Raw genomic sequence first — 51,288 nt, 5'->3', positions numbered from 1 at the left:
TTTGCTTGGCGACCATAGCATTGTGGACCCACCTGATTCCATGCCGAACTCAGAAGTGAAACACAATAGCGCCGATGGTAGTGTGGGGTTTCCCCATGTGAGAGTAGGACATCGCCAGGCTTTAAATATCGTTACCTGTGTATGCATGTAACAACATCTACAGTGTACTAATCTGTTGATGACAATTTGTTGGAGGGATGGCTGAGTGGTCGAAAGCACCGGTCTTGAAAACCGGCAACCGTTAATAGCGGTTCTAGGGTTCAAATCCCTATCCCTCCACCACCATTGAAAAGCCCGCTGAGAAATCAGCGGGCTTTTTTCATATTTGTCGTTTAGAAAAACAAAAAAGAGCACTAACGTGCTCTTTATCTGTGACTCCACACCGGCTTGTTATCACTTATAGATAACTAGTCTTGGAGGTATTTACCTTCAGCGACCTGCCAAAATGCTCTAATTAACGGATTTTCTAGCTGCGATCGCTTACAGCACACTCCCAATTCAAACGGCTTGATGGGCTCTATTTTTAAGCGGTCGACTTTATCTCTCACAGGGCTGTTGTTGATTACAACGTCTGGCGCGATACCAACCCCACAACCAAGAGCAACCATACTTACGATCGCTTCATGACCTGATACCTGAGCGTAAATGTTGGGCTTTATCTTCATCTTTTTGAACCACGCGTTCGCACGTTCTCGTGCAGTACCTGCTTCTGGGATGATAAAAGGTACTTCATTCCAGTTTGGTTTATCTGATTGCAGCTGCTGGCTAAAACTACTCACACCGGATGGGATGATGACTGACAGTGGTATATCGCTGATGGTTTCGAACTCTAATCTTGAGGGAAGAATGTCTGGCTTCGCTGAGATAGCGATATCTGCTTCATCATTTAAAATTTTGTCGATAGATTGAGCTGGATCGCCTGTAGAGAGCTTAAATTCAATGTACGGATGAATAGCTCTGAATTCTGTTATGAGCTCAGGTAGATGGCTGTAACTAGCCGTTACCGAGCAAAATATGCGAATTTCACCTTTAAGTTCTTGCTCACCACCTTTCAGGTGAAGATTGTATTGCTGCCACTCTCCAACGATGCTTAATGCTACTGGCAATAGGTGCTTTCCTGCTGGAGTGAGATCAACACTGCGGTTATCTCTGATAAGCAATTCTTGCCCCGTTTCTTCTTCAAGCTTTTGTACCTGACGACTAAGTGCTGAAGGACTGACGTGCATAGCAGCAGCGGTTTTGCTGAAACTTTTGCTATCACATAAATGTATAAATAATTGTAGAGATTTTATGTTCATGTTTTGCGATCGTTTCCATGTTGCATTTATTGCAATAACTAATTGTGAATATATCACTTTCAGCAACGGAGTGTCTGTTTTAGTATGAAGTCATTCGATAGAGAGATATCGACCTTACGGACTTATTTTTAAAGGAGTGCCCTAGAATGGCTAACTATTTCAATACATTAAACCTTCGTGAACAACTTGACCAATTGGGTCGTTGCCGCTTCATGGATCGTGAAGAATTCACGACAGAAGCTGAATATCTTGAAGGTAAGAAAATCGTAATTGTTGGTTGTGGTGCTCAAGGCCTAAACCAAGGTCTGAACATGCGTGATTCTGGCTTAGACGTATCTTACGCTCTACGCCAAGCGGCAATTGATGAAAAGCGTCAATCATTCAAAAACGCTGATGAAAACGGCTTTGTTGTGGGTAGTTACGAAACGCTAATCCCTCAAGCAGATCTAGTTATCAACCTTACTCCAGACAAGCAACATACAAACGTTGTTGAAACAGTAATGCCTCTAATGAAGCAAGGCGCTGCTCTTGGTTATTCTCATGGCTTTAACGTTGTTGAAGAAGGCATGCAATTACGTTCTGACCTTACGGTTGTTATGGTTGCGCCTAAGTGTCCTGGTTCTGAAGTACGTGAAGAGTACAAGCGTGGCTTCGGTGTACCAACACTGATCGCTGTTCACCCAGAAAATGACCCTAAAGGCGAAGGTTGGGATATCGCTAAAGCTTGGGCTGCTGGTACTGGCGGTCACCGTGCAGGTTGCCTAGAGTCTTCTTTCGTAGCTGAAGTTAAATCTGACCTTATGGGTGAGCAAACTATTCTTTGTGGCATGCTTCAAGCGGGTTCTATCGTATCTTACGAGAAGATGATTGCTGACGGTATTGAACCAGGTTATGCAGGTAAACTTCTACAATATGGTTGGGAAACGATCACTGAAGCACTTAAGTTCGGTGGCGTAACTCATATGATGGACCGTCTATCTAACCCAGCTAAAGTTAAAGCGTTTGAGCTTTCTGAAGAGCTAAAAGATCTAATGCGTCCGCTTTACAACAAGCACATGGATGACATCATCTCTGGCCACTTCTCTAGCACTATGATGGCTGACTGGGCGAACGATGACGTGAACCTACTAGGCTGGCGTGAAGAGACAGGTGAAACTGCATTCGAAAACTACCCAACTTCTGACGTAGAAATCTCAGAGCAAGAGTACTTCGATAACGGTATCCTAATGGTTGCTATGGTTCGTGCGGGTGTTGAGCTAGCATTCGAAGCTATGACAGCATCTGGCATCATCGATGAGTCTGCTTACTACGAGTCTCTACATGAACTTCCACTAATCGCAAACACAGTTGCTCGTAAGCGTCTTTACGAAATGAACGTTGTAATCTCTGATACAGCTGAGTACGGTAACTACCTATTCGCAAACGTAGCAACACCACTACTACGCGAGCAGTTCATGCCTTCAGTTGCAACTGACGTAATCGGTCGCGGTCTAGGTGAAACATCTAACCAAGTAGATAACGCGAAGCTAATTGAAGTAAACGAAGCTATCCGTAACCACCCTGTAGAGTACATTGGTGAAGAGCTACGTAGCTACATGAGCGACATGAAGCGTATCGCTGTAGGCGGTTAATTAGTCGCTTAGATACTGATAAATTTGTAGAAAAAGCAAAGCAGTATCACTAACTCCTTACAGGTTGGAGTTATAAATAAGCAACACAACATCTAATAAAAAGGCTTGGTCGCCGTTGACCAAGCCTTTTTGCTTTTAGTAACAAAGTCTTAAAAATCAATCAAATGAACATTGTTTGATCAATCTTCGTCGACTTTTAGTTCTTGATTGATATTCAGAAATATAAAAGGGTTGGTGCTTTCACACCAACCCTTTCAGTTTTCTTGCTTTACGCTTACTTGTCGGCAATCTTTGCTTCTAAGTCCGTTAGCTTTTGTTCCATTTCAGTCAGCTTTTGGCGAGTGCGCAGTAGTACTTGTGTTTGAACATCAAATTCTTCACGGCTTACAACGTCTAGCTTGTTCAGTTGGCCTTGGATAACCTGACGAACTTTTTGATCTACGTCTGAACCAAGCTCTTTTACTGGTTGAGGCATAGAATCGTGGATCTGCTTAGCAATCTGCTCTAGTTTTTTTGGATCAAACATATCAATTAAAACTCCTGAATATTTATCACTATTCTATTTAATCACACTTGAGATGTCGCCTATGGCGTACAAAAAAAGGCCACCGAAGTAGCCTTTTTATTGTTATTACGACTTAGTGATTACTTATTATCAGCTAATTCCCTGTGCGCTGCTTTTGCTTCATCGACGCGAGCTAGCTTTTCTAGGTCTTTGTCTTCCACAAATACAGGCAGAGGTTTGTGTTTTTCAGCCAAGTAGCTGTAAATCACGGGCAGTACAAACAGAGTGAAGATAGTACCAATCGCTAGACCTGCAACGATTACGATACCAATACTGAAACGCTGAGCTGCACCCGCACCACTTGCGTACATCAGTGGGATTAGACCCGCGATCATCGCAGCCGTTGTCATCAGGATTGGACGAAGACGAACCTTCGCAGCTTCCATTACCGCTTCAATACGAGTCTTGTGATTGTGTAGCTGTTCTTCTTTTGCTACCTCACAGATCAAGATACCGTGCTTGGTAATCAGGCCGACCAAGGTGATCAAACCAACTTGCGAGTAGATGTTCATCGTTGCCGCACCCCAAGCTAGAGCTATTAGGGCACCACAAATCGCCAGTGGTACAGATACCATGATAACCAGTGGATCTTTTAGAGATTCAAACTGAATCGCCAATACCAAGAAGATGATAGCCAACGCTAAACCAAAGGTCGCGTAAAGTGCGCTACCTTCTGTTACGTATTGGCGTGCTTCACCCATATAGTCATGGTTATAGCCACTTGGAAGCTTATTGGCAGCTGTGTCTTCAAACCACGCAATTGCATCACCCATTGCAGCGCCTGGAGCCGGTACCGCACCAATCGTAGCCGAGTTCAATTGGTTGAAGTGAGGAAGAGAGCGAGGCTCTGCCACAACATCAATCGTAATCAAACTGCCTAGAGGAACGGCGTTACCATCAGCGGCACGTACGTAGTAGTTGTTCATTGACTCTGGGTTCAAACGGAATTTACGTTCAACTTGAGGAATGACCTCGTAAGAACGGCCATTCAAGTCGATACGGTTTACGTAGCCATCTGACATCATGGTACCGAGTGTGATACCGATATCTTGCATGGTCACGCCGTATGCGCCCGCTTTATCCTTATCAATGTTGATCTTCATGGTTGCTGAGTCGTAGTTCAGGTCGAGATCTGAATACACGAACAGTGGATTTGAAGAGACATCAGCCAGAATGTCTGTGGTGATTTGGAACAAGCTTTCAAAACTGTTTGGCGTTGTAATGACAAACTGAATTGGAAGACCTGAACCGGCACCTGGTAGTTCTGGCATTTGGAATGCAGTTACCGCCATTCCTGGAACGTCTTTCACCAAATTACCAACGCGGTTTGCTACTTCAGACTGGCTTGCTTCACGCTCACTCCATGGAACCATAGATGCGATACCAAAAGCTTGGTTTGCATTAGGCACACCTGTAAATACTTGCGCGTAAGCTACTTCTGGCTGATCAGACAGAATCTTGTTTACGTCGTTCATGGTGTTTTGCATGAAGTCTAAGTTCGCATTCGACGGTGCTGTACCCATCAACATGATTACACCTTTATCTTCTGAAGGCGCTAACTCACTAGGGATGAACTTGAATAACAACGGCAAACTTGCAAATACGATGATAGCAAAACCAATAAATACTGGACGATGTTGCATTACCGCACCAAGCATACGCTCGTAACGGTTAGTCATGCCATCCAGCACGCTATGTACTTTCTGCTCAAACTTACTCGGCTCAGCGTGAGCTTTTAGCATTTTTGAACACATCATTGGCGATAGCGTTAGTGCCACGATACCCGAAACAAAAACTGAACCGGCTAGGGTTAACGCAAACTCTTTAAATAGCGAGCCTGTGATACCACCCATCATTGCGATTGGAGCGTATACCGCACCTAGCGTTAATGTCATTGCAATAACAGGGATCGCAATTTCACGAGTACCGATAATTGCTGCTCGGAAAGGGGATTCCCCGAGCTTGATATGCCGGTCGACGTTCTCTAGTACTACGATTGCATCATCTACTACCAGGCCGATGGCGAGTACCATTGCCAGTAGTGTCATCAGGTTCCAAGAGAAGCCCATTGCCTGCATCACCATTGCCACACCAATCAAAGACAGTGGGATAGTCACGATAGGGATCAGTACCGCTCGGAATGAACCTAAGAACAAGGTAATTACGATCAATACGATTAATGCTGCTTCAAGGATGGTCTTAATAACCTCTTGAATTGATTCGTTAATCGCAATGGTTGAATCGTACATTACATTCATGGAGATGTTGCTTGGTAGGTTCTTCTCTAGTTGAGGAAGAAGCTCAAGTACATCTGCAGCGATGTTGATTGGGTTAGCACTTGGTGCCGCGTTAATAGCTGCAACAACCGCTTCTTGACCATTAGCACTTGCGCGGTAAATGTCGTGGCTTTTCTCTAGAGAAACCTTAGCGATGTCGGATAGGCGAATGATCTCACCTTCACCGCTCTTCACTACTAGGTTTTCTAATTCTTCAGTGTTTGATACCTGAGTATCTGCACTGCCGTTGTAAAGCACGAACTCACCGGTCGCTTGACCTGTCGCTGATTGGTAGTTGTTAGCGTTCAGTACCGTCATCACATCAGATGCAGTTAGGCTAACCGCCGCCATTTTTGATGGGTCTAGCCATACGCGCAGTGCGTATTTCATACCACCATAGAGGTCAACTTTGGATACACCATTTACCGTAAATAGCTGCGGGTTGATTACACGCTCTAGATAATCAGTAATTTGGCTCGACACCAACTCGTCACTGGTAAAGCCAATGTAGAGTACCGCTGTCGTTGAACCCGTAGACATAGTTACGGTTGGATCTTCGGCTTCTTTAGGAAGCTGAGACCGTACCGAGTTTGTCTTGGCCAGTATGTCTGACAACGCCGCATTCGGGTCGGTGTTCAGCTTCATGTTTACGGTAATCGTAGAACTACCAAGTACAGAAGAAGAAGTCATATAGTCGATATTATCCGCTTGAGCCACAGCCTGTTCGAGGGGCTGGGTGATAAAGCCTTGGATAAGATCGGCACTTGCACCGTAGTAACTCGTGGTTACGGTTACGACGGTATTCGTCATTTCAGGGTATTCACGCACCTGCATTTTGAAGATTGCTTGTAAGCCAAGCAGAGCAATCAAAAAGCTGATGGATACCGCTAGAACTGGACGTTTAATAAAAACATCAGTAAAGCGCATTGTGCCTCCAGTTACAGCTTAGGTGTTTCAGATGGTGGAGTGATTGCATCACTTTCAACAACCTTAACTTTGGCACCGTTACTTAGACGTACTTGGCCAGAAGTTACAACTGTATCACCGGCTTTAACGCCTTCAAGGATGTGTGCGATCTCAGCGGTACGCTCACCTACTTTTACAACATGTTGAGCAACACGTTGAACGCCGTCTTCTTCCGTAAGGATGTAAACATTGTCACCATATAAAGTGAAAGTAATCGCTGTTTGAGGCAAGGTTACTTGGTTCTCTAGCTTAGGCAGAATGATGTTAGCACGAGCGAACATGCCGCTACGAAGTTGGCCATCATTGTTTGGAATATCCGCTTGAACTTGAATAAGACCACTTTGGATACTTACCGCTGGTTCAATGGCACTGATAGAGCCTTCAAACGGTTTCTCCGGGTAAGCATCAACAAAGATGTCGATAGCCTGACCAACATTGATACGAGAGATATCTGTTTGAGATACAGTAAAGCGTAGGCGCATCACACTGGTATCTTCTAAACGAACGATATCTGTACCTGATTGCAGGTATTGACCTAGGTACACGTTACGAATACCCACTTTGCCATCGAAAGGAGCACGAATTTCACGACGCTCGATAGAGGCTTTTAGGCTTTCAATATCAGCAGATAGAGAGTAGTAGTTTGCTTCTGCTTCATCGTATGCTTCTTTTGAAATAGAACCTTTCTTATACAGGCCTTGGTAGCGTTTGTATTTTGCTTTTGCCGCAGGCAGGCGAGCTTCAGAACTCTTTAGATTTGCCTTTTCTACGCCAGAATCAAGGCGAACAAGAAGTTGGTCATTTTTAACATCAGTACCAGAACCAAAAGAGATTTGGTCAATAACACCGCTGGTTTCATTTGCTAGCGTGACACCTTGGTTAGGTTCGATGAAGCCGATAGCTTCAATTACTGGAACCCAGTCGATCGGCTGAACTTCAGTAACCGTTACTGGAAACTCTGGTTCAGGGCGGTTGGCCATATACTCAGCAATTTTTTGTTGTTTGAACATGTTGAACCCAATAACGCTGCCGAAAAGAAGTACAGCGATGAGTAACATGAAGAAAGTCCACTTTTTCATTATGGTCAAAACTCCGATCTAGTGTTTAATTATTGCATCCCAACTGGCTTCTATTGCAGATTCTAGTTCTGCCTCGTCGAGTTGGTAAAATCCTAAAGAATGCTTTCGCGCTAGAGATACGCTAGCCGCTAAGCTCAAGCCACCTAATACTTCGTTATTAAGTGGTTTAAACAGTCCTTGCTCTTTACCTTCATTAAATAACAGCTCAACTTGGGCAAACATTTCACGTTCTAGTTCCCTGAAGTTTAGGCTATTTTTGATGGGTAGAGAGTCATACTGAACCCGGTTTTTTATCGCGGCTAAGTTCGTTCCTGCTAAGTTCCATATGTTTAACCACATAGTACGATAGCGTTGCTTAATTGGATCCGAATCATTAACCCCTTCTTGAACAGCATCTGCTACCCGTTGAGTCACGAGCACTCGAACATCATCGATCAAGTGGTCTTTATCGTCGAAGTAGCGGTAGATAGTGCCTGCAGCCACTCCTGCTTCTTTTGCTAATTTTTGCATTGAAAGGCCTTGAAAACCGACCTCTGCAATGAGCTTTTCAGCGGCAGAAAGTATTTGTTGGCGTTTATCCTGAGGTGCATGAGTTGTCATTATTCCATCACCAATGAATGAACGTTCATTCATTATAGCCCAAGAACCATACACATGTGCAACAAAGTTTTACACAAACGCCGTAAAAATCTTGTATAAGAGAACGTAGCATTCGTGCTATTGCAGCATTATTATAGGCGCGCAATTGAATTCGCCCCTCTAGACCAAATTGAGAATCAAATGAGACTGAACCCAAGACAAGATGAAGCCGTGAAGTATGTTTCTGGCCCCTGCTTAGTATTAGCGGGCGCTGGATCGGGTAAAACACGTGTTATCACCAACAAGATTGCTTACTTGGTTCAAGAGTGTGGCTACAAGGCTCGTAATATTGCAGCGGTAACCTTTACCAATAAAGCGGCACGTGAGATGAAAGAGCGTGTGGGTCAAACTCTCGGTAAAGGTGAATCTAAAGGTCTGATCGTTTCAACGTTCCATACTATGGGTTTAACAATCATTCGCCGAGAATACAAAGCGCTGGGTCTGAAAGCGGGCTTCTCGTTGTTTGATGACCAAGACCAGTTAGCTCTACTTAAAGAACTAACCGAAACACAGATCGATGGTGATAAGGATCTGCTGCGTTCTTTGATGAGTACCATCTCAAATTGGAAGAACGACATGCTGACGCCAGATCAGGCGAAAGCAAGAGCTCAAGGTGAACAAGAGCAGTTGTTTGCATTCTGTTTTGAGATGTATCAGAAACAGATGAAGGCCTATAACGCGCTCGATTTTGATGATCTGATTGCGATGCCGGTATGGTTACTGAAAACCAATCAAGAAGTGCGTGACCGCTGGCAGTCTCGCATTCGCTATTTACTGGTCGATGAGTACCAAGATACCAACACCAGTCAATATGAGTTGGTTCGTTTACTAGTAGGAGAGCGTGGTCGCTTAACGGTAGTAGGTGACGATGACCAATCTATCTATTCATGGCGTGGTGCAAAGCCGCAAAACTTGGTGTTGCTGGGTGAGGACTATCCGAATCTTCGCTTGATCAAACTCGAGCAAAACTATCGCTCAACCAGTCGAATATTACGTGCGGCGAACATCTTGATCGCCAACAACCCACACGTTTATGAAAAGTCACTGTTCTCAGAGATCCCGGACGGTGAAAAGCTCAAGGTACTGAATGCTAAGAATGAAGAGCATGAAGCAGAGCGTATTACCGGCGAGATCATCGCCCACAAGTTTCTGAATCGCACAGAATATAAAGATTACGCAGTACTTTACCGAGGTAATCATCAATCGCGCTTGATTGAAAAAGCCTTGATGCAGAACCGTGTGCCTTACAAGATCTCTGGTGGTACCTCTTTCTTTGCTAGAGCTGAGATTAAAGACATCATGGCTTACCTACGTGTGTTGGTGAACCCTGATGATGACAACGCCTTCCTGCGTATTGTGAATACGCCGCGTCGTGAGATCGGCCCTGTTACGCTGGAAAAATTAGGCAGCTACGCCAACATGCGCGGTAAAAGTCTGTTTGAAGCCAGCTTCGAAATGGGTTTAGAGCAAACGCTGACGGGCCGTGGTTTAGAAAACCTACGTCGCTTCGGTGATTGGATTGTTCGAATTTCAGATAATGCTGAACGTGGTAATACAGTTGAGGCGGTTCGCTCTTTGGTTCGTGACATCAATTACGAAGATTGGCTCTACGAAACCTCTCCAAGCCCGAAGGCCGCAGAGATGCGAATGAAGAACGTGTCTGATCTCTATAGTTGGATTGTGGCCGACCTCGAAGGTGATAATTATGATAAAGAAGAGAAGACGCTACGAGAGGTTGTTCAACGTTTAACTTTGCGCGACATGATGGAGCGTGGGGAAGATAATGACGATGCAGACCAAGTTCAACTAATGACATTGCACGCTTCGAAAGGCCTAGAGTTTCCGTATGTATTCTTGATGGGGGCTGAAGAGGGCATCTTGCCACACCAAACCAGTGTTGATGAAGGTAATGTAGAAGAAGAGCGTCGTCTTATGTACGTAGGGATTACGCGAGCGCAAAAAGAGCTGACCTTTACTAAGTGTCGTGAACGTCGTCAGTACGGTGAATTGATTAAGCCAACACAAAGCCGCTTCCTTGACGAGTTGCCGCATGATGATGTTGAGTGGGAAAGCGTTAAGAAACCACAATCCGCTGAAGAAAGAATGGAAAAAGGACAGGCACACATTGCTAATATTCGTGCGATGTTCAACAAAAAGTAGCGTCTGGTTCTGAAAGCATTAAATAGAGACAAATAAAAAGGTGACCATAGGGTCACCTTTTTTGAATCTGGCACTTTTAATTACAGATCGGTAAATTACAGACCAGCAATCATGTGCTCGATAGCATCTTTGATTTCGTCGTCTGAACAGTCCATACATGAACCTTTCGCTGGCATTGCATTAAAGCCGTTGATTGCGTGGTTAGCTAGGATATCGCGACCTTGAGCTATACGAGGTCCCCAATCACCAGCATCACCTATTTTAGGGGCGCCACTTACGCCAGATGCGTGACAAGCGATACAAAAGGTACCGTAAACTGTTGCGCCATCACGAGGGCCTGTTGGTTCTGCGGCTACTGGTTCGCTGCCGACTAGGTAAACTTGACCAACTGGTTTGATGCGTTCAGCAATTGCATCTTGCTCTGCTTCGCTAAGGCCTGAAGCCATTGCGCCAGTTGAAAAGGTTAAAACTGCGATGACAACGCTTAAAATTCGACGAGACATATCCATTAAACTCACTTTACATTCCCAAGGTAAGTACGTGCTTACCAATTTATAGTGTTGGAGGGTGTTTTGGCTTCACCAGCAAAGAGCAACTGTTAAACCAATGTAAATAATGGGTGATTATATCCCGATAAGTTGTTGCAATAAACAACAACTTATAAGCTGTGGCGGGTTGTAGTACTCAAATAAGGGGTTTATCACATATTAACTGTCGAAAAAGAGACCAAACAGAAAAAAAAGTTAAAAAAGTACTAGACGGCATTGGGTGATATACGTATTATTCCACTCCGCCGACAGGGCATGCGCCTGTAGCTCAGCTGGATAGAGCGTTGGCCTCCGGAGCCAAAGGCCGAAGGTTCGAATCCTTTCAGGCGCGCCATCCGGTCTCTTACTTCGGTAAGTGAGAAATTGGCAAAAAAGAAATAATGGTGGCTATAGCTCAGTTGGTAGAGCCCTGGATTGTGATTCCGGTGGTCGCGAGTTCGAATCTCGTTAGCCACCCCATTCTTTCTTTATAAAATATCGGTAGCTTCGGCTTCCAGTGTTGATTCATTATTCCCAAGAGTCGATACAAAATTAGTCGGTGAATAGCGCAGCTTGGTAGCGCATCTGGTTTGGGACCAGAGGGTCGGGGGTTCGAATCCCTCTTCACCGACCACTATTTCAATAATCGCTTTTAAGCGGTTATATAAAAAATTAGTGGTGGCTATAGCTCAGTTGGTAGAGCCCTGGATTGTGATTCCGGTGGTCGCGAGTTCGAATCTCGTTAGCCACCCCATTAATTTTGGTAGCTTCTTTGAAGTTCCCAGTTTGAGAAATCAAACGAAACGTCTCGGTGAATAGCGCAGCTTGGTAGCGCATCTGGTTTGGGACCAGAGGGTCGGGGGTTCGAATCCCTCTTCACCGACCACCTTAAGAAGCCTCGTCAGAAATGACGGGGCTTTTTTACGCCTGGAATTTAGATAATTTGAGACCAGAGGGTCGTGGGCTGGATCGCCAGTCCGATCAAATCCCTCTTCACCGACCACCTTAAGAAAGCTCATCAGAATTGATGAGCTTTCTTTCTATCTGGAGAAAAGATAATGGTGTATTCGGGGGCTGGAAGCCCAGTCGCATCAAATCCTTCTTCACCGATCACCTTTAAGAAAGCTCATCAGAAATGATGAGCTTTTTTTTCATCTGTAGATCACTAGATTGGAACCCAAGTGGGGTTCGCCTGATGTTCAAAGAATGTCTCTTCACCTATCACTTAAGAAGCCTCAACTAGCCGTCCGCGTCAGAAATGACGGGGCTTTTTTACATCAGGAATTTTAGATAGTTGGGGCCAGAAGATCGTGGGCTGGATCGCCAGCTCGGTGGTTCGTCAGGCCACAGGAAGCGCTTCCGTGCCGAATCTCTCTTTATTTACCACAATAGAGGTTTCAGTCGAAAGGTTGAGATTTTTGACATCTGTCGTTGAAGTTATTTTTGATTTTGAATACTGATACCCTAAATATTTCAACGTCTTGTTTGATATAGCCTTCGCAAGATCCATCGTTTTATATAAAGCGATCTCTTACCTTTTTTCTAGATTATCGCGCCTTTCTAGAGATGTCGGCTTTATTAAATGGGCTGTTCGATATCTAATTTTATATAAAATTCACCGCCAATCATTCGACAAATTAATAGGTTTGGTCTAAAGATTTCTATGAAAAGTGAAATTTGACGCTGAATATGTTCTCTAAGGCCTGTATTTGACAGTTTTCTTTACATCAAGTCGCTCAAAATCGTCTCCATTTTAGTAAGTCTCTCGTTTCACTGGTTGGTATTCGCTGAAATGATGTTAGGGGTAATATATATGGTTAATATGCTTCTATCTGGTTGTTTTGTTTGCTTAAATGACAAAAATTAGCGTTTGTTTCTATAGTGTTAATTGTTTTTTGGAATAATTATTTGTTTTTAGTGACTGGTAGTGAGATCTGCTTTTAACCATAGGTTTAACTCTACAAGTAAGTGGTAGTAAGGGATTTGTGAGTATTTATTATCGACAATAGAATGTTGATTTTTATTACTATATGCTCTCTGGGTGAATAGTTATGTGGTGCTTTTGCTTGTTAAGCGTTTAATGTCGACTTTTTATCCTATTTTTGTTGCTTTTCTGTGAATTATTTGCCAAATTGTCAACCGTATAAAATATCAGAACAATATTCTGGTAAGAATGGATTCAATTTTGCAGACAGGGCAGAGAGCTGCCAAAGCAGTAGAGGTCTGGTAATGTCACTTTTAGAAGTAAAAAACCTTCGTATCGAATACCCATCTCGTCATGGAGTTCACGCAGCAGTAAAATCGCTTTCGTTCAACATTGAACGTGGTGAGATTGTTGGCGTTGTAGGGGAGTCTGGTGCTGGTAAATCAACAGTAGGCAATGCTGTGATCGATCTACTGAGCCCTCCTGGTCGCATTGCTAGCGGCGAGGTATTTTTGGATGGCGAAAAAGTCTCTGGCCTATCTCCTGAACAGATGCGTTCTGTTCGCGGCTCAAAGATTGGTTTTATCTTCCAAGACCCAATGACTTCTCTTAACCCTCTATTCACAGTAGAGCAGCAGTTAAAAGAAACGATTCATGCCAACATGAAGGTTTCGGATCAAGAAGCTTACCAACGCTCATTAGACTTGATGAACCAAGTTGGTATTCCGCAACCAGAAAACCGTTTAAAGCAGTACCCACACCAATTCTCTGGCGGTATGCGTCAGCGTGTTGTTATCGCGATCGCATTGGCAGGTGAACCTGACTTAATCATCGCAGATGAACCAACAACCGCACTGGATGTGTCTATCCAAGACCAGATTTTGGGTTTAATTCGCGACCTATGTATTAAGAAGAACGTAGGTTGTATGTTGGTCACGCACGACATGGGTGTCGTATCTAACGTTACCGATCGCGTAGCGGTTATGTATCGTGGTGATTTAGTTGAGTTTGGCCCGACGGCGAAAGTCCTTGGTACTCCTGAACACCCTTACACGCACAGTCTTATCTCAGCGGTTCCGCGTTCAGATCGTAAACTCGATCGTTTCCCTCTTGTGAGCTACATCGAAGAAGCGCACGAGATGGAACCACTTGATGTGAAAAACCACTGGTTAGGTCAGAGCCAAGATCACCGTGATTACACTGGCCCGTTGTTGAATGTTGAAAACGTCAACTTACGCTTTACCACCAAGGATTCTTTCTTTGAGAGTCGTCGTGAGTACGTTCAGGCGTCAAACAACGTGAGCTTTGAAGTACACGAAGGTGAAACTTTTGGTCTTGTGGGTGAATCTGGTTCGGGTAAATCAACGATTGCTCGTGTGATTGCTGGCTTGTACGCACCCAACTCAGGCAAAGTGACCTTTGAAGGTATTGACCTTACTGGGCTTAAGTCTGAGAAAGAGCGTCGCCCAATGCGTCGCCAAATGCAGATGGTGTTCCAAAACCCATACACATCAATGAACCCTCGAATGAAGATCTTCGACATCATTGCTGAACCTATCCGATTCCATAAGCTTACGCGCAACGAGAATGAAACTCGTCAGATCGTTCACGACCTGCTAGAGCACGTTGGTTTAGGCAAGATGGCTGGAGTTAAATACCCACACGAATTCTCAGGTGGCCAACGTCAGCGTATTTCTATCGCTCGCGCCTTGGCAACTCGCCCACGTCTTCTGATTTGTGATGAACCTACGTCGGCGTTGGATGTGTCGGTACAGGCTCAGATTCTTAACCTATTAAAAGACTTACAAGACGAGCTCAACCTAACCATGCTGTTCATCAGTCACGATTTACCGGTTATTCGTCAAATGTGTGATCGTGTTGGTGTGATGCAAATGGGAGAGCTATTGGAAGTAGCGCCAACAGAGCAGTTGTTCCAATCGCCTCAGCATGAATACAGCAAACACCTAATTTCTTTAATGCCTGAATTTACGGGTTTAAGAGAAGAAAAAGCAGTGGCAAAAGCCGCGATATAAAAATCAGCAGGCTGGAGTTTGGCTTGCTAAAAACAATAAACAGACGCAAATACAACAACTAGGGATCTGGATTCCCGCATGAAGGAGTTATGCAATGAAAACCATGAAAAGCAAATTAGCAGTAGCTTTAATGGCAGCTGGCCTAAGCTTTAGTGCAGCAGCAGCAGATATTACCGTTGGCTACGCAGCTGACCCAGTATCACTTGATCCGCACGAGCAGCTGTCTGGTGGCACACTGCAAATGTCTCACATGGTGTTTGACCCTCTAGTACGTTTCACTCAAGAGATGGATTTTGAAGGCCGCCTAGCATCTAGCTGGGAGCGTGTTGATGATACGACTTTCCGTTTTAACCTACGTAAAGGTGTGAAATTCCACTCTGGTAACGAACTGACTGCTGATGATGTTGTGTGGACTTTTGAACGTCTACAAGCTTCTCCAGACTTTAAGTCTATCTTCACGCCATACGAAAAAATGGTAAAAGTGGATGACTACACAGTTGAGCTAGTATCAAAAGCGGCTTACCCACTAGTACTACAAACAGCAACTTACATCTTCCCAATGGACAGCAAGTTTTACTCTGGTCAAACAGCGGAAGGTAATGATAAATCTGAGCTAGTTAAGCACGGTAACTCGTTCGCTTCGACTAACGTTTCAGGTACTGGCCCATTCATCGTAACTCAACGTGAGCAAGGCGTTAAAGTAACGTTCGAGCGTTTCAACGATTACTGGGACACAGAAACTGAAGGTAACGTAGACAAGCTAACACTTGTGCCAATCAAAGAAGATGCAACGCGTGTAGCAGCACTTCTTTCTGGTGACGTGGATATGATTCACCCAGTAGCACCAAATGATCACAAGCGTGTTAAAAACGCTAAGAACATCGATCTAGTAACGCTACCTGGTACTCGTATCATTACGTTCCAAATGAACCAAAACAGCAACGAAGCACTGAAAGATGTGCGCGTTCGTCAAGCAATCGTTCATGCGATTAACAATGAAGGTATTGTTAAGAAAATCATGAAAGGTTTCGCGACAGCTGCTGGTCAGCAAAGCCCAACAGGCTACGCGGGTCACAACGAAGATCTAGTTCCTCGTTACGATCTGAAAAAAGCGAAAGAGCTGATGAAAGAAGCGGGCTACGAAGATGGCTTTACACTAACTATGGCAGCGCCTAACAACCGTTACGTGAACGATGCGAAAGTAGCGCAAGCGTCTGCGGCAATGCTGTCTAAGATTGGTATCAAAGTTGATCTTAAGACGATGCCTAAAGCACAGTACTGGCCTGAGTTTGACCTATGTTCAGCAGATATGATGATGATCGGCTGGCACTCAGATACAGAAGATTCAGCTAACTTCAACGAGTTCCTAACAATGACTCGTAACGAAGAGACTGGCCGTGGTCAATACAACTGTTCTGGTTACTCAAACCCAGAAATGGATGCGATTGTAGAAGCTTCTAACACTGAAACTGACCCTGTTAAGCGTTCTAAGATGCTGAAAGGCGTTGAAGCAACACTTTACAACGATGCAGTATTCGTACCTCTACACTGGCAAAGTGAAGCGTGGGGCGCGAAATCTAACGTAGGTGCAGCAGACGTAGTAAACCCAATGGTTATGCCTTACTTCGGCGACCTAGTTGTAAAATAATCTAGCTTGCTAGAATCGAGAGCCTGAAGCTTTCAGGCTCTCAATATTATTAAGATATAGATTTAAGTTTCGGTATTTGGTCTTCCTTCAGTCTGGCTAAATACCTTTTTAAGACTGAATTTTTTGTTGTCTAGTCGCGGATTTCGATTAGACAGTCATGGATAGATAAGGGGCAAGGAATGGTTACGTTTCTGGTCAAGCGCCTGTTTCAGGCACTGATAGTGATGTTTGTGATCAGTTTGGTGGCGTTTGCCATTCAGGATAACCTGGGCGACCCGTTACGTGAGTTAGTCGGTCAATCTGTTTCAGAGGCGGAGCGTCAAGCGCTACGCGATGAACTCGGCTTAAATGATCCCTTCGTTACAAAATATACTCGCTTTATAGGCGCAGCCCTACAAGGTGATCTTGGTACTTCATATTTCTTTAAACGCCCTGCTGTGGACGTAATTTTAGACAAATTGGTCGCGACGCTTGAACTTGTGTTCGGTGCTTCTCTGATTATTGTTTGTCTGTCGATTCCATTAGGCGTTTATTCTGCAATACACCCAAAAAGTTTCTTCACTAAATTGGTCATGGCGGGTAGTAGTATCGGCATCTCGGTACCTGTTTTCTTAACTGCAATCATGCTGATGTATGTGTTCTCTATTGAGCTAGGTTGGCTACCGTCATTTGGACGTGGTGATACTGCAAACTGGTTTGGTTGGGAGTCTGGCTTCTTAACGCTCGATGGCCTTGCACACTTGGTACTGCCGAGCATTGCTCTAGCATCTATCATGCTGCCTCTTTTTATTCGTCTAGTTCGTTCTGAAATGCTAGAAGTTCTAAGTTCTGAATACATTAAGTTTGGTAAAGCGAAAGGCCTAGCGCTAAACAAAATCTATTATCAACACGCATTGAAAAACACCATGCTACCGGTTCTTACTGTTGGTGGTGTTCAGATTGGTACTATGGTGGCATACACCATTCTTACTGAAACGGTTTTCCAGTGGCCTGGCACAGGTTTCTTATTTTTAGAAGCGATTAACCGTGTAGATACACCACTGATTACCGCATACGTTATTTTTGTTGGTCTTATTTTTGTAGTGACTAACACGATTGTTGATTTGCTTTACGGTGTTATCAACCCAACCGTTAACATCACAGGGAAAGGAGCATAATCATGGAACAGACATCGACAGTGCCGTCTCGCTGGGAACGTTTTAAGCAATCAGACATTGTGTATTACTTCTTACGCGACAAAGTGGCCATGGTGAGTTTCGCCATTTTCTCAATCTTCTTAGTGATGGCACTAGCAGCACCTATTCTAGCGCCAACAGACCCGTACGACGTGACATCGATTGATATCATGGATTCAGAGCTGCCACCATCATGGATGGAAGATGGCGAAGAACGTTTCTTGCTCGGAACGGATGAGCAAGGCCGTGATATTTTATCTACTATGCTTTACGGTTCGCGCTTATCACTGACCATTGGTTTCTTAGCGGTAGGCCTACAACTGACGCTTGGTATCATCATTGGCTTGTCTTCGGGTTATTTCGGTGGCCGTATTGATAGCTTCTTGATGCGTTTCGCTGATGTTCAGCTTTCGTTCTCAACCATGATGGTTGCGATCATTGTCTCGGCCATCTTTAAGGCAAGTTTCGGTAGTGACTTCTACGCGCAATATGCCGTTGTTATGCTGGTGGTGATCATCGGTATTGCAGAATGGCCACAGTATGCGCGTACTATCCGTGCATCGGTATTAGCAGAGAAGAAGAAAGAATACGTAGAAGCGGCACGTGTGATGGGCTTTAGAGCGCCTCGCATCATGTTCCGTCATATTCTGCCTAACTGTTTATCTCCAATTTTGGTTATCTCTACGGTACAGGTGGCAAATGCCATCATGTCAGAAGCGGCACTTTCTTTCCTAGGTTTAGGTCTTCCGGTAGACCAACCGTCACTGGGTGCTCTGATCAGTACAGGTTTTAACTACATTTTCTCAGGAGCATGGTGGATCACAGCATTCCCAGGTGTGCTTTTGGTAACATTGGTTCTAGTTATTAACCTATTAGGCGACTGGTTACGTGACGTGTTTAACCCTAAAATTTATAAAGGGTGATAGCTCTGATTGATTTTTAGATAAAAAAGTCACTAAATTAAGAGCCGTAAGCAATTACGGCTCTTTTTTTGCTTAATGGATCTGGAACTTAGTATCATTGATAGTGTCAATAATACTTAAAATGGAATTCATGTTTTATCGACATTGATTCGGTAATAATTAACCCGTAAGGGTTTAAGTGGTGGTTATGAAATTGACAATGAATGCTGTATGTCGTGCTGTGATGAGAAATTATCGTATGGGGCTTATCGCTGCATCTCTTTTGGTCTCGAGCCAAGTGAATGCAGAGTCGGTTCTATGTGATGCCACTCAAGCAAGCACCAACCAATTACCACAGCTAGAGCAGTCATGTCCGATCGGTAAGGGTGTGTGGGGAAGCAAGGCGCCTAAACGTCATTCAGATAACGAGCTGTTTTGGGTTCAATGTGGCCTGCTGAACAAGCCTCTGTCACTGAGCCGAGCAAAGCCTTTGTATGAAAAAATCGCGACCAACGTTTGGATGAAGCCTGAAGGCGGAGACTATCGTTGCTTAATCGGACCTTATTCTACCTTCTCTGATGCGAGAAAAGACTTAGCTCAGGTGCGTAAGGTGTCTGGCTATAACGAAGCTTTTATTCGAATGGTCGACAAGTCGAAAACCTCATCACAGCCTATCGTTGCAAAAACGGCAGAGCCAAAAATGGTTAAGCCTAAGGCTCCTGTAAAACCAAAACCTGCTCCGAAACCTGTGGCAGCTAAGCAAGCGGCAGCGGTAACGAGTGCTGCAGCTATTCAGGCGCTACCAAGCGGTAACGCGAATTCAGATAACGATTTGGAAATCGAAATTCGTGTGACAGCCAATGTTGCGGGTAGCCAATATGCGATTCCTTACCTTCTAGACCATCAACAACAGTTCTATATGGAGCAAGGTAAGCCTTGGAGCCGCCTAGATTTCGATAGCGCTGAATTGGTGTGTAGTCAGGTCAACATGAAGCTGATGAGCGAAAAGCAGTGGCAGAGCATCTTGAGCTCAAAGGTTATGGAAAAACAGAACTGGCCAATGCATTTACCTTATTGGGGCGCAGATAAGAAAGGTCTGTTTACCAATGGTAACGTAAATCAATTGAAAGGTTCTTCACTGCTTAATGTGATGTGTGTGAAGTAGCGAAGACCCGTTGTAATACCAAATAAGCCTCAGCCATTGCTGGGGCTTTGTTGTTTATACACCTTCCTTTTTCAACATCGGTTCGACTTCTGGACACTCTTTCTTTATACGAATTTGACTAAAAATCGCTAGAAACTGTTCAAATAGAGCAATTGATGCGTAGAAAACCATAACTCAAGCAATAAGGTGATTGAGATTATGAGTTTAAAAAAACGATTAGAAGACGTGGCTCCACGCTTTGAAGCTGGAGGGAAGTACGAAAAGCTTTACCCTGTGTATGAGGCTTTTGCGACCATATTTTATACGCCCGGCAACGTAAACCAAGGCTTGACCCATGTTCGAGACAGCATCGATCTCAAGCGTATTATGATTCTGGTGTGGCTAGCGACCTTTCCCGCGATGTTTTGGGGGATGTATAACGTCGGACACCAAAGCTTCCTCGCATTAACGTCCAGTTATCAACTTAACGAACTTACCTCTGTTATTGAAAGCAGCTGGCGCTTGTCATGGGCATTTGGTGATGCACAGTCATTGATAGCAAGTGGCTGGGCAAGTCAGATGTTGCTTGGTGCACTCTATTTTCTACCTGTTTATACCACAGTGTTTGTTGTGGGTGGCTTCTGGGAGGTCTTGTTTGCAGTCGTTCGCAAGCACGAAGTTAATGAAGGCTTCTTTGTCAGCTCGGTGCTGTTTGCACTAATCCTCCCGCCAACCATTCCGCTCTGGCAAGCCGCATTAGGTATCACTTTTGGTATCGTTGTCGCCAAAGAGCTGTTCGGTGGTACAGGACGAAATTTCCTTAATCCTGCGTTAGCTGGACGGGCTTTCCTCTACTTCGCTTATCCAGCCAACATGTCGGGTGGACTTGTGTGGGTTGCCGCTGACGGCTATTCAGGCGCGACACCACTGAGTCAATGGTATGAGGGTGGTAGTACTTCGCTTATCAATAATATGACTGGCGAGGCGATCACCTGGATGGATGCGTTTATCGGTAATATACCGGGCTCGATGGGTGAGGTGTCGTCACTGCTTATCATGTTGACGGGTCTGATTCTGATTGCCATGAAGATAGCCTCTTGGCGCATTGTTGCGGGTGTGATTATTGGCCTTGTGGCGACCTCTAGTTTGATGAATTGGATCGGCTCCGAAACCAACTCGATGTTTTCTATGCCGTTCTACTGGCACTTTGTGTTGGGTGGCGTTGCCTTTGGTACTTTCTTTATGGCGACCGACCCAGTTTCTGCCGCTTTTACCAATCAGAGTAAATGGGCTTACGGGATTCTTATCGGTGTGATGACGGTTGGTATTCGCGTGCTCAATCCTGCTTATCCAGAAGGCATCATGTTGGGCATCCTGTTCGCCAACCTCTTCGCACCATTGTTCGACTTTATTGTGAAAGAGCAAAACATCAAACGCAGGCAGAAGCGGACATTGCGTTGATTTAAGTGAATAAGAGGGAAAGTGATTCCCATAAGAAAGGCTTACATTGATGTAAGCCTTTCATTTTTATCGCGATTGATTTGAAGTTGATTTAACTCCACTTCAAATCAATCTCGAACGGTTGGGTGTGGCCACAATGCTCACCACACATCTCGTCGTAGGCACTGTTGTGAACCAGCATTGCCGACGCCACGCCTTGGTCGCTAAAGTGGTCGCGTGCTTGGTTAACACTCAAAAACTTCATTGGGTGCTGGTGGTCGTCTTTAATTAATTGCTTTTGCTCGCCAACGATTTGGTAAGCCAAGTAGATCCCGCCTTCAAATGATTCAATTAGTAGATTCATCACAAACTCCATTGCTGTTCTAGATAGGTCAGTACCTGTGTTACGTGGAGTTGGGAAGTAAGGTTCAGAGGGGGCATAAAAAAAGCAGGCACAAGGCCTGCTTTTTAAGAGTTATCAACAAAAGGCGTTGATTATCTCATCGTTACGAACTCTTCGCTGCCCGTTGGGTGGATAGCCACAACAGAGTCGAAGTCTGCTTTGGTTGCGCCCATCTTCATTGCAACGCCGAAGCCTTGAAGCATTTCATCAACAGTGAAGCCGATGCCGTGCAGGCCGACTACTGTCTCTTCTTCACCAGCACATACAAGCTTCATCTTACAAGGTTGACGGTGCTTGGTTACTGCTGTGTACATTGCAGTGAAGCCAGATGTGTAAACCTTGATGTTGTCTTTGCCGTACTTCTCTTCAGCTTCTTGAGTTGTTAGACCGATCGTGCCGATAGGTGGGTGGCTGAATACAACAGTAGGCACTAGCTCGTAGTCCATCTTAGCGTTCGTTTTGCCGTTGAATAGGCGCTCAGAAAGCTGACGACCGGCTTTAACCGCGACAGGTGTTAGTTCGATGCCGCCTTCCATGATGTCGCCAACACAGTAGATGCCAGGAACATTTGTCGTTTGGAACTCATCTACCTTGATGTAGCCGCGGTCGTTGGTTGCAACACCCGTTGATGCTAGGTTGATAGCGTCAGTCGCTGGGTGACGGCCGATAGCCCAAATTAGGTGGTCAACGTTTTGAGTGTTGCCGTTCTCTAGGTGCAGAGTCAGAGTACCGTCCGCTTCTTTCACAACTTCTTTAGGTACAGAATGCGTGTGAAGTGTTGGGCCTTCCGCTTCCATTACTTCAACCAATGTTTCGATGATCATTGGGTCAAAGCTACGAAGTGGTGACTCTTTACGACAGAACAGGTGGGTTTCTGTGCCAAGTGCACTTAATACGCCTGCGATTTCTACCGCGATGTAGCCTGCACCGATAACCGCAACACGCTTTGGTTGCTCCATCAGGTCGAAGAAGCCATTTGAGTCGATACCGTGCTCTGCGCCAGGGATGTTTGGAATAGTTGGACGACCACCCACTGCGATCAGAATGTGATCAGCTGTGTAGTGCTCACCGTTAACTTCAACAGTCTTCTCATCGACAAACTTAGCAAAGCCTTTGATTACGTTTATTTTGTTGTTACCCAAAACGCGATCGTAAGATTCGTGGATACGTCCAATGTACGCTTGGCGGTTTTCAACCAGCTTGCCCCAGTTGAAGCCTTTTACTTCAACGTCGAAGCCGTAGTCTTCTGAATATAGGTTGATCGCTTCAGCAACCTGAGCGCCGTGCCACATCACTTTTTTAGGAACACAACCAACGTTTACACAAGTACCACCAAGGTCTTGAGCTTCGATAAGTGCAACTTTTGCACCGTGCATTGCTGCGCGGTTAGCTGATGCGATGCCGCCTGAACCGCCACCGATACAGATGTAATCAAAATGAGTCGCCATTACTTTCTCCATTTATTGAAGGCTGTAGTCACAGTGAGAACACTGGATACCTACGTCCTATAGATTCTTAAATTGTCTAATTATTATATTGAGGGCAGATTGGTTGAACTCAATCTCCCTGTTTGAAATTTATTCGTGTATGTCACAGTCTATTGAAGATCCTTCAACCTATGCCATCGAGTTTGAGATTACTCGGGTACGATCCACTCTACTTTGAAGTGACCGGTTGCCGGCGCAATTGCTTCCTTCAAGAATGGAAGAATTTCGTTCATTTGGCTTTCTAGCTTCCAAGGCGGGTTGATCACAATCATGCCTGATGCTGTCATGCCACGCTCGTTGGTGTCTGGTGATACGCCAAGTTCGATTTGCAGAATCTTGTTGATGCCTAAGCCTTCAAGTCCTTCGATCATGTCTTCGATATCACAGCGGTTTACCACTGGGTACCAAATTGCGTAGATACCGGTTGCCCAGCGCTGATGGCTTTGAGCAATCGCAGTCACAACATCACGATACTCTTTTGCCAGCTCGTAAGGCGGATCGATCAGTACCAAACCACGACGTTCTTTTGGTGGCAGGCTGCCTTTTAAGCGTTGGAAGCCATCTTCTTTATAGATAGACACCTGACGATCGCGGTGGAACTCTTGCTCAAGCAAAGGGTGGTCTGCAGGGTGAAGTTCGGTTAATACCATGCGGTCTTGATCACGCAGGTGTGCACGTGCAACACGTGGTGAACCTGGATAGAAACGCAGTTTTTCGCCATTGTTGAGTGCAGAGATAGACTCAAGGTAGCTTTGAATGTCTTCAGGAAGTTCTGTTTGTGCCCAGACGCGTGCAATACCTTGTTTGTATTCGCCCGTTTTTTCAGACCATTCATGCGTTAAGTCGTAACGACCTACACCAGAGTGAGTGTCATGATAAACAAAAGGCTTATCCTTCTGTTTCAAAGAATTAAGAATAAGGCTCTGTACGATATGCTTTACTACGTCGGCATGGTTGCCTGCGTGGAAGCTGTGGCGATAACTTAACAAATTAAACTCTCGTAACACTCTCGAATTAGAGTGTGGTTAGTGTAGGTGGGGTTAATCAGACTATTATAACCCTCAATGGACCATAAATTCTCGAACAATTCAGGAACAGTCGTTCGCAATATGCAGTTAGTTATTGGTTCTGCTATTGAAATTTGCCTTCATGGGCACTATTTAATAACTATTCGCAAGTGATTTTTTAGGGCGACCCTTAGCCTGATGACTGTAAGACGACCTCATTACAAAAAAGACGAAAGTCTCTAAAGCCAAAGGAATGTTTATATGTCTAATCCGCTATTAACCTTCACGGACTTACCTCCGTTTTCACAAATCAAACCTGAGCACGTTAAGCCAGCGGTTGAGCAAGTGATTGAAGAGTGTCGCAACAAGATAGAACAAGTACTTGAAGGTAATATTTCACCAAGCTGGGACAACCTCGTTGCTCCAATTGAAGAAGTGGATGATCGTTTGGGCCGCATTTGGTCACCAGTAAGCCATATGAATTCTGTGATGAACAGCGATGAGCTGCGTGACGCTTATGAGAGCTGTCTGCCTGTGCTTTCTGAGTACGGCACTTGGGTTGGTCAGCACAAAGGTTTGTTCGAAGCGTATAAAGCGATCAAGACGAGCGAAGCATTCTCTGCATTGAACCAAGCTCAACAGAAAACCATTACCGACGCACTGCGTGACTTTGAGTTGTCGGGTATTGGCTTACCTGCAGATGAGCAGCACCGTTACGGCGAGATCAGCAAGCGCCAATCTGAGCTGGGTTCTCAATTCTCAAACAACGTGCTTGATGCAACCATGGGTTGGAGCAAGCAGATCACCGATGTAGCTGAACTGGCCGGTATGCCTGAATCAGCACTGGCGGCAGCACAAGCCGCGGCGGAAGCTAAAGAGCAGGAAGGTTACCTACTGACTCTAGATATCCCATCATACCTACCGGTGATGACCTACTGTGATAACCAAGAACTACGTAAAGAGCTGTACGAAGCTTACGTAACGCGTGCTTCAGATCGCGGTCCAAATGCTGGCAAGTGGGACAACACTGAGATCATCACAGAGCAACTTAAGCTGCGCCACGAGATCGCACGCATGCTTGGCTTTAGCACTTACAGCGAAAAATCTTTGTCGACCAAGATGGCAGAAACGCCAGACCAAGTGCTTGGCTTCCTAAATGACCTAGCAGTAAAAGCCAAACCACAAGGTGAGCGTGAAGTAGAAGAGCTACGTCAGTTTGCAGAGAAAGAGTTTGGCGTGTCTGAGCTAAACCTGTGGGACATCGCTTATTACAGCGAAAAGCAAAAACAGGACCTGTTCGATATCTCTGATGAAGAGCTTCGTCCATATTTCCCTGAATCAAATGTGGTTTCAGGTTTGTTTGAGGTGTTGAACCGCGTATTTGGTATGTCGGTGACAGAGCGTGAAGGCGTGGATACTTGGCATGAGTCGGTTCGCTTCTTTGACATCTTTGATGCGACTGGAACATTGCGCGGGAGCTTCTACCTAGACCTATACGCACGTGAACACAAACGTGGCGGCGCATGGATGGATGACTGTCGCGGTCGTCGCATGACTGAATCTGGCGAACTACAAACGCCGGTGGCTTACCTAACGTGTAACTTCAATAAGCCAGTCGGTGATAAGCCTGCGCTATTTACTCACGATGAAGTGGTGACGTTATTCCACGAATTCGGCCACGGTATCCACCATATGTTAACGCAAGTTGATGCGGGTGCGGTTTCTGGTATCAATGGCGTGCCTTGGGACGCGGTTGAGCTACCAAGTCAGTTCCTCGAAAACTGGTGTTGGGAAGAGGAGGCGCTGTCGTTTATCTCTGGTCACTTCGAAACCGGTGAAGCGTTACCGAAAGAGATGCTAGAAAAGATGCTAGCAGCGAAGAACTTCCAATCTGCGATGTTTATCCTACGTCAGCTAGAGCTTGGCTTGTTCGATTTCACGCTACACACAGAATACGATCCAGAAGTCGGTGCTTGCGTACTAGAAACACTAGCGGATGTGAAGTCTAAGGTATCGGTACTGCCAAGTCTTGATTGGAACCGTTTCTCGCACAGCTTTGGTCACATCTTTGCTGGTGGCTACAGTGCAGGCTATTACAGCTACCTGTGGGCAGAAGTATTGTCTGCAGATGCGTTCTCTGCATTTGAAGAAGAAGGTATCTTCAATACTGAAACGGGTAATCGCTTCCTGAACAACATCCTTGAGATGGGTGGCAGTGAAGAGCCAATGGAGCTGTTCAAACGCTTCCGTGGTCGTGAGCCACAAATCGACGCGATGCTACGTCATGCTGGTATTCTAGCTTAGATTCGAGACGACATAAGCTAGATAGATTAAAGGCTGAACATTGCGTTCAGCCTTTTCTTTTTGGGACACCCCAAAGAATCTAGTTCGTATGTGAGCTAGGGATTCACATTGCGATTGATAGGGTTTTGCAATGAAATCAATGTCTCTGTCGACTGAACCTCGTCAATCGCCTGCAATTTATCAATCAGTACGAACTGCAGCTCTTCGATCGACTTACACATCAGCTTTACAAAAATATTGTAAGCACCGGTGGTGTAGTACGCCTCGACCACTTCATCTAAAGCATTGAGTTTGGCAATGGCCGAGTGGTAGTCGCGGGCTGCGTTAAGGTTAATACCAATAAAACAGCACACGTCGTAGCCTAGCTTTTTGGTGTTTACCACAACTTCTGTTCGCTCAATAATGTCTGCTGATCTCATCTTTTCGATGCGAACGTGAATCGTCGCAGGGCTGACATCGAACTGCTTTGCCATTTCAGCATAAGGAGTACGTGCATCTTCCATCAAAGTTTTTAGAATGGCACGGTCTAGATCATCTAGACGAGCTGTAGTTGTGGACATGCATAATCCTTAGATTGAATGAAAAACATACCGGCTTGAGTACACATCATAGCCAAGGGTGATAATATTAGCAGTAACTATAGGGTTAGGGTGAATTCAGTGCGATTTTCGTTATTTTTTATTGTGATGTGTTGGAGTGTTTTTGCTTCAGCTCAGGCAAAAGATGTGTTGGTTATTCACTCTTATCATCAAGGTTTTTTTTGGACGGACAGTTTCCAAAAAGGGTTGGCAGAAGAGCTGGATCGAACCCGCTTGTCTTATCGAGTCGTATATCTCGATAGTAAACGCACACAAAATTCTGAATATTTGGAGCGCGTGTATCAACTCTATAGAACTAAATTGATGCACGAAGACTTTGCAGCCGTTGTCGTGAGTGATAACAACGCTTTAAACCTAATGAAGCGATTGGCTCCGCAATTAAAGGGTACGCCAGTGATTTTTGGGGGAATTAACAACTTTTCACCAGACATGATTGAAGGATTGAATGCGACAGGCGTAACCGAAGACACCGATATGGCGAGCAACATCGAACTGATTAAGCGCCTTCAAACGTCGGTAAAAAGAATTCATGTGGTAACCGATCACTCGGTCACTGGCGAGGCTGTTCGTAACCAGATTGATGCCTTCCTTGAAAACAACCCTGAGATGTCAGGTGTTGTGAAGCATTACACGCCAGACACTTACCAAGAATTGATTGCATTCACTCAAAAGGCAAAGCCGGGTAATTGCCTGTTGTTCTGGGTTTATTTTCGAGATATTAACGGCCGTGTGACTAGCAATGAAGACTGGCGTGAATTAAACAAAAAAAGCCAAATACCTATCTATATGGTTAACGATTTAGGCTTGGGGCATGGCGCTATTGGCGGTGTGATTCAAGGAGGGATGATTCAAGGTCGAGAGGCTGGAAGCATACTTTTAGAAGTACTTGATAACCCATCAGCGCCATTGCGCACCGTGGTTCCCGGTGCTGCTGAAATTAAACTCGACTATCAACAAATCTCTCGCTGGAACCTAGGCGCAGAAAATGAAGCATCAGTGACTTTCTTAAACAAACCCAAGCCATTTTGGGTTCGTTATCTCGATGAAATTCGTACGATCGGCTTGCTTTTCTTAAGCATGTTATGTGTGATCGTCACCTTGATGTACTACCTTAATCGCCTTCAAAAAAGTGAACGTACAAGCCGTCAGAGCCAACTACTTCTTGAGTCGATATTCGATCAAAGCCTGCAATTTATGGGAATTATTGATAAGGGCGGAGTGTTAGTGTCGAGCAACAGCAAGTTGCATGAACTTTTGTATAACCAAGGCTATAAATTGGGAACATCTCTTCAACATCACCAACACTGGGAAGACTCGGCTAGGCAGGTGTTGAAGGAGTATTTCATCTCTCGAGAGGAACATCAGGTTTTACGATTTGAAGCGGAAGTGTGGTGTCGTGATCGTGGTGCGATGGTGTTAGATATCTCTTTAAAGCCTATGCCGGGCAGTGAAGAGGATGATGTTCAGTTCTTATTTGAAGCTCGTGATGTTACCTCGGGTAAGCTCGCGGAGAATAAGTTGTTCCAGCGTGAAGCCAATCTCAAGCTGTATTACGACAAACAACCCGTGATGATGATTACGCTTGATGGCAATAATCGCATTCAACAAGTGAACCAGTTTGCTGAGCAGTTACTAGGCTACCCGCTAGAACAGCTACTGGGTCATCGTCCTAGAGAGTTCTATGTCGATGAAAACTCAATGATCCCGCGTCATATCTTATTGCAACCACAACATAAGATTCGTGGCGTATGGCGTCGTGATATTGAATATCGCCATGCTAATGGCAGCACCATCTGGATTCGTGAAAATATTCGCCCGCTGGTTGAGTCTGATCAGCTGTTGATTGTTGGAGAAGACATTACCGAAACTCGTGAGTTGTCTGAAAAGCTAGAATATCAAGCTCGTTATGACTTGCTGACGGACACGTTTAACCGTAACCACTTTGAGCAAGAGCTGCAAAAGGCGCTCAAAGAGGTTGAGAGCCACATGCGAACTCACGCGATGTTGTTCTTGGATTTAGACCAACTTAAGGTCTTGAACGATACGGCGGGGCATGAAGCGGGAGATGCCGCAATCATGTTTAGTGCTAAGCTGCTGGAAGAGGTTCTGCCATACAATGCCGTGTTAGCGCGAATGGGTGGTGACGAATTTGCAGTATTAATGAAAGACTGTACTGAGCGAGATGCGGTGAATGTGTGTCGCAGTATTATCTCGACGATGAGCGAGAACCCATTCTTGTGGGGTGATATTCGCCTTAATCTTACCAGCTCTATTGGTATCCGATTAATTGACCATACTGCAGCCTCACCACAGATGGTACATGCTCAGGCCGATGCTGCTTGTCATGCTGCTAAAGAGGAAGGGCGTAACCGTTACAACCTTTACCATCAAGATGATGAAGACCTGCGTCGTCGTCACCTAGAGATGGAATGCGTGAATCTAGTGCATGAGGCTTTGGCTAACGATCGCTTAGAGTTGTTTGCTCAGCGCATTCTTGGTTTAGACAAAGACAGCGAGAAAATGCACTTTGAAATCTTGGTTCGCATCAAGAATATCCACGGTGAATACATCTCTCCGGGGATTTTCATGCCAGCCTCAGAGCGCTATAACATAGCGCACTTGATTGACCGCCGAGTCGTGAGCCAAACGCTCGCTTGGTTGGAACATCGACCAAAGGTGATAGATGAACTTGGAATGTGCTCTATCAATTTGTCTGGTCACTCGATGGGTAATCGAGAGTTTGTAGAGTTCTTGATTGAAAGCTTGGCTAACTCGTCAGTGCCTTGCCATAAGATTTGTTTAGAGATCACCGAAACGGCTGCGATGAGTAACATGAAGCAGGCGATCAAGTTCTTTACTCGAATCAAAGAGCTTGGCTGTATGATTGCACTGGATGACTTTGGCTCTGGATTATCGTCGTTTGGCTACCTGAAGAAACTGCCGGTCGACATTGTGAAGATCGATGGCTTGTTTGTGCGTGATATTGATGTCAACGAGATGGACCATGTGATGGTTCGCTCGATCAATGATCTCGCCAAGCAGATGGGCAAGCACACCGTGGCTGAGTTCGTTGAAAATACCCAGATCATCGATAAGCTGATCGAACTGGGTGTGAACTACGCGCAGGGCTACATCATAGGCCGACCTAAGCCACTCGCGGAGCTCGTTGAAGAGTTAAGACAAGAACGAGAGACAGAGCCATTGGTTTAGGTAAGCCGACTTTAGCCGGGAATACTTTTCACCGCTAATATGTATTGTTGAGGCAATCAGGTAAACTGGTTGCCTCTTTTGTTTTGAATACTACTGTCTGTTGGAGACGACCTTGCAACTACAACTGATTTGCGAAGATGCTACCCAAATCGATCATTTAAATGACTTAGCGACCCGTTGGAATTTATCTCATGATGAAAACAGCGATTTTGCTTTGGTACTGACTTGCGAGCGACTTGAGCTACGTAAAGTCGATGAGCCTAAGCTTGGCGCTATTTTTGTTGATTTAGTGGGAGGCGCAGTCGGTCACAGACGTAAGTTTGGTGGTGGTAAAGGTCAGGCAATTGCTAAGGCAGCAGGTCTAAACAAAGGCGCGACACCGACTATCTTAGATGGCACCGCTGGTTTAGGACGTGATGCGTTTGTGCTGGCTTCGTTGGGCTGTAAAGTACAGATGGTAGAGCGACATCCAGTTGTGGCTGCATTATTGGATGACGGCCTGCAGAGAGCACAAAAAGACCCAGACATCGGTGGTTGGGTGAGTGAGCGAATGAAGTTGATTCATGCTTCTAGCCATGATGCCCTAAATAAGCTGAGTAACGATCCTGACTTTGAACAGCCAGATGTGGTGTATCTCGACCCGATGTACCCGCACCCAGAGAACAAAAAGAAATCGGCTTTGGTTAAGAAAGAGATGCGTGTATTCCAATCTTTGGTTGGCGCCGATCTGGATGCCGATGGCTTATTTGAGCCTGCGATGAAGCTCGCATCAAAGCGTGTTGTGGTCAAAAGACCGGATTACGCAGCATGGTTAGACGAGCAAAAACCGAGCATGGCAATCGAAACTAAAAAGAACCGTTTTGATGTCTATGTGAAAGCATCAATGACCTAGTTAAGACATCAATAACTTAGAGACGCGCTAAGAAAGTTTCCCGTCATAAATACGATAAATTGCCATTAAACACTTGCGATAGTCGCGTTACGGATGTATATCTAACTAAGAATCATTATTATTCTTAGCTGGAGTTGTAGCATGGCTAAACGCTTTTGTAAGTTAAACCGTCGAGATATCACCGAACACTTGGGAGAAATCCACAGTTTGGTGACTGAACCAAAGTTCGTGTGCCGCTCTTGTGCGCGCTCATCGTCGGATCAAGCGAATCTATGCAAACCAACAGCCATCCCACCGATTGATTGTCAGAATAAACCCGCTGAAGAAAAAGTCGCGTGTGGTCTACTTGCTGAAACATTGCCAACTCCAGAAGTCTCTCTTATCGAAGTCATGGACAGTGCTGAGCCAGTTGTACAAATCTTTGACCCTGCGGTTGTAGCAACAGCGGATAAAGTCGCGTTGAAGAAAGCCAAGCTGAAAAAATTGATGGCGAAGGCGAGCGGCGATGAGAAAGCTGAACTCAAACAAGCGAAGAAAGCGGCCAAGAAACAAGAGAAGTACAACAAAAAGCTAGCGAAGATGATTAAGAAACAGCAAAAGCTGTTTAAGAAAAGCCAAAAACTGGAAAGTGACCTTGAACGCATCAACTTACAACTTGATGACGTTGCCTTCACTGAAAGCAAGACTCAGGTGGTGAGCCACAATCACATCCACTGAAGTTAATTCGAAGAGCTTATTGCTACACAGATGATTTAAAAAGAGCGACCTACGGTCGCTCTTTTGCTTTCTGGGTATTATTTTAAATAAGAATCTTGCTAGTCAAACAAAGCTTATTAGTTAAATACAGCTTGTTAGCTTAACGCGCTAGGCATTGCTAGCATCTCTCGCAACACGCTTCTTTACCCACGTCTCATTGACGAACAAAGAGAACAAGATAACGGCACCACCAATAGACAATCGAACCAAATCGACATCTCTGTTCCAAATCAGGATGTTCACCACAAGGCCTGCTGGAACTAAGACATTGTTCATCACAGCCAGTGCGCCAGCATTGACCAGGCACGCGCCTTTGTTCCACATAAAGTAACCCAGTCCCGAAGCAATCAAGCCAAGGTAGATCAGGATTCCCCATTGAAGAGTGGTGGTTGGCAGCTTCTCTGGATTGCCCAGTAGCATGAAAGCAACGGAAGCGACGCATAACGCCCCTAAGTAGAAGTAACCAAATACGGTTCGCTGAGGTAATTCAGTCGCTTCTTTTTCCATTACCACCTTGTAGCCGACCTGACCGATAGCAAAGCACAGGTTCGCCCCTTGCACGACAAGGAAGCCGATTAAAAAGTTTTCGTTGATGCCCGCGAATTTAATAAATACCGCGCCCAATACCGCAATTGCCGCAGTTACTAAGTACCACGGAGAGAATTGCCCTTTGAGGAAATCATAAATAAGCGTGACGTAAATTGGGGTAAAAACGGTAAACAAAAGGACTTCAGGAACGGATAGCAGCAAGAAAGACTGATAGTAGAAGCAGTACATTAAGCCAAGCTGGATGCCACCAATGGCCATCAATTTGGCGATCAGCTTACGCGAGACGCCACGGAACTTAAGGAAAGGAATAAACACGATACCTGCAAGGGCAACACGCATCAGTACAGAGAACCAAGCATCAACCTGACCAGCAAGGTAAACGCCGATCAGGCTAAAGGAGAAGGCCCATAGGAGGGTAACACCAGCTAAATAGCTCATAGTAAAACTTCGTTAATAAGATATGAGCTGTATGTTACCTAACCTTAATTCATTAGTCTTCTGAATCTCTTAGAGGCACGACCAGCATATCAACCGGAGAGGCGTTGATCAGTTGTCGTGTTGAAGAAAGCAGCTTGCTCCAGAAGTCTTGATGGTGACCACAAACCACTAAATCAACATTAAACTCGTTGATGGTGTCACACAGCTCATGACTCAAATCGCCACTGCCCACTAAGGTATGGGTGATTGGGTATTGAGCATGCTCAGCAAAATTTTGCAGCTGAACTCGAGATGCTTCCATCGCGTTATGTTGGGTTTCTGCCATGTTGATATCAATCAGGCCGGTATACAGCTCTGCGTAGTTAATATCGATATGGATAAAAGAGACTTTGGCTTCCAATGGCTTAGCCAATGCTACCGCTTTATCCACAATTAATTTGCTGTCTTCTGATAAATCGACCGCGACCAAAATATGTTTGTAACTCATATCGCTACCTCCTTTATTCATTGTCTGATTTAAGATTAGCACTATGCGATGGCTTTTTTTGCTGAAGTGATCTCATATCCACTGTCTTGCGTAATGACAGCTCGAAATATTGGTTAACTAATGGCCTGCGAGATATTCATTAAATAGTGATATAGTAGAGAAAATTGAGGATGTAATTAGGAGTCTTAAATGCTGTCAAAAACTATGGTTGAGCAACTGAATGATCAAATTAACCTAGAATTTTTCTCATCCAATCTATACTTACAAATGAGTGCTTGGTGTGAAGACAAAGGATTTGAAGGTGCAGCAGAGTTTCTGCGTGTTCATGCGGTAGAAGAAATGGAACATATGCAGCGTCTTTTCACTTACGTAAGTGAAACAGGTGCAATGCCAATTCTTGGTGCGATTGAAGCGCCAAAACATGAATTTGATAGCCTTGGTGCAGTGTTCCGTGAAACTTACGAACATGAGCAAATGATTACTCAAAAGATCAACAAACTGGCTCACGTTGCTTTCAGCACACAAGATTACTCAACCTTTAACTTCCTGCAATGGTACGTTGCAGAGCAACACGAAGAAGAGAAGTTGTTTAAAGGTGTATTGGATAAGCTAGAGCTTGTTGGTGAAGACGGTAAAGCACTGTTCTTTATTGATAAAGACCTAGCGCAATTGGCAAAAGATGGTTCATCTTCAATTATGGAAGCTCCTGCCGTTTAGGTAGTACGGGAAAGACATTGATTATCTTTTTCTTTTGAGTTTTCTTATGAAGATGTAGGGAGGAAAGGATGATCAGCGGCGACACTATTCTATTTGCACTAATGGTTGTGACTTGCGTGAACTGGGCGCGATATTTTACTGCGCTAAGAACACTCATTTATATAATGCGAGAAGCACATCCTCTACTTTATCAACAAGTAGACGGAGGTGGATTCTTCACAACTCATGGCAACATGACCAAACAGGTTCGCTTGTTTAGTTACATCAAAAGCAAAGAGTATCACCATCATCACGACGAAGTGTTTATGTCGAAGTGTGATCGCGTAAGACAGTTGTTTATACTTTCTTCCGCTCTGCTGGGTGTAACGTTGCTTTCTTCTTTCATCGTCTAAGTTATTTAGTACGTGTGAAGTAGAGTTTAGGTTTTGGTGTAAAGCTTCGGTTGTTGGCTCGCTAAGCCAAGTAGTGGTTTTGCTGCTGTCTGCAAATTGTACAATTGAACATCAATTGCAAAGTTTAAAATTGCCGCTAGAATAGCGAGCAATTAGTAAGGATGTGCTGTTTATGCACATCCTTTTTTATTGATGGCATTTCGAGAACAGGGCGTACTCGAGGTGCAAAAGTGAAGAAAGCAGAACCCCAATGAGTGAAAAGTTTGATGTAATCGTAATTGGTGCGGGCGCCGCGGGCTTAATGTGTGCTGCGGAAGCGGGTAAACGTGGCCGACGAGTGCTGGTGGTTGATCATGCAAAGAAACCAGGCAGAAAAATTTTAATCTCAGGTGGCGGCCGTTGTAACTTCACTAACTATGATGTTTCAGCCAACAACTTCCTATGTAACAACCCTCACTTCGTGAAGTCAGCTTTATCTCAATACACCAACTGGGATTTTATCTCGATGGTGAGCAAGTACGGTATTGAGTTCGAAGAGCGAGACCACGGCCAATTGTTCTGTGTGAATGACCACACTGCAAAAGACATCGTGAGCATGTTGCTTGAAGAGTGTAAGCAGGCGAAAGTTGAACAGCGCTACCGTTGTGATGTTCACTCCATCGAAAAAACAGACGCTGGCTTCAAGATGCACCTTAATACCGACGAAGTTGAGTGTGACTCACTTGTCGTGGCGACGGGCGGTTTATCGATGCCGAAACTAGGCGCGACGCCATTTGGCTATAAGATTGCCGAGCAGTTTGGTTTGTCTGTGATGCCGACTACAGCAGGTTTGGTGCCATTTACTCTGCATAAAGAAGACAAAGAAGCCTTTGCTGAGCTTTCAGGAATCGCGATTCCTGCCGAGATCACCGCGCAAGACGGTACCTTATTCAAAGAAGCGTTGCTGTTTACTCATCGCGGCTTATCTGGCCCTTCGGTATTGCAAATTTCTTCTTTCTGGAAAGCGGGTCAATCGGTTTCGATTAATCTAGTACCAGAAGTGGACGTTGCTGAACTACTTGAAAACTCTCGTGAGAAACACCCAAATCAGAGCCTGAAAAACACCTTGGCGAAAGCATTACCAAAGCGTTTTGTGGAAGTGTTGATTGATCGTAAAGAGCTGGAAGACAAGCCGCTCAAGCAGTTCAATGAAAAACAGCTGAATGACATTGTAGAGCATTTAGAGAACTGGAAAATTGCGCCAAACGGCACGGAAGGTTACCGAACGGCCGAAGTGACTCTAGGCGGTGTGGACACCAATCACCTATCTTCAAAAACCATGGAATGTAAGACGGTCTCTGGCCTCTACTTCATCGGTGAAGTAATGGACGTAACAGGTTGGTTAGGTGGCTACAACTTCCAATGGTGCTGGAGCTCTGGCTTTGCAGCAGGCCAGTGGGTTTAAGCTTTGAGCTTATCCATTAGATTTTAAATGACATAAAAATGGCGAGTCATATGACTCGCCATTTTTGTATCTATAAGCGGTAATCTAGCTCTAGATTCGAATTTATCGATAGCTTTTCGTGCTCAATCGAGTCTTTTGGCTCATTTACTCATTTACTCAGTCACGCAGGTTTGTTTTTTGAAAACTTGACCTGTTGAATCACCAAGCCGGCAATGATCAGTACCAAGCCAAACAGTGTCGCTGGGTGAATCTCTTCACCAATGATGGTTGAAAGTAGCATTAGCGAAATAAACGGTGAGGCAAAAATCAGATTGCTGATACGCGCTGTGTTGTTGGTCAGCTTCAGTGCTGATAGCCATAAGACAAAGGTAATGCCCATCTCAAACAGGCCTACGTAAGTCACAGCTATCCAACCTTTTGCTGTGATTTGGCTAAAGCTCTCGCCTTCGTAAAGGGTTAAACCGATCGCGAAGGGCAATGCCACTAAGAAACCAAGCAATACGCCAATCACAGGGTCAGCCTTGTTTTTGGTGTTTAGAATCCAGTATCCCGCCCAAAGCAAGGTTGAAAGTAACGCCAGAGCCACACCGAGTGGACTATCGAACTGCATTCCTAGCACATCGCCTTTGGTGGCAATAACCACCACACCCGCATAACTGAAGGTACAAGCAATCCAATCTTGCTTACGAATCTTTTGCCCCAGAAAAACCGCCGCCATCAAGGTTAGCGTAATTGCCCAACTGTAGTTGATGGCCTGAGCTTGAGATGCTGGCAATAGGTCGTATGCTTTGAATAGAATCAGGTAGTAGGCCAGTGGATTGACCAGGCCGAGCAGTAGGTAATACCAAGGGTTTGAAAGAAACGTAGTGCTCAGCTGAGAAAGCTTGCCTTGAAAGGCGCAGATGGCGATCAGTGCCATTGATGACACTATGCTGGCAATGGTCAGCATTTGAATCGGCGAAAACTCAGCAAGGGTCAGCTTAAAAGCAGTAGCAACTGTTGACCACAGTAATACCGCGGAAAGGCCAAAGCCCAAGGCACGACGTTCGTTCATAGCAACTCATTCTAATTTGATGGGACAGAATACGGAGCGCCTAGTCTATCTGTCGAAATTTAATACGGCAAACTGGACATTTATCCAGTATCAAAATACCATTTAATGAGTTACTTCCAATTAGGCTAAATCATTATCATGCAATGGATTATCGAACATCAAGCACCGCTTATTGCTGCAATTTCTGGCGCGCTCGTCAGTGGCGGTGTGGTGGGTTGGTGGATCAAACAGAAGTTCTCTTTTCAACAGCGACTTCTTGAACAGCAGCTAGAGTCCGACCGTTTGCTGCATGAGTCTCAACAATCCCAGCTCAAATCCTCGCTCGCAGAGGCACAACAAGAGCTCAATGAGTTGGATGATGACCGAGACAAAGCGGCATTCGAGCTCAAGCAAGCGCACGGCAAGGTGATGGCCGCGATGGAAAAGCTGCGCTACTTTGAGGCGGTCAAGCAAGAGCGCCAACAGTATGCCGATGATATCAATGTTCTTAAGGAGCATAAGTCTGAGTTAGAGGCTGAGCTTAGAGAGCAAGAGGCAAGACATGACCAAGAAAACCTCGCCAATAGTGAAAAGCTGCAACTGCTAGAACAAGCAGAATATCGACTTAAGCAGCAGTTTGAACTGTTAGCGAATCAACTGTTTGAGAGCAAAACCGCTAAGGTCGATCAACAAAACAAGCAAAGCTTAGAGGGTTTGTTGTCGCCGCTGAAAGAGCAACTAGAAGGCTTCAAGAAACAAGTGAACGACAGCTTTAGCCAAGAAGCCAAAGAGCGTCATACCTTAGTTCATGAGCTTAAAAACCTGCAACGTCTTAATGAGAGCATGACTCGTGAAGCTGTGAATCTGACTCAAGCTCTAAAGGGTGATAACAAGCAGCAAGGTAATTGGGGAGAGGTGGTACTTGCGCGAGTGCTCGCTGAATCAGGGCTGCGCGAAGGCCATGAATATCAAACTCAGGTGAACCTGCAAAACGATGCGGGCAAGCGTTACCAGCCGGATGTGATTGTGCATTTGCCACAAGACAAGCAAGTGGTGGTGGATTCAAAAATGGCTTTGGTGGCGTTTGAGCGTTACTTCAATGCTGAAACTGATCAACAACGTGATGCTGCACTGCGTGATCACTTGGCTTCATTGCGAGCGCACATCAAAGGCTTGAGCCAGAAGGATTATCATCAGCTCAAAGGCATACAGAGCCTTGATTATGTGTTGATGTTTATTCCGGTAGAACCTGCGTTTCAGGTGGCGATTCAAGCCGACCCTAGCTTGGTCAAAGATGCGATGGAGCAAAACATTATCTTGGTCAGTCCTACGACCCTGCTGGTGGCACTGCGCACCATTGATAACCTGTGGCGTAATGACAGACAGAACCAGAACGCGCAAGTTATCGCTGAACGCGCGAGCAAGCTTTACGACAAATTACGCCTGTTCGTTGATGATATGGAAGGTCTCGGCAGTTCATTAGATAGAGCCAACCAAAGCTACCAAGGAGCAATGAATAAGCTAGTGACTGGGCGTGGCAATGTGATTCGTCAGGCTGAAAGCTTCAAACACCTTGGTGTTGAAGTGAAAAAGTCGATCTCGATTGGGATAGCTGAAATGGCGCAAAATGAGGCTTTTTCAGAAAATGTCTCTTTAGTAGAAAGACAACCTACTGAGGATAAAGTAAACTAATCGGCCGCAGTGCCTCTAAATAGAGAGTGTGCTGTCGATGAGAACTTACCATGGTAGATAACAGCATTATGGACACAAGCGTGCAGACAAATTCAGCAGTAGAGTCAGAAACCACACACTTTGGTTTCGAAACAGTCGCAAAAGACGAAAAAGTCGCGAAAGTAGCAGAGGTATTTCACTCTGTAGCCGCTAAATACGACATCATGAATGACTTAATGTCGGGTGGTGTTCACCGCTTGTGGAAGCGATTCACGATTGATTGCAGTGGCGTTCGCCCGGGTCAACGTATCCTAGATCTTGGTGGTGGTACTGGCGACCTGACTGCGAAATTCTCGCGTATCGTGGGTGAAAAAGGCCACGTGGTTCTTGCTGATATCAACAACTCAATGCTGAATGTTGGCCGCGATAAACTGCGTGATAGCGGTATTGTTGGCAACGTACATTACGTTCAAGCCAATGCTGAAGAGCTGCCTTTCCCAGATAACTACTTCGATTGCATTACCATCAGCTTCTGTCTGCGTAATGTTACCGACAAAGACCAAGCGCTGCGTTCAATGTACCGTGTGCTGAAGCCGGGCGGTCGTCTGTTGGTTCTTGAGTTTTCTAAGCCAGTACTTGAGCCTCTTTCAAAGGTTTACGATGCCTACTCTTTCCACCTGTTGCCAAAAATGGGTGAGCTGATTGCCAACGACGCAGACAGCTATCGTTACCTAGCAGAATCTATCCGCATGCACCCGAACCAAGAAACCTTGGAAGGCATGATGCAAGAAGCGGGTTTTGAAAATACGAAATACTTCAACCTAACGGGCGGCATTGTTGCGCTGCACCGTGGTTACAAGTTCTAGTCGAACTTGGTAGCAGGCTCGTAGGGCGTGCTAAAAATAAGAATAAAGACAGAACGGATAGGTTAAGGCTTATCCGTTTTCAAAGGTAAGGACAGTCATGCCATTTGATCCATTGGTAACCGCGGTTATTGAAACCTCTTTAAATACTTTCGTGAACGATGATCCAGCCTTGGTTCGTCGTTTGTCTCGTTTAAAGGGGCAGATCATTCAAGTTAATTTGAAAGAGTTGAATAAAACACTCACTTTCGTTTTCAGCCAACAGATCGATGTGTTGTCGGAATACGAAGGGCAGCCTGATTGCTACCTATCTTTGAACCTATCGGTACTGCCTGAACTGCGTGAGCAATCGAACATCACCAAGCTGATCAAGCAAGATAAGCTGATCTTAGAGGGTGATATTCAACTGGCTCAGAAATTTGCTCAGCTGATGACAGACTGCAAGCCGGACTTAGAAGAGTGGCTATCGCGCGTAACGGGCGATGTGGTTGCGCATACCGTGGTACAAGGCGTTAAAAACGTCGGTGGTTTTGTGGCGAAGCAAGCCACTAAGCATCAAAACCATGTTGCTCAGATTCTGACAGAAGAGTGGAAGATTGCACCGGCTCCGTTAGAAGTAGTGCATTTTTGCGATCAGGTTGATGACGTAAAAAGCTCGGTAGCTCGCCTTGAAGCTAAGTTGAACGCTCTGTTGGAGAAAGCATGACCCCAACAGAACTGAAACGTCTTTATCATATTATCAAGGTACAGTTAGAGTACGGCCTTGATGAATTGATGCCTGAGCACCATTTGACTAAAGCTCCTTTACTGGCGCGAAAGTCACTGTTTTGGCTTAAGAACAAGCATCAAGATAAAGAGTTGGGTCATCGCTTACGCCTTGCGCTGCAAGAACTTGGGCCAGTGTGGATCAAGTTTGGTCAAATGATGTCGACACGTCGTGATCTGTTCCCTCCTCATATCGCTGATCAATTGGCGTTATTGCAAGACCAAGTCGCTCCATTTGATGGCGCATTGGCCAAGCAAGATATGGAAAAGGCACTGGGCGGCAGTTTAGATAACTGGTTTACCGACTTTGATATCGAGCCATTGGCCTCTGCTTCTATCGCTCAGGTGCATACGGCAAAGCTTAAAGAGAGCGGCCGCGAGATTGTTCTGAAGGTAATTCGCCCTGATATTCGCCCGGTGATTGATGCAGATCTAAAACTGATGCACCGAATGGCGCGTATAGTCGCTAAGTCGCTTCCTGAAGCACGTCGTTTGAAACCGGTTGAGGTCGTTCACGAGTACGAAAAAACGTTAATTGATGAACTGGACCTGCGCCGAGAGGCAGCCAACGCCATTCAGCTGCGACGTAATTTTGAAGGCAGCGAAGAGCTGTATGTCCCAGAGGTTATCCCTGATTTAAGCAGTGAAACCCTGATGGTATCAGAGCGAATCTATGGTATTCAGGTTTCCGATATTGAAACTCTGAACGCCAACGGCACCAACATGAAATTGTTGGCAGAACGTGGTGTGACGGTATTCTTCACTCAAGTATTCCGAGACAGCTTTTTCCATGCCGACATGCACCCGGGTAACGTATTCGTTAATCCAGAAAATCCAGATAACCCTCAGTGGATTGGCTTAGATTGTGGCATTGTCGGCACGCTAAACAGTGAAGATAAGCGCTACTTAGCAGAGAATTTACTGGCTTTCTTTAATCGAGATTATCGTAAAGTTGCAGAGCTACATGTCGATTCAGGTTGGGTGCCACACGACACCAACGTTAACGATTTCGAGTTCGCGATTCGCATGGTGTGTGAGCCAATTTTTGCAAAACCACTTGGCGAGATCTCATTTGGCCATGTGTTGCTAAACTTATTTAATACAGCAAGACGTTTCAACATGGAGGTTCAACCTCAGTTGGTGCTTCTTCAAAAGACCTTGTTGTATGTCGAAGGCCTAGGCCGTCAGTTGTATCCGCAACTTGATTTGTGGGCAACGGCGAAGCCTTTCCTTGAAACCTGGATGATGAATCAGGTGGGGCCGCAAGCTGTGATTAACGCAGTAAAAGAGCGTGCGCCATTCTGGGCAGAAAAACTGCCAGAGCTGCCAGAGCTACTTTATGACAGCTTGCGCCAAGGTAAAGCCATGAACCACAGAATGGATCAGCTTTATCAAGGTTACCGAGATAGTAAGCGTCAGCAAGCAACAGGAAAGTTTTTGTTTGGCGTTGGAGCTACTTTAGTCGTATGCTCCGCAATATTAGTTTCAAGCCCTTATGAGCAGCTATCTATGGGCTGTGGCATCGCAGGTGTCACATTTTGGCTGCTAAGTTGGCGAGCTTACCGTCGTTAGACAGTAGACTCCCTTAATATTTTTTATGTGTAGACAGACCCGAGGACAATGACAATGGGTGGTATCAGTATTTGGCAACTTCTAATCATTGCTGTGATTGTAATTTTACTTTTCGGAACGAAGAAACTGCGCGGCATGGGCGGTGACTTAGGTTCAGCGGTGAAAGGCTTCAAAAAAGCAATGAGCGATGAAGACAAGCCTGCAGATAAGAAAGACGCAGACTTTGAACCAAAGAACATTGAACAGCAGAAGAAAGAAGCTAGCGCTGAAACGACTGCTGAAACAAAGAAAGACAAAGAGCAGGCGTAAATCGTGTTTGATATCGGTTTTTGGGAACTGGTATTAATATCTGTCGTTGGGTTAGTCGTTTTAGGACCTGAGCGTTTGCCTGTGGCGATTCGCAGTATTTCCAAGTTTGTTGGACAAGCGAAAAGCATGGCAAACAGTGTGAAAGATGAACTTTCTCATGAGCTAAAGGTACAAGAACTTCAAGAAAACCTACGTAAGGCGGAAAAAATGGGTATGGAAGATTTATCTCCAGACCTAAAAGCATCAGTTGATGAACTTAAGCAGGCCGCTGCTCAAGTTCAACGCCCGTATGCTAAGCCTGAGTCTGATAAGCCGAGTGAGACTGAACCTAGTGTCACGGAAACTGTGGAATCTGAAACCATTCAGGTTAACAGTGAAGCTTCAGCACCGTCAGATAAGAAAGCCGAATAGTCTCGCAAGGAGGAGTCGCCAGATACTTGAGTCGCTAGATGTTTAAGTCGATAGCTATTTAAGTAGATATCTATTCAAGTGGATACCAATTCAACTGGATAGATAGGTGCGCGGCTCCTTTTCGATCTTCCTGTTTAAGAGGTTTGACATGTCTTCGACTGAGCAGACACAGCCTTTAATTAGCCATCTTCTAGAACTGCGTAATCGCCTATTACGCGCGATTGTTGCTGTTCTGGTGGTGTTTGTTGGGCTAATTTATTTCGCTAATGATATTTATGAGTTCGTCTCTGCACCTTTGGTAGATCGCTTACCTGAAGGCGCGACGATGATCGCAACTGATGTAGCGTCACCATTTTTCACACCCTTAAAACTGACCTTGATCGCGTCTATATTCCTCGCGGTTCCGTTCATTTTGTATCAGGTGTGGGCTTTTGTCGCTCCGGGCTTATACAAGCATGAGAAGCGCTTGATCATGCCGTTATTGGCTTCAAGCTCATTGCTGTTTTACTGTGGTGTGGCGTTCGCTTACTTCATTGTATTCCCGTTGGTATTTGGCTTTTTTACCGCCATATCATTAGGGGGAGTAGAGTTCGCAACCGACATATCGAGTTACCTTGATTTTGTGCTCGCGCTGTTCTTTGCCTTTGGTATCGCTTTTGAAGTGCCAGTCGCCATTATCTTGCTATGTTGGACGGGTGCAACGACACCTAAAGAACTGGCAGAGAAGCGCCCTTACATTGTTGTAGGCGCGTTTATTGTCGGCATGATGCTAACGCCGCCTGATATGATTTCGCAGACACTGTTGGCGATTCCAATGTGTATTCTGTTTGAGATTGGTCTGTTCTTCGCGCGTTTCTATGTGCGTAAACCAGATGCGGATGAAGAGGAAGAAGCGGAGTCTTAATTCGCAGATGCCATGTTTGCAGATGCTATAAAAGCCGTAGTCATTACGGATGAGCATGATCGTTAGAGTTCTTCAGTAAAAATCACATAATAAAAAAGCGGCCCTAGGCCGCTTTTTTATTATGTCTGTTTATCGAATCTTTAACTGATAACCACAGTTTTGGCATATATAGAGCTCTTTGATGCCCCAAATTTTATGCCATAGAGTTCGATGTTGACGTTGTAAGTGTTGTGAATGGTCGCACATAATCAACTACCTCCATATGCAGGCGGTTGATAGTATACATATCACATTGTTTTCTCAAATAAATTGAGGGTAAATCCGTAATATTTACTTATTAATAGATTCATCATAGATTAAATAATGATTTAGCATTGATGGTGGTTATGTTTTCGACTTCTTCAAGGGTAATTCCGCGTAATTCAGCGACGCGTTTTGCCACCAGTTCGGTGTACGCGGGCTCATTGCGTTTACCGCGATTCGGTGTTGGTGCCAAATACGGGCAATCTGTCTCTAGGATGACGTAATTCATATCAAGATGTGGGATTACCTTATCCATCCCCGAGTTCTTAAAGGTCGATACGCCGCCTAAACCTAAATGAAAGCCTAGCGCGTTGATCGCTTGAGCTTCCTCTAAGCTGCTGCCAAAGCAGTGGAATACGCCGCGTAAGCTGCCATCTTGCTCTTTACGAAGTAGAGCAAGTGTCTCTTCAATCGAATCACGGGTGTGGATCACGACAGGTAGATCGAGCTCTTTTGCCCACTGAAGTTGAGTCACAAACGCCATCTCTTGTTCGGCCTTAAAGGTTTTATCCCAGTACAGGTCGATACCTATCTCACCCACGGCGATAAAGTCATGCTTATCGAACCAAGCTCGAATGGTTTTCAGGGTCTGTTCGATATTTGCATCCACATAACAAGGATGTAAGCCCATCATTGAACGACATACCTCCGGAAACTGAGCTTCCGTCGCGAGCATTGGCTCGATAGATTCTAAATCGATGTTAGGCAGTAGAATCGTATCAATGCCTTGAGCAAGCGCGCGTTGCACGACTTGTTCGCGGTCTTCATCGAATTCGCTCGCGTAAATATGGGCGTGGGTGTCGATCATTATTGTGTCCTGAAAGCAGTCTTTTCTGAGTTGTCATGAGTATACGGCAGTGTGAGGAGAAGGTCATTTTTTGCCATTTATCCCTGTTTTTGAGTGGGTTTTATATTTTACTGTTAGCGTCCTGAGCCATCAGTGATATGCTTTTGCCTGTATTTTGCACTTTTCATATCTAAGCATTTCGGTGCTTAGACTAGGCAAGGAGAATCTAGTGTCTGTTTCAATTCAAGGTCAATTCCCAGGTCGCCGTATGCGCCGTATGCGTAAGCACGACTTTAGCCGTCGCCTAATGGCAGAAAATCAATTGTCTGTGGATGATCTAATCTACCCAATGTTTATTCTTATGGGTAAAGAGCGTCGTGAGCCTGTAGAGTCAATGCCAGGTGTTGAACGCCTGTCTATCGATCTTATGCTTGAGGAAGCGGATTACCTGTCAAAATTGGGTGTTCCTGCAATTGCTCTGTTTCCGGTAGTGAACCAAGATGCTAAAAGTTTATGCGCGGCTGAAGCTCATAACTCTGAAGGTTTGGTACAACGAGCAGTACGCTTACTCAAAGAGCACGTGCCAAATATGGGTGTGATTACTGACGTAGCACTGGATCCGTTCACTACTCACGGTCAAGACGGCATCATCGATGAAGATGGTTACGTGATGAATGACGAGACGACTGAAGTCTTAATCAAGCAGGCTCTGTCTCATGCTGAAGCGGGTGCTGATGTGGTTGCACCGTCGGATATGATGGATGGCCGTATTGGTAAAATCCGTGAAGCGTTAGAAGAAGCTGGCTACATTCATACTCAAATCATGGCGTACTCTGCAAAATATGCATCGTGCTACTACGGCCCATTCCGTGATGCAGTTGGCAGTGCTTCGAACCTGAAAGGCGGTAACAAGAAGAACTACCAGATGGATCCAGCCAACAGCGATGAAGCGATTCATGAAGTCGCGATGGATCTTAATGAAGGTGCGGACATGGTGATGGTGAAACCAGGCATGCCTTACCTTGATATTGTTCGTCGTGTTAAGCACGAACTGCAAGCGCCTACGTTTGCTTACCAAGTATCTGGTGAATACGCGATGCACAAAGCGGCGATTCAAAACGGCTGGCTGAAAGAGCGCGAAACCGTCATGGAATCACTGTTGTGCTTTAAGCGTGCTGGCGCTGATGGCATCCTGACGTATTTCGCTAAAGATGTCGCAGAGTGGCTTGCTGAAGATAACGCACTAGCTGCTGAGCACTTGCAAGGCAAGTAAGTACGATCAAGCAAACCATATGATCACCAAAGGGTTGGCCGTTGTGCCAGCCCTTTTGTTTTATGAGGATGAAACAAGATGTCTGTTATTGTGCGTGAAGGCTCATTAGAAGAGGTTGTTTCTGTTGTTGAACAGATTACCGAGTTTGCCAAAAAAGAGAGTGTAGCGTCTTTATCGGAGCGATTAGCGGGTAAAACAAGCCTGATCCTCGTTGCTGAAGAGGCGGGTGTGTTACTGGGTTTTAAGATCGGTTATGAATTGGATGAAAACACGTTTTACAGCTGGTTTGGTGGCGTATCACCGATCGCAAGGAATAAAGGTGTTGCACAGGCGCAATTAGATACTCAAGAACAGTGGGTGAAGCAACAGGGCTACCAACAGCTGAAAGTGAAATCTCGTAACCAGTTTCCTGCGATGCTGCGTCTGTTATTGAGAAACGGTTACCTAATCGAAAAATTAGAAGAAAAAGAAGACATTAATGCCCATAGAATTCATTTTTTGAAGCAAATTTGAGCACTGTGGTGAACGGTTTATAAATTAAATGAGATTTATTATCATTTAATTGTTGACTATTAAATGAGAATCATTATTATTAACTTCGTCTTAGGGAATGAGGAAATGTTCACAAGGATGTTAAGTACTCAAGTATCTACTTGGTTACCCAACAGAATTCTCGCGAACTTGTACTAAGTTCTTTTTGACACGACATTGCTCACATTGCTTCCAGTGTAATTTATAGCTTTTAGGTAAAGCTGTGGTATTCAATTTGAATGGCTTTACCGGTTTTTGCTAGGCGACATCTTCGGGTGTCGCTTTTTTTATACCTCCATTTCAACAAGATGCATATTTAGTGGCACGTTTTTTTATGAATAAAACGCCATCAGCATTCTTTTCCACAATGCAAGATCGAGAAAAGATCGTTGATCATATGTTCGATCTGTAATTTTATCGTTTATTTTCAGTGGTTTATTTGCGTTTTTTTGGTGGTTTACCTTAGTTCTCAACAGGGTGGGTAAATAATATAAACAGAGTTATCCACAGAACGCTTGTGTCTAAGAACAAAAAATAACAACAAATCGATTATTACGAACACAACCGAGTGAACGGATACAGATCGACAACGTAGAATCCAACCAACAGACGTGGCATTCTTAACAGATAATTTCTGTACTTACTGGATTCACAAACATTATGGCTCGTATTCCTGATAATCCATTGATTCTGATCGATGGCTCTTCTTACCTATATCGCGCGTTCCATGCTTACCCTGGCACCATGAGCAATGGTGATATCCCAACGAATGCTGTTTATGGTGTGGTTAACATGCTACGCAGCATGATGCGTCAATTTGCTTCTGATCGTATTGCGGTTATTTTTGATGCGAAAGGGAAAACGTTCCGTGATGATATGTACCCAGAGTACAAAGCAAACCGCCCACCGATGCCTGACGATCTTCGTTGCCAGATAGAACCATTGCACAACGTGATTCGTGCGATGGGTTTGCCACTTATCTCTATTCCTGGCGTTGAAGCAGATGACGTGATTGGTACGTTGGCTTCTCAAGCTTCTGCGATGGGTATGCCTGTGCTTATCAGTACCGGTGATAAAGATATGGCGCAGTTGGTCGATGACAACGTTACCCTAATCAACACCATGACCAACGTGGTAATGGATCGTGAAGGTGTTATTGAGAAGTTTGGTATTCCGCCTGAGCTTATTATCGATTATCTCGCGTTGATGGGCGATAAAGTGGATAACATTCCGGGCATTCCAGGTGTTGGCGATAAGACTGCGACGGCATTGCTGCAAGGTATCGGTAGTATCGAAAAGTTGTATCAAAATCTTGATGATATTGCGGCGCTTGGTTTCCGTGGTTCGAAAACCATGGCTAAGAAGCTGGCTGATAATAAAGACAATGCTGATATGTCTTACCAGCTTGCGACAATTAAGTTAGATGTTGAACTTGAAGAGACACCAGAGTCACTCGTCAAAGCACAGCCAAATATCGACGAGCTGATCAAACTATACGGCCAACTGGTTTTCAAATCTTGGTTGAACGAGCTGCTTGAAGGTGGCAGTGGTGTGGTTGAGGCGGATGAAAGATCTGCAGCAACGGGAGCTGGTTCAGTACGCAGCAGCGCTTCTGCAACAACGTCTACTGTAGAGATGAATACGTCTGCCGTGACGATTGATCGCAGTAACTACGAAACGATTCTAGATGAAGCGTCATTCAATGTTTGGCTAGAAAAGCTTAAAGCCGCTGAATTGTTTGCTTTCGACACTGAAACAGACAGCTTAGATTACATGGTTGCGAACCTCGTTGGCTTGTCATTCGCAACCGAAGAAGGCGTTGCCGCTTACGTACCTGTTGCCCATGACTACTTAGACGCACCGCAGCAGCTGGATCGTGATTGGGTACTTGAACAGCTTAAGCCGATTCTTGAAGATGATGCTCAAGCAAAAGTGGGTCAAAACCTAAAGTACGATATGAGTGTGCTAGCGCGCTACGGTATCGAGATGAAAGGCATCAAACACGACACTATGCTGGCGTCTTACGTTTTCAATAGCGTAGGTGGCAAGCACGATATGGACAGCCTAGCGCTACGCTTCCTACAGCATAGCTGCATCTCATTTGAGCAAATCGCAGGTAAAGGTAAGAAACAACTTACTTTCAACCAGATTGAGCTGGGTGAAGCGTCTCCATACGCTGCAGAAGATGCTGACGTGACACTACGTCTGCATAACCGCCTGATGGAAAACATCGAGCAAGATGAAAAGCTTAAAACCATCTATGAAGAAATCGAAGTACCACTGATTCCTGTGATGTCTCGCATTGAGCGTACTGGCGTATTCATCGATGACATGCTCTTAGGGGCTCAATCACAAGAGATTGCGGTTCGTCTGGATGAGTTAGAGCAGAAAGCTTACGAGATTGCAGAGCAAGAGTTCAACATGAACTCGCCAAAACAGCTGCAAGCGATCCTGTTTGAAAAAATGGGTCTACCGGTTATCAAGAAAACGCCATCAGGTGCGCCTTCAACTAACGAAGAAGTGTTGCAAGAGCTGGCCCTTGATTACCCGTTGCCTAAACTGATCATTGAGTATCGTGGCCTTGCGAAACTGAAGTCTACTTACACGGATAAACTGCCGAAGATGATCAACGCTGAAACGGGTCGCGTTCATACTTCTTACCACCAAGCGGTAACGGCAACCGGTCGTTTGTCTTCGACTGATCCAAACCTACAAAATATCCCAATTCGTAATGAAGAAGGTCGTCGTATTCGCCAAGCATTCGTTGCACAACATGGTTGGAAGATCCTAGCGGTCGATTACTCTCAAATTGAATTGCGTATCATGGCGCACCTATCGGCTGATAAAGCGCTGCTGGAAGCGTTCCAACAAGGCAAAGATATTCACGCGGCAACGGCTGCTGAGATTATCGGCGTGGCTATTGATCAAGTTACCACTGAGCAGCGTCGTCGTGCTAAAGCCGTTAACTTCGGTCTTATTTACGGCATGAGTGCCTTTGGCTTGGCTAAGCAACTGGGGATTCCTCGTGGTGAAGCACAGCACTACATGGACACTTACTTTGAACGCTACCCTGGTGTAATGCAGTACATGGAAGACACACGCAGCGCTGCTTCAGAGCAAGGTTTCGTTGAAACCATTTACGGTCGTCGGTTGCACCTGCCTGAAATCCAATCTCGTAATGGCATGCGTCGTAAAGCCGCTGAACGTGCGGCGATCAATGCACCGATGCAAGGTACTGCAGCAGACATCATTAAGAAAGCGATGTTGTTAGTGGATGAGTGGATTCAAGCGGAAGGCGATGGTCGTGTGAAGCTATTGATGCAAGTACACGATGAATTGGTATTTGAAGTTCAAGAGTCAGCTTTAGCCGAAATTGAAAGTAAAGTACAAGAATTGATGGAGTCAGCCGCTGATCTAGAAGTACCGTTAGTCGCGGAAGCAGGCCACGGTGACAACTGGGATCAAGCCCACTAATCATTTTTTGACCTTATTGAGTGAATTAGTATGAGCCAGTGCACAAACACTGGCTTTTTTTTGTCTCGAATAAAGTTAAACCGTAAGAAGAATTTAGGTGTTTTAATAAAACATTCATGAAAAAAAACTACAAAAATTGTTTTCATTTCTGAGCAATTGTTGTACATTAAATCTTGTAGGGTACAGAGGTAAGATGTTCTATCTTTCAGACCTTTTGTTTCACGTTATTGGATTAGGCTGATTCAGCCGCCCCAGTCAGTATTTGACTGGGGCGTTTTTTCTTGTGCGAAAGAAAAATATTTCTAACCTACTATTACTCCCGTAAACTCGCCCTTTTTAGTGTCTTTTCTTACGCTTTCTCAAGCACAGTGATAAACACCTGATTTGCCTTAGATCTGGAATTCGATCAGCATTTGGTAATTTAAATCCGCCTCTAATTTAATTGTTTTATCATTTAAAATAACTTTTATTTTACAAGTTGCCGATAAAGGATTGATAGCTTACGCCTTATTTATCAGTGTATTGAGTGGGTGAATGCTCAATGTAATCCATGATTTCTTGTTGTTTCTCAGTACTGTATTTCAGCGCTTCGGCGGTGATTTGGATGGATTGCGCCATAGAAGAGATATTGTGGGTCGCTTTCACCAAGGTTTGCTGCATGGGTTTTAGGATGAGTAGATAGATAGCAGTCAAAGCGATAACAATGACAGCGATAACGGCTGCTAACGCAATGATGATCTTGGTCTGAATATCATCCAATAGCATTTGACTGGTCTTTTTAAAGGCGAGTCGAGATTGGTCTAAGGCTTGTGGGAGTTGATTGAGTGATGTCTTGGTAGAGTTCGCAAGCTTGTTGATGCTTTCAACGGTTTGATTCAGGGCTTTTTGTTGGTCTTCACTAAGGTTGGGGTTGTTGACGATAGCTTGCAACGATTGTGATATTACCTCGAGAGATTCACTTGCCTCCTGAGCGTACTTCTCCATGCCGTCGAGATCTAAGGTCATATCAACATTGACCAGAGCGGCCTCGGTCTTGGGCTGTTCCGATTCAGATGTTACACCGGAAAATGAGATCAATATAAGCGCGATGGTCGCCAAGGGTTTTTTCCACATGAGCATTCCTTTCTCATTGTTCTGTTTATTTAGATGTGTCTTTTAGTATGGTTCACTTCTCTCGTTTCTAACTGATTAATCTTGTCTTTAATTCTCAAGATTTAGGTTTAACTCACTAATTTGTGGGCAAAAAAATACCCCACCTATATAAGGCGGGGTATTGATAAGACTAAATTACTTGCTGTAA

At 45.0% G+C, this 51,288-nt stretch carries 40 protein-coding genes, 6 tRNA genes and 1 rRNA gene; 32 read left to right on the top strand and 15 right to left on the bottom strand.

The annotated features are described in order from the left end of the window. Positions 1–4: 4 nt before the first annotated feature. Positions 5–120, top strand: a 5S ribosomal RNA gene (rrf, locus tag L3V35_RS20180). A 71-nt stretch (positions 121–191) separates the two neighbouring features. Then, positions 192–282 (top strand) — tRNA-Ser (locus L3V35_RS20175). Between the two features lie 125 nt (positions 283–407). Here the strand turns inward: L3V35_RS20175 and ilvY are convergent. Then, on the bottom strand, positions 408–1,298 hold the full coding sequence (ilvY, locus tag L3V35_RS20170; protein WP_054548024.1) for an HTH-type transcriptional activator IlvY: 891 nt from the start codon (positions 1,296–1,298) through the stop codon (positions 408–410). A gap of 146 nt (positions 1,299–1,444) precedes the next feature. On the opposite strand from ilvY, the gene ilvC reads away from it, so the two are divergent. Continuing rightward, positions 1,445–2,929, top strand: coding sequence for a ketol-acid reductoisomerase (gene ilvC, locus L3V35_RS20165; RefSeq protein WP_054548023.1), 1,485 nt, complete (start codon positions 1,445–1,447; stop codon positions 2,927–2,929). A 274-nt stretch (positions 2,930–3,203) separates the two neighbouring features. Here the strand turns inward: ilvC and L3V35_RS20160 are convergent, their stop codons facing one another. From L3V35_RS20160 to L3V35_RS20145, 4 genes are all read right to left on the bottom strand, one after another. Next, positions 3,204–3,455 carry an accessory factor UbiK family protein gene (locus L3V35_RS20160; protein WP_004735787.1) on the bottom strand — a complete coding sequence of 84 codons (252 nt, stop codon included), beginning with the start codon at positions 3,453–3,455 and terminating at the stop codon, positions 3,204–3,206. A gap of 119 nt (positions 3,456–3,574) precedes the next feature. Continuing rightward, positions 3,575–6,697: a multidrug efflux RND transporter permease subunit gene (locus L3V35_RS20155; RefSeq protein ID WP_054548022.1), complete on the bottom strand. Its 3,123-nt coding sequence runs from the start codon at positions 6,695–6,697 to the stop codon at positions 3,575–3,577. 11 nt (positions 6,698–6,708) lie between these two features. Then, entirely contained in the window at positions 6,709–7,815 is a 1,107-nt protein-coding gene (locus L3V35_RS20150) for an efflux RND transporter periplasmic adaptor subunit (RefSeq protein WP_065207387.1), read from the bottom strand. An 18-nt stretch (positions 7,816–7,833) separates the two neighbouring features. Next, positions 7,834–8,415, bottom strand: a complete 582-nt coding sequence (locus tag L3V35_RS20145; protein WP_017076482.1) for a TetR/AcrR family transcriptional regulator — start codon at positions 8,413–8,415, stop codon at positions 7,834–7,836. A 180-nt stretch (positions 8,416–8,595) separates the two neighbouring features. Between L3V35_RS20145 and rep the strand changes: the two genes are divergently transcribed. Further along, the gene (rep, locus tag L3V35_RS20140) at positions 8,596–10,614 is read left to right on the top strand and encodes a DNA helicase Rep (protein WP_237300543.1); all 2,019 of its coding nucleotides are present in this window, start codon (positions 8,596–8,598) and stop codon (positions 10,612–10,614) included. Between the two features lie 95 nt (positions 10,615–10,709). On the opposite strand, the gene L3V35_RS20135 is transcribed toward rep, so the two are convergent. Continuing rightward, a complete protein-coding gene (locus L3V35_RS20135) occupies positions 10,710–11,123 on the bottom strand; it encodes a cytochrome c5 family protein (RefSeq protein WP_237300542.1) in 414 nt (137 codons plus the stop codon). A gap of 296 nt (positions 11,124–11,419) precedes the next feature. On the opposite strand from L3V35_RS20135, the gene L3V35_RS20130 reads away from it, so the two are divergent. The 11 genes from L3V35_RS20130 (at position 11,420) to L3V35_RS20080 (ending at position 21,428) form a co-directional block, all read left to right on the top strand. Further along, a tRNA-Arg gene (locus L3V35_RS20130) sits at positions 11,420–11,496 on the top strand. A gap of 49 nt (positions 11,497–11,545) precedes the next feature. Next, a tRNA-His gene (locus tag L3V35_RS20125) sits at positions 11,546–11,621 on the top strand. A gap of 77 nt (positions 11,622–11,698) precedes the next feature. Then, positions 11,699–11,775, top strand: a tRNA-Pro gene (locus L3V35_RS20120). Between the two features lie 44 nt (positions 11,776–11,819). Further along, positions 11,820–11,895: transfer RNA gene (locus L3V35_RS20115), tRNA-His, on the top strand. 55 nt (positions 11,896–11,950) lie between these two features. Beyond that, positions 11,951–12,027 (top strand) — tRNA-Pro (locus tag L3V35_RS20110). Between the two features lie 1,343 nt (positions 12,028–13,370). Continuing rightward, positions 13,371–15,098 carry an ABC transporter ATP-binding protein gene (locus L3V35_RS20105; protein ID WP_004735537.1) on the top strand — a complete coding sequence of 576 codons (1,728 nt, stop codon included), beginning with the start codon at positions 13,371–13,373 and terminating at the stop codon, positions 15,096–15,098. A 94-nt stretch (positions 15,099–15,192) separates the two neighbouring features. Next, the gene (locus L3V35_RS20100) at positions 15,193–16,746 is read left to right on the top strand and encodes an ABC transporter substrate-binding protein (protein ID WP_054548018.1); all 1,554 of its coding nucleotides are present in this window, start codon (positions 15,193–15,195) and stop codon (positions 16,744–16,746) included. 179 nt (positions 16,747–16,925) lie between these two features. Continuing rightward, entirely contained in the window at positions 16,926–17,903 is a 978-nt protein-coding gene (locus tag L3V35_RS20095; RefSeq protein WP_004735540.1) for an ABC transporter permease, read from the top strand. A 2-nt stretch (positions 17,904–17,905) separates the two neighbouring features. Further along, entirely contained in the window at positions 17,906–18,844 is a 939-nt protein-coding gene (locus L3V35_RS20090; protein WP_237300541.1) for an ABC transporter permease, read from the top strand. A gap of 187 nt (positions 18,845–19,031) precedes the next feature. After that, positions 19,032–19,988, top strand: coding sequence for an SPOR domain-containing protein (locus tag L3V35_RS20085; RefSeq protein WP_237300540.1), 957 nt, complete (start codon positions 19,032–19,034; stop codon positions 19,986–19,988). 198 nt (positions 19,989–20,186) lie between these two features. Further along, positions 20,187–21,428 (top strand): NADH:ubiquinone reductase (Na(+)-transporting) subunit B, encoded by a 1,242-nt coding sequence (locus L3V35_RS20080; RefSeq protein WP_237300539.1) that lies wholly within the window; start codon positions 20,187–20,189, stop codon positions 21,426–21,428. Positions 21,429–21,519: 91 nt separating this feature from the next. On the opposite strand, the gene L3V35_RS20075 is transcribed toward L3V35_RS20080, so the two are convergent. The 3 genes from L3V35_RS20075 to L3V35_RS20065 all read right to left on the bottom strand — a co-directional run bounded on the left by L3V35_RS20075 (position 21,520) and on the right by L3V35_RS20065 (position 24,286). Beyond that, positions 21,520–21,771 carry a DUF6482 family protein gene (locus L3V35_RS20075; RefSeq protein ID WP_029224300.1) on the bottom strand — a complete coding sequence of 84 codons (252 nt, stop codon included), beginning with the start codon at positions 21,769–21,771 and terminating at the stop codon, positions 21,520–21,522. 131 nt (positions 21,772–21,902) lie between these two features. Next, the gene (gene gorA, locus L3V35_RS20070; RefSeq protein WP_054548012.1) at positions 21,903–23,258 is read right to left on the bottom strand and encodes a glutathione-disulfide reductase; all 1,356 of its coding nucleotides are present in this window, start codon (positions 23,256–23,258) and stop codon (positions 21,903–21,905) included. 188 nt (positions 23,259–23,446) lie between these two features. Continuing rightward, positions 23,447–24,286, bottom strand: a complete 840-nt coding sequence (locus L3V35_RS20065) for a 23S rRNA (adenine(2030)-N(6))-methyltransferase RlmJ (RefSeq protein WP_237300538.1) — start codon at positions 24,284–24,286, stop codon at positions 23,447–23,449. Positions 24,287–24,565: 279 nt separating this feature from the next. Here L3V35_RS20065 and prlC point away from each other — a divergent pair, with 279 nt between their 5' ends. Then, positions 24,566–26,608: an oligopeptidase A gene (prlC, locus tag L3V35_RS20060; protein WP_237300537.1), complete on the top strand. Its 2,043-nt coding sequence runs from the start codon at positions 24,566–24,568 to the stop codon at positions 26,606–26,608. A 95-nt stretch (positions 26,609–26,703) separates the two neighbouring features. Here prlC and asnC read toward each other — a convergent pair whose 3' ends face one another. Beyond that, positions 26,704–27,168 carry a transcriptional regulator AsnC gene (gene asnC, locus L3V35_RS20055; protein ID WP_004735550.1) on the bottom strand — a complete coding sequence of 155 codons (465 nt, stop codon included), beginning with the start codon at positions 27,166–27,168 and terminating at the stop codon, positions 26,704–26,706. 126 nt (positions 27,169–27,294) lie between these two features. On the opposite strand from asnC, the gene L3V35_RS20050 reads away from it, so the two are divergent. The 3 genes from L3V35_RS20050 to L3V35_RS20040 all read left to right on the top strand — a co-directional run bounded on the left by L3V35_RS20050 (position 27,295) and on the right by L3V35_RS20040 (position 32,026). Further along, entirely contained in the window at positions 27,295–30,417 is a 3,123-nt protein-coding gene (locus L3V35_RS20050; RefSeq protein ID WP_237300544.1) for an EAL domain-containing protein, read from the top strand. A 112-nt stretch (positions 30,418–30,529) separates the two neighbouring features. Continuing rightward, on the top strand, positions 30,530–31,309 hold the full coding sequence (locus L3V35_RS20045; RefSeq protein ID WP_054548009.1) for a class I SAM-dependent methyltransferase: 780 nt from the start codon (positions 30,530–30,532) through the stop codon (positions 31,307–31,309). A 141-nt stretch (positions 31,310–31,450) separates the two neighbouring features. Beyond that, positions 31,451–32,026 (top strand): hypothetical protein, encoded by a 576-nt coding sequence (locus L3V35_RS20040; RefSeq protein ID WP_054548008.1) that lies wholly within the window; start codon positions 31,451–31,453, stop codon positions 32,024–32,026. 147 nt (positions 32,027–32,173) lie between these two features. Here L3V35_RS20040 and L3V35_RS20035 read toward each other — a convergent pair whose 3' ends face one another. Both L3V35_RS20035 and uspA read right to left on the bottom strand, forming a co-directional pair. After that, positions 32,174–33,052: a carboxylate/amino acid/amine transporter gene (locus L3V35_RS20035; RefSeq protein WP_054548007.1), complete on the bottom strand. Its 879-nt coding sequence runs from the start codon at positions 33,050–33,052 to the stop codon at positions 32,174–32,176. Between the two features lie 52 nt (positions 33,053–33,104). Continuing rightward, positions 33,105–33,539: a universal stress protein UspA gene (gene uspA, locus L3V35_RS20030; RefSeq protein ID WP_004735555.1), complete on the bottom strand. Its 435-nt coding sequence runs from the start codon at positions 33,537–33,539 to the stop codon at positions 33,105–33,107. 189 nt (positions 33,540–33,728) lie between these two features. Here uspA and ftnA point away from each other — a divergent pair, with 189 nt between their 5' ends. From ftnA to L3V35_RS20015, 3 genes are all read left to right on the top strand, one after another. Next, positions 33,729–34,256 carry a non-heme ferritin gene (gene ftnA / locus L3V35_RS20025; RefSeq protein ID WP_004735556.1) on the top strand — a complete coding sequence of 176 codons (528 nt, stop codon included), beginning with the start codon at positions 33,729–33,731 and terminating at the stop codon, positions 34,254–34,256. Positions 34,257–34,324: 68 nt separating this feature from the next. Further along, positions 34,325–34,648: a universal stress protein UspB gene (gene uspB / locus L3V35_RS20020; RefSeq protein ID WP_004735557.1), complete on the top strand. Its 324-nt coding sequence runs from the start codon at positions 34,325–34,327 to the stop codon at positions 34,646–34,648. A 250-nt stretch (positions 34,649–34,898) separates the two neighbouring features. Then, on the top strand, positions 34,899–36,092 hold the full coding sequence (locus tag L3V35_RS20015; RefSeq protein ID WP_054548006.1) for an NAD(P)/FAD-dependent oxidoreductase: 1,194 nt from the start codon (positions 34,899–34,901) through the stop codon (positions 36,090–36,092). A gap of 160 nt (positions 36,093–36,252) precedes the next feature. Here L3V35_RS20015 and L3V35_RS20010 read toward each other — a convergent pair whose 3' ends face one another. Beyond that, positions 36,253–37,146 carry a DMT family transporter gene (locus tag L3V35_RS20010; RefSeq protein WP_054548005.1) on the bottom strand — a complete coding sequence of 298 codons (894 nt, stop codon included), beginning with the start codon at positions 37,144–37,146 and terminating at the stop codon, positions 36,253–36,255. Between the two features lie 138 nt (positions 37,147–37,284). Here L3V35_RS20010 and rmuC point away from each other — a divergent pair, with 138 nt between their 5' ends. The 7 genes from rmuC (at position 37,285) to tatC (ending at position 43,620) form a co-directional block, all read left to right on the top strand. Further along, on the top strand, positions 37,285–38,817 hold the full coding sequence (gene rmuC, locus L3V35_RS20005; RefSeq protein WP_237300536.1) for a DNA recombination protein RmuC: 1,533 nt from the start codon (positions 37,285–37,287) through the stop codon (positions 38,815–38,817). A gap of 65 nt (positions 38,818–38,882) precedes the next feature. After that, a complete protein-coding gene (gene ubiE / locus L3V35_RS20000; protein WP_026012235.1) occupies positions 38,883–39,662 on the top strand; it encodes a bifunctional demethylmenaquinone methyltransferase/2-methoxy-6-polyprenyl-1,4-benzoquinol methylase UbiE in 780 nt (259 codons plus the stop codon). Positions 39,663–39,759: 97 nt separating this feature from the next. Beyond that, the gene (locus L3V35_RS19995; RefSeq protein WP_102332587.1) at positions 39,760–40,365 is read left to right on the top strand and encodes an SCP2 domain-containing protein; all 606 of its coding nucleotides are present in this window, start codon (positions 39,760–39,762) and stop codon (positions 40,363–40,365) included. Further along, complete coding sequence (gene ubiB / locus L3V35_RS19990) at positions 40,362–41,996, top strand: ubiquinone biosynthesis regulatory protein kinase UbiB (protein WP_017079346.1); 1,635 nt, start codon at positions 40,362–40,364, stop codon at positions 41,994–41,996. The genes L3V35_RS19995 and ubiB overlap by 4 nt, the downstream gene beginning before the upstream one ends. Positions 41,997–42,050: 54 nt before the next feature. Then, the gene (gene tatA, locus L3V35_RS19985; RefSeq protein WP_004735565.1) at positions 42,051–42,305 is read left to right on the top strand and encodes a Sec-independent protein translocase subunit TatA; all 255 of its coding nucleotides are present in this window, start codon (positions 42,051–42,053) and stop codon (positions 42,303–42,305) included. A 3-nt stretch (positions 42,306–42,308) separates the two neighbouring features. Beyond that, a complete protein-coding gene (gene tatB / locus L3V35_RS19980; RefSeq protein ID WP_004735566.1) occupies positions 42,309–42,716 on the top strand; it encodes a Sec-independent protein translocase protein TatB in 408 nt (135 codons plus the stop codon). A 148-nt stretch (positions 42,717–42,864) separates the two neighbouring features. Further along, complete coding sequence (gene tatC / locus L3V35_RS19975; RefSeq protein ID WP_004735567.1) at positions 42,865–43,620, top strand: twin-arginine translocase subunit TatC; 756 nt, start codon at positions 42,865–42,867, stop codon at positions 43,618–43,620. 349 nt (positions 43,621–43,969) lie between these two features. Here the strand turns inward: tatC and L3V35_RS19970 are convergent, their stop codons facing one another. Next, positions 43,970–44,731, bottom strand: a complete 762-nt coding sequence (locus L3V35_RS19970; RefSeq protein ID WP_237300535.1) for a TatD family hydrolase — start codon at positions 44,729–44,731, stop codon at positions 43,970–43,972. A gap of 208 nt (positions 44,732–44,939) precedes the next feature. On the opposite strand from L3V35_RS19970, the gene hemB reads away from it, so the two are divergent. From hemB to polA, 3 genes are all read left to right on the top strand, one after another. After that, positions 44,940–45,983, top strand: a complete 1,044-nt coding sequence (hemB, locus tag L3V35_RS19965) for a porphobilinogen synthase (RefSeq protein WP_017095616.1) — start codon at positions 44,940–44,942, stop codon at positions 45,981–45,983. Positions 45,984–46,061: 78 nt separating this feature from the next. Beyond that, the gene (locus tag L3V35_RS19960; protein ID WP_237300534.1) at positions 46,062–46,496 is read left to right on the top strand and encodes a GNAT family N-acetyltransferase; all 435 of its coding nucleotides are present in this window, start codon (positions 46,062–46,064) and stop codon (positions 46,494–46,496) included. 678 nt (positions 46,497–47,174) lie between these two features. Next, on the top strand, positions 47,175–49,988 hold the full coding sequence (gene polA, locus L3V35_RS19955) for a DNA polymerase I (RefSeq protein ID WP_065207366.1): 2,814 nt from the start codon (positions 47,175–47,177) through the stop codon (positions 49,986–49,988). 507 nt (positions 49,989–50,495) lie between these two features. Here the strand turns inward: polA and L3V35_RS19950 are convergent. Then, a complete protein-coding gene (locus L3V35_RS19950; RefSeq protein WP_237300533.1) occupies positions 50,496–51,101 on the bottom strand; it encodes a GTP-binding protein in 606 nt (201 codons plus the stop codon). Between the last annotated feature and the right edge of the window lie 187 nt (positions 51,102–51,288).

This window comes from Vibrio sp. L5-1 (assembly GCF_021728315.1).
Lineage (GTDB): Bacteria > Pseudomonadota > Gammaproteobacteria > Enterobacterales > Vibrionaceae > Vibrio > Vibrio splendidus_K.
This window is presented reverse-complemented; position numbering and strand designations above follow the sequence as displayed.

Bases quoted from the DNA above. Each gene is read 5' to 3' on its own strand.
- L3V35_RS20105 (WP_004735537.1), top strand. From the start codon at position 13,371: ATGTCACTTTTAGAAGTAAAAAACCTTCGTATCGAATACCCATCTCGT.
- ilvC (WP_054548023.1), top strand. From the start codon at position 1,445: ATGGCTAACTATTTCAATACATTAAACCTTCGTGAACAACTTGACCAA.
- rep (WP_237300543.1), top strand. From the start codon at position 8,596: ATGAGACTGAACCCAAGACAAGATGAAGCCGTGAAGTATGTTTCTGGC.
- L3V35_RS20040 (WP_054548008.1), top strand. From the start codon at position 31,451: ATGGCTAAACGCTTTTGTAAGTTAAACCGTCGAGATATCACCGAACAC.
- ubiB (WP_017079346.1), top strand. From the start codon at position 40,362: ATGACCCCAACAGAACTGAAACGTCTTTATCATATTATCAAGGTACAG.
- uspA (WP_004735555.1), bottom strand. From the start codon at position 33,539: ATGAGTTACAAACATATTTTGGTCGCGGTCGATTTATCAGAAGACAGC.
- L3V35_RS20135 (WP_237300542.1), bottom strand. From the start codon at position 11,123: ATGGATATGTCTCGTCGAATTTTAAGCGTTGTCATCGCAGTTTTAACC.
- L3V35_RS19950 (WP_237300533.1), bottom strand. From the start codon at position 51,101: ATGTGGAAAAAACCCTTGGCGACCATCGCGCTTATATTGATCTCATTT.
- gorA (WP_054548012.1), bottom strand. From the start codon at position 23,258: ATGGCGACTCATTTTGATTACATCTGTATCGGTGGCGGTTCAGGCGGC.
- L3V35_RS20035 (WP_054548007.1), bottom strand. From the start codon at position 33,052: ATGAGCTATTTAGCTGGTGTTACCCTCCTATGGGCCTTCTCCTTTAGC.
- L3V35_RS19970 (WP_237300535.1), bottom strand. From the start codon at position 44,731: ATGATCGACACCCACGCCCATATTTACGCGAGCGAATTCGATGAAGAC.
- ilvY (WP_054548024.1), bottom strand. From the start codon at position 1,298: ATGAACATAAAATCTCTACAATTATTTATACATTTATGTGATAGCAAA.
- L3V35_RS20160 (WP_004735787.1), bottom strand. From the start codon at position 3,455: ATGTTTGATCCAAAAAAACTAGAGCAGATTGCTAAGCAGATCCACGAT.
- L3V35_RS20145 (WP_017076482.1), bottom strand. From the start codon at position 8,415: ATGACAACTCATGCACCTCAGGATAAACGCCAACAAATACTTTCTGCC.
- tatC (WP_004735567.1), top strand. From the start codon at position 42,865: ATGTCTTCGACTGAGCAGACACAGCCTTTAATTAGCCATCTTCTAGAA.
- ftnA (WP_004735556.1), top strand. From the start codon at position 33,729: ATGCTGTCAAAAACTATGGTTGAGCAACTGAATGATCAAATTAACCTA.
- L3V35_RS20090 (WP_237300541.1), top strand. From the start codon at position 17,906: ATGGAACAGACATCGACAGTGCCGTCTCGCTGGGAACGTTTTAAGCAA.
- L3V35_RS20155 (WP_054548022.1), bottom strand. From the start codon at position 6,697: ATGCGCTTTACTGATGTTTTTATTAAACGTCCAGTTCTAGCGGTATCC.
- prlC (WP_237300537.1), top strand. From the start codon at position 24,566: ATGTCTAATCCGCTATTAACCTTCACGGACTTACCTCCGTTTTCACAA.
- rmuC (WP_237300536.1), top strand. From the start codon at position 37,285: ATGCAATGGATTATCGAACATCAAGCACCGCTTATTGCTGCAATTTCT.
- L3V35_RS20080 (WP_237300539.1), top strand. From the start codon at position 20,187: ATGAGTTTAAAAAAACGATTAGAAGACGTGGCTCCACGCTTTGAAGCT.
- uspB (WP_004735557.1), top strand. From the start codon at position 34,325: ATGATCAGCGGCGACACTATTCTATTTGCACTAATGGTTGTGACTTGC.
- L3V35_RS19995 (WP_102332587.1), top strand. From the start codon at position 39,760: ATGCCATTTGATCCATTGGTAACCGCGGTTATTGAAACCTCTTTAAAT.
- L3V35_RS20085 (WP_237300540.1), top strand. From the start codon at position 19,032: ATGAAATTGACAATGAATGCTGTATGTCGTGCTGTGATGAGAAATTAT.
- L3V35_RS20100 (WP_054548018.1), top strand. From the start codon at position 15,193: ATGAAAACCATGAAAAGCAAATTAGCAGTAGCTTTAATGGCAGCTGGC.
- asnC (WP_004735550.1), bottom strand. From the start codon at position 27,168: ATGTCCACAACTACAGCTCGTCTAGATGATCTAGACCGTGCCATTCTA.
- L3V35_RS20075 (WP_029224300.1), bottom strand. From the start codon at position 21,771: ATGAATCTACTAATTGAATCATTTGAAGGCGGGATCTACTTGGCTTAC.
- L3V35_RS19960 (WP_237300534.1), top strand. From the start codon at position 46,062: ATGTCTGTTATTGTGCGTGAAGGCTCATTAGAAGAGGTTGTTTCTGTT.
- L3V35_RS20015 (WP_054548006.1), top strand. From the start codon at position 34,899: ATGAGTGAAAAGTTTGATGTAATCGTAATTGGTGCGGGCGCCGCGGGC.
- L3V35_RS20150 (WP_065207387.1), bottom strand. From the start codon at position 7,815: ATGAAAAAGTGGACTTTCTTCATGTTACTCATCGCTGTACTTCTTTTC.
- tatA (WP_004735565.1), top strand. From the start codon at position 42,051: ATGGGTGGTATCAGTATTTGGCAACTTCTAATCATTGCTGTGATTGTA.
- L3V35_RS20095 (WP_004735540.1), top strand. From the start codon at position 16,926: ATGGTTACGTTTCTGGTCAAGCGCCTGTTTCAGGCACTGATAGTGATG.
- L3V35_RS20050 (WP_237300544.1), top strand. From the start codon at position 27,295: ATGTGTTGGAGTGTTTTTGCTTCAGCTCAGGCAAAAGATGTGTTGGTT.
- polA (WP_065207366.1), top strand. From the start codon at position 47,175: ATGGCTCGTATTCCTGATAATCCATTGATTCTGATCGATGGCTCTTCT.
- L3V35_RS20010 (WP_054548005.1), bottom strand. From the start codon at position 37,146: ATGAACGAACGTCGTGCCTTGGGCTTTGGCCTTTCCGCGGTATTACTG.